We start from the raw sequence: 54,234 nt of genomic DNA on the forward strand, positions 1-54,234 counted from the left end.
GCTTCCTCACCAAGCGCTTCTCCAACCTCTACCCGATCCACATCTTCTCGATCCTGCTGACCATCGGCGTGCTGCTGCTGATCAGCCAGCTGGGCATCGGCCCGGACCTGGACCAGGCCACCCCGCGCTTCGTGGTCTACGACACCCACGACACCCTCGGCCAGACCCATCCGGAGCTGTTCCGCCACTGGATGAGCGACCGCGAGCTGCTGCTCAACAGCATCCTCCAGCTGACCATGCTGCAGGCCTGGAACCCGCTGTACCTGACCTTCAACGCGCCGCTCTGGTCGCTGTCCACGCTGTTCTTCTTCTACCTCTGCTTCCCGGCGCTGGCGCCGCGGCTGATGCGCATCGGCAACAAGCGGCGGGCGCTGCTGGCGCTCTGGCTGCTGTACCTGGTGCCGCCGCTGCTGCTGGCTCTGCACCAGCAGTACGGCATGCCCTGGACCGGCCTGCTGCACCGCAACCCGATCCTGCGCCTGCCGGAATTCCTCGGCGGCATCCTCGCCTACGGCCTGTTCCGCGAGCACAAGGACAGCGGCCGCCTGCCCGGCACCGGCGCGGTGCTGGCGCTGGGCGCCTTCGTGGTGGCCAACTTCCTCGCCGCCGACTACCTCTATACCCAGGGCGCGCGGCACTGGTACTTCCTGCTGCACAATGGCCTGCTGCTGCCGGCGCAACTGGTGCTGGTGTACATCAGCGCCTTGCCGCGCGACCCGCACAGCCCGGCGATCCGCCACTGGTCGCCGCGCCTGGGGGCGGCCTCGCTGTCGCTGTTCGCCCTGCACGTGCCGCTGTTCACCCTGTTCTCGCGCACCGAGAAGCTGATCCGCGCGCCCGGCGACTGCCTGGCCGACTGGGCCTACTGCATCACCGCGGCCACCGAGCAGCAGCTGTCGCTGTGGCTGTACCCGCTGTTCCTGCTGTTCATGGTGGTCAGCTGTGTGCTGTTCCAGGAGCGCTTGGTGGTACCCACGCGCAAGTGGTTGGTGCGTCACCTGTTACCGCAGGCGGCGCAGAGGCGCCCGGCCACCTTGCCCTGAGGCGCCGCCACCCGGACTTTCGGCGGGTGGCCCGGCGGCCGTCGCTGGTTATGCTCACGGCATGACCACAAGAAGGGACTGACGCATGTTGCGATCGCTGCTGGGCCTGGTTCTCCTGCTGCTGGCCGGTTGCAGTTCCCCCGGCGCCTTCTTCGGCGCCACCGACGGCCAGGCCTTCGCGCCGCTGCGACCCGGCGACGCGCAACATGCCCTGGTCTACCTCTACCGCCCGCAGAACCAGTGGGCCGACGAGGAGCTGGAAGCCCCCGGCCTGTTCCTCAACAACGAGCTGATCGGCAGCCTGCCGAGCAACGGCTACCTGGCCCTGGAGTTCGAGCCGGGCAGCTTCAAGCTGGAAATGCGCCGGCCGCTGTTCGGCAGCTTCTGGACCTTCTTCGCCGACGGCCCGCTGGACTTCACCCGCATCGCCAGCTTCATGCTCGAAGCCAAGGCCGGCGGCGTCTACTACCTGCGCTACGACGAGGACCGCGTGCCCGCCAAGCGCAGCCACAGCGAGGGCGACGGCCCGCTGCAACTGATCGAGGCGCGCCTGGCCGAACCCGAGATCGCCCGCACCCGCCTGGTCCAGGAGCCGGCGCAGATCGCCGCCAGCGGCTACGAGGTGCGGCGCCAGCGGCGCTTCTGGGAAGGCGTCGGCAAGGCCCTGGACAAGGTCGGCATCTGAACCCTCCAGGTTATGAGCTGAACTCATAGCTCCTTGAGTTTTTATGCTTACCGGCCCGCAACGGGCCGGTGCTAAAAAATCGCGCAACGGCTCCCGACAACAACAACGAGCGATTGCGCCATGCCTTCATTCCTCCCGCTGCTTTCCCGCTTCCCGCTCGTTCCTCCTCCAACCCCGTCGCGAACCGCCTACTGAACCCGGCTGCCCCGCAGCCCTGAGCACGGACCTTCGCGGCCCGCGCCCCCGCTCGCCCTGACGATCCCACGAGGTACCCATGAAACAGCTCGATCTCTACATCGGTGAAGGCTTCGAAGGCCCCGGCGTCAACGCCGCGCACATCAACATCCTGCTCGGCCCGCGCAACGGCCCCGCCGGCCAGGCCTTCGCCAGCAGCCTGGCCTCGCCCAGCCAGGGCCACTGCCCGTTCATGGTGATCGCCCAGCCGAACCTCCCGGTCAAGCCGATGACCCTCTACGTGAACAAGGCCCCGATCGGCGGCGACCTGCACGCCAACGCCACCTGGGGCGCGTCCCAGGCCGGCATCGCCAAGGCCGTCACCGAGGCCCTGCTGGACGGCACCCTGCCGGCCGAAGCCGAGGACGAGTGGGCCATCGTCACCGCCAACTGGGTCAACCCGGCCTGCGACGACCTGGATGCCGTCTACCTGAACAACTACAACGCCTGCCGCACCGCCATCCGCGCGGCGCTGGCCTGCAAGCCCGAGCGCGCGCAGCTGGCCGACGTGGTCGGGCAGATCGCCAACCCCTTCTACACCCCCAAAGCCTGAGGTCGCCGCCATGCAATACATCCGTCTCGGCAACTCCGGCCTGCAGGTCTCCAAGCTGTGCCTGGGCACCATGAACATGGGCACCCCGGACTGGAAGCCGTGGATCTTCGACGAACAGCGCAGCGAACCGATCGTGAAGCACGCGCTGGACGCCGGGGTGAACTTCATCGACCTGGCCGACTTCTATTCCGCCGGCGTCGGCGAGGAAGTGGTGGGGCGCATCCTCAAGCGCCTGGCGCGCCGCGAGGACATCGTGGTCACCACCAAGGTCGGCTACGGCACCCGCCAGGGCATCAACGCCAGCGGCCATTCGCGCAAGCACATCATGGACAGCATCGATGCCTCCCTGGCCCGGCTGGGCATGGACTACGTCGATATCTACATGCTGCATTTCTATGACGTGAACACCCCGGTGGAAGAGGCGATGGGCGCGCTGAACGACATTGTCCGCGCCGGCAAGGCCCGCTACATCGGCGTGTCCACCATGCTCACCGGGCAGTTGGCGAAAATCCTCATGGCCTGCGAGCGCAACGGCTGGGTCAAGCCGATCAACATGCAGCTGCAGCTCAACTGCGCCTACCGCGAGGAAGAGCGCGAGATGATCCCCTTCTGCCGCGACCAGGGCCTCGGCGTCTCGGTGTTCAGCCCGCTGGCCCGCGGCCTGCTGACCGGCGATGCGCAATCCACGCGCAACCAGACCGACTTCTTCACCCAGCAGATGTACGCCGACGAAGCCTCCTTCGAGATCGCCCGCTCGGTGCAGCGCGTGGCCCAGCGCCGCGGTGTGAGCAACGCGCAGATCGCCCAGGCCTGGGTGCTCAACCACCCCGGCGTGGACTGCATGCTGGTCGGCGCCGACACCACGGCGCAGTTCGACAGCGCCCTGGCCGCCCTGGAGACGCGCCTGGACGAGGAAGAACTCTACGAGCTGGAGCGCAACTACACGCCCTGCGACGTCATCAACGACTACACCGCCGGCAAGCGCATCCTCCGCGTGGCCCGGCCGATGCGCGAGACCTTTTCGCTGACGGAGGCCGTGGCATGAGCGCACTGCTGAAAGCCGGCCACTACATCGACGGACAGTGGCACAGCGGCGGCCCCACCTACGCGGTACGCAACCCGGCCACTGGCGAGGTGGTCGCCGAAGTGCCGCGCGGCGGCGCCGAGGAAACCAACGCCGCCATCGCCGCCGCCGAGCGCGCCCTGCCGGCCTGGCGCGGGCTGCTGGCCAAGGAACGCGCGGCGCGCCTGCGCCGCTGGGCCGAACTGATGCTGGCCAGCCAGGACGAACTGGCGCGCCTGCTCAGCCGCGAACAGGGCAAGCCCCTGGCCGAGGCGAAAGGCGAGGTGGCCTACGCCGCCAGCTTCCTCGAATGGTTCGCCGAGGAAGCCAAGCGCGTGTACGGCGACGTGATCCCCTCGCCCAAGACCGATGCGCGCATCGTCGTCACCAAGCAGCCGATCGGCGTGGTGGCCGCCATCACCCCATGGAACTTCCCCCTGGCCATGGTCACCCGCAAGGTCGGCCCGGCCCTGGCGGCGGGCTGCACGCTGATCCTCAAGCCCTCGGAAGAGACGCCGCTGTCGGCCTTCGCCCTGGCCGTGCTGGCCGAGCAGGCGGGCATCCCGGCCGGCGTGTTCAACATCGTCTCCGGCGATGCCCCGGCCATCGGCGGCGCGCTGCAGGCCTCCGGCGTGGTGCGCAAGCTGTCGTTCACCGGCTCCACCCGCACCGGCAAGCTGCTGATGCGCCAGGCCGCGGACACCCTGAAGAAAGTCTCCCTGGAACTGGGCGGCAACGCGCCCTTCATCGTCTTCGCCGATGCCGACCTGGACGCCGCGGTGCGCGGCGCCATGGCCTCGAAGTTCCGCAACACCGGGCAGACCTGCGTGTGCGTCAACCGCTTCTACGTGCAGGACGAGGTGTACGAAGCCTTCACCGCCAAGCTCGCCGAAGCGGTGCGCGCGCTGCGCGTGGGCAACGCCCTGGAAGGCGACACCGAGCAGGGCCCGCTGATCAACGAAGCGGCCCTGGCCAAGGTCGAGCAGCACGTCGGCGACGCCCTGGAGAAGGGCGCCCGGCTGCTCTGCGGCGGCCAGCGCCATGCCCTGGGCGGCACCTTCTACGAGCCCACGGTGCTGGCCGAGGCGAACGCCGGGATGCTCATTGCCGGCGAGGAAACCTTCGGCCCGGTGGCCGCCTGCTTCCGCTTCCGCGACGAAGCCGAGGTGCTGCGCCTGGCCAACGACACGCCCTACGGCCTCTCCGCCTACTTCTACAGCCGCGACATCGGCCGCGTCTGGCGCATGGCCGAGGGCCTGGAGGCCGGCATGGTCGGCATCAACGAAGGGATCATCTCCACCGAGGTGGCGCCCTTCGGCGGCATCAAGGAATCCGGTCTGGGCCGCGAGGGCTCCAAGTACGGCCTCGACGACTACCTGGAGATCAAGTACCTGCTGCTCGGCGGCCTGTCCGACTGACGCCGCCCCGCACGCAGCCGCGGCCACGCCGCTAAGGAGTTCCGCCAACCGCCGCCGCCCCGACCGGTGCGGCGGTCACCCTTCCGTTCAGACAACAAGAAAAAGACTCGGAGACGATCATGTCGGGTAACACAGTCAGAATCGATGACCTGCCCATCGGCAGGTTCCACATCAAGATCGCCGGCCTCACCTTCGGCGCCCACTTCACCGACGGCTACATCCTCGGGCTGATCGGCATCGCCTTCACCCTGATCAACCCGCAGCTGAGCCTCGACCCCTTCTGGCAGGGCCTGATCGGCAGCTCGGCGCTGCTCGGCCTGTTCTTCGGCAGCCTGTTCTTCGGCTGGATTTCCGACCACCTGGGGCGGCAGAAGATATTCCTCATCAGCTTCGTGCTGATCACCCTGGCCTCGCTGCTGCAGTTCTTCGCCGAGACGGCGCTGCAACTGTTCCTCTGCCGGGTGCTGATCGGCATCGGCCTGGGCGGCGACTTCAGCGTCGGCCACGCCATGCTCGCCGAGTTCTCGCCGAAGAAGCACCGCGGCGTGCTGCTGGGCTCCTTCAGCGTGATCTGGACCTTCGGCTACGTCGCCGCCACCTTCGTCGGCACCGCCATGCTCGGCCTGGGCGACGACGCCTGGCGCTGGATGCTGGCGTCCTCGGCGATCCCCGCCGCCATGATCCTGATCGCCCGCATAGGCACCCCGGAATCGCCGCGCTGGCTGGTGCACAAGGGCCGCATCGAGGAGGCCCGGGCGATCGTGCGCAAGCACCTGGGCGCGCACGTGGTGCTCGACGACGAGATGGCCGAGGAGCACAAGGGCGGCTTCCGCCAGCTGTTCAGCGCGCAGTACCGCAAGCGCACCGCGTTCAACTGCCTGTTCTTCATCTGCATCGTCATGCCGTACTTCGCCATCTACACCTTCCTGCCGTCGATCCTGCAGAAGATGGGCCTGGCCGAGGGCTTCGGCACCGAGATGCTGCTCAACGCGCTGCTGGTGGTGGGTGCCCTGCTGGGCATCTGGTGCACGGTGAAATTCACCCGCCGCGGCTTCCTCATCGGCTCCTTCCTGATCCTCTCCGCCGCGCTCTTCCTGCTGGTGCTGCTGCCCGGCAGCCTGGCCTGGCTGATGGTGGCGACCTTCGGCCTGTTCACCCTGGTGCTCTCGGCGGTGAGCAACCTGGTCGGCGTCTACCCGGCGGAAAGCTTCCCCACCGAAGTGCGCGCCGGCGGCATCGGCCTGGCCACCGCCGCCAGCCGCCTGGGCTCGGCGCTGAGCACCTTCCTGCTGCCGGTCAGCGTGGCCGGCATCGGCCTCAACCCGACCATGGCCATCCTCGCCGGCATCCTCCTGTTCGGCGCGCTGATCTCCATGGCCTGGGCGCCGGAGACCAAGTACCTGACGCTGACCGACGCCGGCAAGGGCGAAGGCGAGGCGGGGCCGGCACAGCCGGCGGCTAAGGTGGCGGCGGTGCTCTAGCCGGCCGTGTCAGGGAGCCTGCGGTGAAGGGGCTCCCTGTTCAGGTTGGGAGGCGAAATGGCTTTTCTCCCATTCGCGATCGGGACGGTTCGGACATGGGGCGGGGATGCATGCGCTGTATGAGCTTGTGCAATAATTGAGCACCGCACGAGGTGCCTCATGACTGCAAAAGCGAAGATAGGGAAGGAAAGAAAGGGCATTCAGCCCGGAGCTTTTCCCATTGAAGTGCCTGTTACCGATCCTGAAGAGACCGGACGCTACCTGCATGTCCATCTGGACGACGAGGAAGAGCAGAAGAATCTCTATGCCGCCATTATTCGTGCCGCGGACATGAAAAGCCCGGAAATCGTGGCGGAACATATCGAGCCATACAATCATGCCATGCGGAGTTTCCAATACAGCAGCAGCCGGATTGCGAGCGCTTTGTCCGAAGCGGTGAGAGGTCATGAGCCGATGCACGTGGCGTCGCTCCAGGCGAGGGATGCGTCACGGGCTACCGATCGATTCGCAGCTTGTGGTGAGACGGTTCTGAATGTCCGACGGGCACTGGACATGCTGGAGAATCCACCGAAGGCTAACAAGGCCTTGAAGAAGATCCTCTCGCTGCGCTGACTGCTGGCGCCAAGAAGAATGAATGGATTTCATCACTGTCGACTTCGACAAGTCGGTGAACCGCAGGACGTTTGACTGCGTCTCTCCAGACCTCAACGACTACATCGTCAAATACGCCTCCCAGGATCAGAAGCGTCATCTGTCCAGGACATTCCTGGCGCTGGGAAGGGAGCGAACGCTCCTCGGATACTACACGCTGGCGAGTACGTCGGTTCGCCTTGAGGACGTGGCCGAGCAGGAGCGGAAACGGCTCCCGCGCTATCCGCTTCCGGCAGTGCTGCTGAGTCGTCTGGCGGTGGATAGGTCGTGCCAACGGCAGGGGTTGGGGCAACGACTACTCGCTGATGTATTTCGCCGCCTCTATGCAATGTCGAAGCATGCCGGTATCGCTTTCCTGGCAGTCGACGCCAAGGATGAGGCGGCGGCAAGGTACTACAAGTCGCTGGGTTTCGAATCTTCCGATATGGACCGGTTACGCCTGGTGTATCCGACAGCGCCTCTTTTTGAAGAGCTTGCCCATCAGGATTCGAGCGGCGTCCGTAAATAGATACCGCTAGGTACCTCAGACTGTTCCCGTTCATCTGGTTTGTGGTTGCTCATCAGCCCCAGCCTGTTCTGGAGGTGCCATCCGGCAACGACGGATAACGCTTCGCGTTATGCGCCCTACGGTCGGGGGATGTCCTGCTCCAGGCGCCCGGTCGAAGAGGGCCACGCCGAGGGTGCCCTCCAGGGCTGCCAGGCGCCGGGAGACGGTCGCGTGGCTTCAGGGGCTCATCAGCCCGCGGATGCGCCGGGTGAGGTCGTCCAGCTGGCGCAGGGTGCCGACGTCGTGGGCGCGTTCGTCGTCCGCCTGCGACAGGCCCAGGGCGACGTTGGCCAGGGCGTGGACCCGTGCGGGCTCCACGCCCAGCACGTGGGCGACGCGCTTGGCGGTGGCGGTGTCGTTCAGGGCTTCCTGGGCTGCGTCGAGCAACTCCTTCAGCAGTCGCTCGTCCAGCAGGTTCAGTGTGTGCTTGATAGACATGATCGGGTCCTTGCGGTGGCGATTTCCGGCGTCCGTGAGCGGGGGCGGACTCCAGCGCATGATCTTGGACCGCCATGCCTTTGGGAGGAGCGCGAAGGCCTGTGCAATTCCTCCGAGTCGGACGGGGGAGATTTCCACGCTCGTGGCGAAGCTGTCGGCAAATCCTCAAAACGGCTAGGGGTTGCTCATCAGTTCCAGCCAGTCCTGGAAGCGCTGCACCTTGGACAGGCCGCGCTTGTCGGCGGGGATGTCCAGCCAGTAGCCATAGGGGCCGAGCACTTCCACCGGGGTGATCGGCAGCAGGCTGCCGGTGGCCAGTTCGCGTTCGATCATCTGCCGGTCGATCACCGCCAGGCCGCCGCCGGCCAGGGCGGTGTGGATGACCTGGTCGAGGGTGCTGAACTCGATGCCGCTGCCGGCGTCGACGTCGTTGCGGCCCACGGCTTCCAGCCAGTTCTCCCAGACCTTCAGGCGCTTGCCTTCGTGGAGGATGTGCAGCAGCGGGTGGGCGTGCAGCTCCGGCGGGCGTTCGCCGTCGAACAGCTCCGGGCTGGCCACGGCGATGTGCCGTTCCATCACCAGCAACTGGCTGTGGCAGTGGGCGGCGGCCTCCAGGCCGAAGCGGATGCGGCAGTCCAGTTCGCCGGGGTTGTCCGCGTCCTGGGCGTTGGTCACGCTCAGGCTGATGTCCGGGTAGCGCTGCAGGAAGCTGCGCAGGCGCGGCGACAGCCAGCGCGTGCCCCAGGTCGGCGGCGCGAGGATGCGCAGGCGCTGGCGCAGGTTGGGCACGCGCACCGCCTGCAGGGCGCGCTCGATGCGGTCGAAGGCCTCGCCCAGGTGCGGCGCCAGGGCGCTGCCGGTCTCGGTGAGGGTCAGGCCGCGCGGCGTGCGCACGAACAGGCTGACGCCCAGGTAGTCCTCCAGTTGCTTGATCTGCCGGCTGACCGCGCCCTGGGTGACGTTGAGCGCCTCGGCGGCGCGGTTGAAGCTGCGGTGGTGGGCGACTTCCTCGAAGACCCGGAGCATGTTCAGGGGCGGCAGGCTGCGCATGGGGCGGCTTCCGAAAGGGCGCGCGGGGTGGCGCGCGCGGGCTGGTCGTGGTGCGCCGATTCTAGCGCCGGCGCCGGTCCTACAAACATGCGTTTTTCTCCGGTTCGCCCGGCGATTTAGTCGTTTGTGCGCGGCTCGCGCCAGGGGCTAGTTTCGGCCGCGCACAAGGTGTGGGGGGAGTGTCCGCGCCGGTGCGCCGAATAACGACAAGAACTTCGCCGAGGCTTTCCATTGTGGCCAGATTTCCCCTGCCGCGCCGCTGTGCGCACCTGCTGTTTCCCGTCCTGCTGACTTGCAGCGCCGCCGCCCTGGCGGTGCCGGTGACGGACGAACTCGACGTCGGCGGCGCCATCCGCGCGCGCTTCGACCACGACCCGGACCGCGACATCGACAAGGCCGGCTTCGACACCCTGATGCTGCGCGCCACCTATACCTCCGACAGCTGGATAGGCGCGGCGCGCTACCGCTTCTACGGCAAGCAGTACCCCTATCAGTACACCGACCACATCGGCGACGTCGCCTTCGCCGAGTACGCCTGGGTCGGCTACCGCTTCGACGCCGAGCGCCAGGTGCAGGTCGGCCTCAACCAGATTCCCTTCGGCCTGCAGCCGTTCTTCGGCAGCACCTTCTACGAGACCCTCGGCAACGTGGTGGGCCTGGAGGACGTCTCGGCGGTGGGCGCCAAGTACATCCAGCAGCAGGGCGACTGGAACCTGCAGGCGGGCCTGTACGGCCGCCCGGCCTGGCCGGGGCGCGGCACCAGCAACGGTAGCACCTACTCCACGGTGGTGACCTCGGCCGACGACTACGTGCCCGAGGGCACCCGCAACCAGGAACGGCAGATCGTGGTCGCGCGCCTGGCGCGCTCGCTGCAGCTGGGCGACTGGAAGTCCGAGGTGGGTGTGTCGGCCCTGACTTCGCGCCTGGAGAACAAGGACACCCACGACGCCGGCCGGCGCAACGCCTACGCCCTGCACTACCTGGGGCAGAACGGCCCCTGGGGCGTGCAGCTGCAGGCCGGGCGCCAGCAGATGTCGCCGCGCAACCCGGGCAGCGACGAGGTGGTCAGCTTCGGCGGCTACGACGGCACCTTCAACGTCGCCAGCCGCGGCAACCTCTATGTCGGCGACCTCAGCTACAGCTTCCCCGGCACCTTCGTCGGCGGCTGGGTGAGCGGCATGAAGGTGTACGGCAACTACAGCCGCTTCGACAAGTCGGCCAGCGGCTTCGACGCCTCCGAGCGCTTCATCCTCGGCACCTCGTTCTCGGTGCGTTCCTTCTACATCGCCGTGGAATGGCTCAACGGCCGCAACGACCCCTACATCGGCGGCAGCAGCTACACCGACAGCCTGGCCCAGGGCGGCACCGACCACTGGGAAAATCAGCTCTACGCCAACGTCGGTTATTACTTCTGAGTGAGCCTCGGCGGCGGCCCTGGTGACTCCGGGGCCACTGCCATACTCCAATGCGCATGCCGCGTCCAACGGGGGCGCGAGGGGAGGGCCAGCGATGAAGCGCAAGATCCCGGCGCTCAATGCACTCAAGGCGTTCGAGGTGGCCGGCAGCACCGGCAGCTTCACCCGCGCCGCCGAACTGCTCAACGTCACCCAGAGCGCGGTCAGCCGCCAGGTGCGCCAGCTGGAGGAGCAGCTCGGCGAGCCGCTGCTGCAGCGCCGCCACCACCACCTGCAACTGACCGACGCCGGGCGCATGCTGCTGCGCGCGCTGCAGCAGTCGTTCGACCGTATCGAGTTGACGGTGCGCGGCATCCAGCAGCGCCAGCACCTCAACCGCCTGCGCCTGAACGCCCCGCCGACCTTCGCCAGCCGCTGGCTGCTGCCGCGCCTGGGGCGCCTGCGCGAGGCCCATCCGGGACTGGAGGTGACCCTCACCACGCACCTGCAGGACAGCCTGGCCGAGACCGGCACCCTGGACTGCGCCATTCGCTTCGGCAACGGCGAGTGGGAGGGCCTGGACAGTTCGCTGCTGATGCACGAGAAGCACATCGCCGTATGCGCGCCGGGCCTGCTGGCGCAGCGCGAGGAGCCGGAGCAGGGGATGCCGCTGAACGGCATGACCCTGTTGCACGTGCTGGCCCGCGACGACCAGCGCTACCTGACCTGGCGCCACTGGCTGGACGCGGCGAAGATCCAGGGCGTCGACCTGCAGGGCGGCTACGAGTTCGACCTGCTGGACATGGCCATCCGCGCCGCCATCGACGGCCTGGGCGTGACCATGGCCGACCGCCAGATGGTGGCCCGCGAGCTGGTGGCCGGGCAGTTGGTGCAACTGCTCGACGTACAGGTGGACGGCCACCAGTCCTACTGGTGGGTGAGCCGCCCGGGGCAGGAGCTGCCGGAGCACGTGGAGCGCTTCCGCGACTGGCTGCTGGAAGAGGTGCGCCTGGCCGAGCGCAGCCTGGACAACGCCGCGCACATCGTCAGCCCGCGCTGAAACGTCGCCGGGTAACATGCGAAAAACGCAGGTTACCCGGTGTTATTAATCGTTTGTCCGGCCTGCCGCGCCTGTCGAAACTTGGCCATCCAAGAACGACAAGAGTGTTTCCCATGCCTGCCCGCACCCGCCTGCCGGCGCGGCCTAGCGCCCGCCCCGCGTCGCTCCTGTCGTTCCTCCGCCACCGCGCTGCTTGAACCACAGGAATGCCCATGCGTACTGACCAGAACTTCATCGACGGCCGTTTCCGCGACGGCTCCGTGGCCGCCCGCATCGCCGTGTCCGACCCGGCCACCGAGGCCTGCATCGCCGAGGTGCCGGCCGCCAGCGAGGCCGAGGTGCGCCAGGCCGTGGAAGCCGCGCAACGCGCCCAGCGCGACTGGGCGAAGCTGCCGGCCATCGAGCGCGGCGAATACCTGCGGCGCTTCGCCGAGGCCATCGAGCGCAACGCCGCGCGCATCGGCGAGGCGCTGGCCCGCGAGTCCGGCAAGAGCCTGCAGGACGCCACCAACGAGGCCGTCTACGCCGCGCAGATCACCCGCTACCACGCCGAATGGGCGCGGCGCATCGAGGGCGAGGTGATCCCCAGCGACTCCCGCGACGAGACCATCCTGCTGCAGCGCGAGCCGATCGGCGTGGTGGCCTGCCTGATCCCCTTCAACTACCCGGTCTACACCCTGCTGCGCAAGGTCGCCCCGGCGCTGATCACCGGCAACACGGTGGTGGTGCGGCCGAGCAACAACACTCCGACCTCGGCCTTCGAGATCGCCCGCGCCGCCGCCGAGGCCGAGCTGCCGGCCGGCGTGTTCAACGTGCTGACCATGGTCCACGAGGTCGCCGCCACGCTCTGCCAGCACCCGGCGGTGGGCATGATCACCCTGACCGGCAGCGTCGGCGCCGGGCGCACCGTGCTCGACTACTGCAAGGCGAACATCGCCAAGCCGTCGCTGGAGCTGGGCGGCAAGACCCCGGCGATCATCGAGGCCGACGCCGACCTGGAGCAGGCCGCCAGCGCCATCGCCGCCTCCAAGACCACCCACTGCGGCCAGCTGTGCACCGCCATCGAGCGCGTGTACGTGCAGGCCAGCGTGCACGATCGCTTCCTCGCCCTGCTGCGCGAGAAGCTCGCCGCGGTGCGCAGCGGCGACCGCGGCGAGGACCCGAGCCGCATGGGCCCACTGGTAAACGAACGTTCGCGCCAGGAAATCCATGCCAAGGTGCAACGCGCCCTGGCCGAAGGTGCCCGGCTGGAATGCGGCGGCGTGCTGCCGGAAGGGCCGGGGCACTTCTACCCGGCGACCCTGCTGAGCAATTGCCGCCAGGACATGGAGATCGTCCAGGAGGAAATCTTCGGCCCGGTGCTGCCGGTGCTGCGCTACGAGACCCTCGACGAAGCCCTGGCCATGGCCAACGACCATCAGTTCGGCCTGTCCTCGGTGCTCTACAGCGAGAACTACCGCACGACGATGAAGGTGGCCAACGCCATCGAGGCCGGCGAGCTGTACGTCAACCGCACCCCCGCCGACCCCTACCAGGGCTTCCACGCCGGCTGGAAGCGTTCGGGCCTGGGCGGCGACGACGGCAAGCACGGGATGCTGGAGTTCACCCAGACCCGCCTGGTGGTCCTGAAGTACTGACGAGCCGCGCCGGGCGCCTGCCTGCGCCCGGCGCGCGCCGCGCTTTTCCGACAACCCGCCGGTGCCCGCGCCGGCCACGAGACGCATGATGAAAAAAACAATAAGTGCAGAGGCCATGCCCATGGCCGTTCCGTCCAGCGCCAACCTGTCGCGCTACCTGCAACTGGCGTTGCTGGTGCTCGCCGCTGGTGCCATCTACCCCATGCTCTACCTGCGCCAGGTGTACCAGAGCACCATGCTCGAGGCCCTGGCCATCAGCAACAGCGAGCTGGGCTACCTGTATTCCATCCTCGGCAGCGCCTTCCTGGTCAGCTACCTGCCCAGCGGCTGGCTGGCCGACCGCATCTCGCCGCGCTACCTGATCAGCTTCTCGCTGCTGGGCACCGGCGTGCTGGGCCTGTGGTACGCGCAGCTGCCCGGCTTCCAGGCGCTGCTGGCGATCTTCTGCGGCTTCGGCATCACCACCGGGCTGACCTTCTGGGCCTCGCTGATCAAGCGGGTGAACATGCTCGCCGGCGAGGCCGAGCAGGGCCGCTTCTTCGGCGTGCTCGACGGCGGCCGCGGGCTGGTGGAGGCGCTGCTGGCCACCGTGGCCATCGCGCTGTTCGCCTACGTCACCCAGACCCGCGGCGAGCGCAACGCCGAGGGCCTGCAACTGGTCATCCACCTCTACGCCGCCTGCTGCATCGTCCTCGGCGTGGTGCTGATGATGCTGCGCGACCCGCAAGGCGCGCACGGCGAGCGCGCCGCCTCGGGCAAGGGCAACCTGCTGGAAGACCTGCGCACCCTGGCGCGCATCCCCGAGCTGTGGCTGGTGACCGCCATCGTGTTCTGCGGCTATCACTTCTTCTGGGCCACCTACAGCTTCTCGGCCTACCTGCAGGAAGGCGGCTTCGGCCTCAGCGCGACCATGGCCGGGCTGATCACCACCATCAAGCTGTGGATGCGCCCGGTGGGCGGCATCGGCGGCGGCTGGCTGGGCGACCGCTTCTCCAAGACCGGGGTACTGACCTGGGCCATGCTGCTCTCGGCCCTGGGCATGCTCGGCCTGGTGCTGCTGCCGAGCTTGCACGTGCTGAGTGTGCTGGTGTTCCTGGTGATCTTCATCGGCCTGATGACCTACGCCATCCGCGGCCTGTACTGGGCCATCCTCGACGACTGCCACATCCCGCTGCGCGTCACCGGCCTGGCCATCGGCATCATTTCCCTGGTCGGCTACTCGCCGGACGTCTTCCTGCCGCTGCTCAACGGCTGGATCACCGACCGCTTCCCCGGCTTCGTCGGCTACCAGATCTATTTCTCCTACGTCGTGGCGGTAGGCCTGCTGGGCGTGGTCGCCACCCTGATCCTGAAGAAACGCATCGACAAGAGAGCGCGCCAAGCATGAAAGTCGTCTCCCTGCAGACCCACGTGGTCGCCGTCCCGCCGCCGCACATCGGCGGCATGTACTGGCTGTTCGTGACCCTCAAGACCGACTGCGGCATCGAGGGCGTCGGCGAGATCTACGCCGCCACCTTCCACCCCAGCGCGATGGTCCCGGTGATCGAGGACGTGTTCCAGCGCTACCTGCTGGACCAGGACCCGCACCACATCGAGCGCTTCTTCCGCCGCGCCTATTCCAGCGGCTTCACCCAGCGCCCCGACCTGACCATGATGGGCGTGGTCAGCGGCCTGGAGATGGCCTGCTGGGACATCGTCGGCAAGGCGGCGAACAAGCCGGTGTACGAGCTGCTCGGCGGCAAGGTCCACGAGCGCCTGCGCTCCTACACCTACCTGTACCCGAAGAACGCCCGGGGCGAGTACGACTACTCCGACCCGGACCTGGCCGCCGAATGCGCGGTGCACAACATGAACCTCGGCTTCAGCGCGCTGAAGTTCGACCCGGCCGGGCCCTACACCGCGTTCTCCGGCCACCAGCTGTCGCTGGAAGTGCTGGAGCGCTGCGAGACCTTCTGCCGCAAGATCCGCGAAGCGGTGGGCAGCAAGTGCGACCTGCTGTTCGGCACCCACGGGCAGATGGTGCCGTCCTCGGCCATCCGCCTGGCCAGGCGCCTGGAGAAGTACGACCCGCTGTGGTTCGAGGAACCCATCCCGCCGGGCCAGGAAGAGGCCATGGGCCAGGTCGCGGCCAAGACCAGCATCCCCATCGCCACCGGCGAGCGGCTGACCACCAAGTACGAGTTCTTCCGCCTGCTGCAGGCCGGCGGCGCGTCCATCCTGCAGATGAACGTGGGGCGCTGCGGCGGCCTGCTCGAAGGCAAGAAGATCGCCTCCATGGCCGAGGCCTTCTACGCGCAGATCGCCCCGCACCTGTACAACGGCCCGATCGGCGCGGCGGCCAGCTTCCAGCTGGCGACCTGCACGCCGAACTTCCTGATCCAGGAAAGCATCGGCACCTGGGACGGCTTCCACGCCGAAATCCTCAAGAAACCGCTGCACTGGGAAGACGGCTACATCATCCCCTCCAGCGAGCCCGGCCTGGGCGTGGAGCTGGACATGGACGTGGTGCGCCGGCATTCCCCCTACACCGGCGAGCGCCTGCACCTGCAGATGGGCCCGGACCCGGTCGACGTCAAGGACAACGCCCCGGCCAAGGGCTGACACCCGCGCCCGCGCCGGCCGGCGCGGGCCCCCTTACTTGCGGTACGAGATTCATGACTTACGACTACATCATCGTCGGCGCCGGCTCGGCCGGCTGCATCCTGGCCAGCCGCCTGAGCGAGTCCGGCGAGTACAACGTCCTGCTGCTGGAGGCCGGCGGCAAGGATTCCTCGCCCTGGTTCAAGGTGCCGGTGGGCTTCGCCAAGCTCTACTACAACCCGACCTTCAACTGGATGTACTACAGCCAGCCGCAGCAGCAGCTCGCCGGCCGCCAGCTGTATGCGCCGCGCGGGAAAGTGCAGGGTGGCTCCGGCTCGATCAACGCGATGATCTACGTGCGCGGCCAGGCCCACGACTTCGACGACTGGGCGGCCAACGGCAACGACGGCTGGTCGTTCAAGGAGGTGCTGCCGTACTTCCGCAAGCTGGAAGCGCACCCGCTGGGCGACAGCGAGTACCACGGCGGCAGCGGGCCGATCCGCATCAGCCCGATGAAGGGCCACACCCACCCGATCTGCGACGCCTTCCTCAAGGGCTGCGAGGAACTCGGCTACCCGCGCAGCGAGGACTTCAACGGCGCGCATTTCGAAGGCGCCGGCATCTACGACGTCAACACCCGCGACGGCCAGCGCTGCTCCAGCAGCTTCGCCTACCTGCACCCGGCGCTGGGCCGGCCGAACCTGAACATCGAGCGCCACGCCCAGGTGGAGCGCGTGCTGTTCGACGAGAACAGGCGCGCCATCGGCGTGAGCCTCAGCCAACATGGCGTGCAGCGCGAATTCCGCGCGCGCCGCGAAGTGATACTGGCGGCCGGCGCGGTGGATTCGCCGAAGCTGCTGCAGCTCTCCGGCGTGGCCGACCGCGAACTGCTGCGCCAGCATCACATCCCGGAAGTGCTGCACCTGCCGGCAGTGGGCAAGAACCTCCAGGACCACCTGTGCGTCAGCTACTACTACAAGGCCAACGTGCGCACCCTCAACGACGACTTCGGCTCGCTGCTGGGCCAGGCGAAGCTGGGCCTGGAGTACCTGTTCACGCGCAAGGGCCCGCTGTCCATGAGCGTCAACCAGAGCGGCGGTTTCTTCCGCAGCGACGACGGGCAGGCGCACCCGAACCTGCAGCTGTACTTCAACCCGCTGTCCTACCAGATTCCCAAGAGCAGCAAGGCCAGCCTCAAGCCGGAGCCGTACTCGGGCTTCCTGCTGTGCTTCAACCCGTGCCGGCCGACCAGCCGCGGCGAAGTGCGCATCGCCTCGAAGAACCCGGCCGACGCGGCGCTGATCGACCCCAACTACCTGAGCACGCAGAAGGACATAGACGAGGCCATCCAGGGCAGCCGGCTGATCCGCAAGATCATGAATGCACCGGCGCTCAAGGCTGTGACTGTGGAAGAGGTGCTGCCGGGTGCGGCGGTGCAGTCCGACGAGGCGATGCTGCAGTACTTCCGCGAGAACTGCGGCTCCATCTACCACCTGTGCGGCAGCTGCGCCATGGGCGCCGACCCGCAGTCCAGCGTGGTCGACAAGCGCCTGCGGGTGCACGGCATCGAGGGGCTGCGCGTGGTGGATGCGTCGATCTTCCCCAACGTCACCTCCGGCAACACCAACGCGGCGGTGATGATGGTGGCGGAGAAGGGCGCCGAACTGATCCTGGAGGATGCCCGCCAGGTCCAGCTCGAAGCGCCGCAGCGCCTGGCGGTGTAGTAGCGGCCTATTACCCGCCGCGGCGGGGAGTGGCTAACCTGTCTGGCATGCCCGGCCACCCATGGCCGGGCCCCTGCCCGGAGGAATGCTGCGATGGCCGCGAAGAAGATTCTGATGTTGGTCGGCGACTACGCCGAGGACTACGAAACCATGGTGCCCTTCCAGGCGCTGCAGATGGTTGGCCACGTCGTCCACGCGGCGTGCCCGGACAAGAAGGCTGGGCAGAGCGTGCGTACCGCCATCCATGATTTCGAGGGCGACCAGACCTACAGCGAGAAGCCGGGGCACAACTTCGCCCTCAACGCCGACTTCGCCACTGTTCGCGCTGAAGACTACGACGCGCTGCTGATCCCCGGCGGCCGCGCTCCGGAATACCTGCGCCTGAACGCCAAGGTGATCGAACTGGTGAAAGCCTTCGACGCCGCCAAGAAACCCATCGCCGCCGTCTGCCACGGCGCCCAGCTGCTGGCCGCGGCCGGCGTGCTGAAAGGCCGTTCCTGCAGCGCCTACCCGGCCTGCGGCCCGGAAGTGAAGCTGGCCGGCGGCGAATACGTGGACATCCCGGTGGACGCCGCCCACGTCGACGGCAACCTGGTCAGCGCCCCGGCCTGGCCGGCGCATCCGGCGTGGCTGGCGAAGTTCCTCGAAGTGCTCGGCACGAAGATCAGCCTGTAGACTGGCGTTCGCGTCTATAGAAGGAGGCAGAGCATGTGCGAACTCTACGTGAAGGCCGACCCGATCCTCTACGAGTCGCGCTCCCGCTCCCTGCGCATCCGCGGCGTGGTCACCACCCTGCGCCTGGAGAACCAGTTCTGGGACATCCTGCGGGAGATCGCCGAAGTCGACGGCATGACCACCAACCAACTGATCGCCAAGCTCTACGACGAGGTGATGGACTACCGTGGCGAAGTGGTCAACTTCGCCTCCTTCCTGCGCGTGAGCTGCACCCGCTACCTGGCACAGCGCCGCGACAAGGTCGCCGAACTGAGCCTGGTGCCGCGCAGCGCCTGATCCTGTAGGAGCGGGCCCTGCCCGCGATTTCGCGCGCAGGGCGCGCTCCTACATGGGAATGCCGCAGGTGGCGCAGCGTAGGAGCGGATCTCATCCGCGATCCGCGCCTACGGTTTCGTGTGCGCCCGGCCCTGTAGGAGCGAGCTTGCTCGCGAACAAACTCCGCTGCGGGACATCAGGTTCGCGAGCAAGCTCGCTCCTACGAAAAGCCGTGCTCGCCTGTAACGCAGGACTCCGTCCGTGATGCTTCGGAAACCGGCCCTGCCGGCGCAATCGCGGATGAATCCGCTCCTACGGTCCGTTCGTAGGGCGCATAACCGTTCGCGGTTATCCGCCGGTGGCGTTGGCGCGGGGGCCGGTGGCGGATAACGCCTGGGGCGTTATGCGCCCTACGGTTTCCGCAGGCATGAAAAAGCCCGGCGCATGGCCGGGCTTTTTCCTGGAGCTGAAGCGAAGGCTTACTTCACTTCCACCGCCAGGCTGTGGGCGATCTTGTCTTTCCAGATCGCCGGGCCGGTGATGTGCACCGACTCGCCGTTGGTGTCGACCGCCACGGTCACCGGCATGTCCTTCACGTCGAACTCGTAGATCGCTTCCATGCCCAGTTCGGCGAAGGCCAGGACCCTGGACTTCTTGATCGCCTGGGCCACCAGGTAGGCGGCGCCGCCGACGGCCATCAGGTACACGGCCTTGTTGTCCTTGATCGCCTCGATGGCGATCGGGCCGCGCTCGGACTTGCCGATCATGCCCAAGAGGCCGGTGCTTTCCAGAATCTGCCGGGTGAACTTGTCCATGCGGGTGGCGGTGGTCGGGCCGGCCGGGCCGACCACTTCGTCGCCCACCGGGTCGACCGGGCCGACGTAGTAGATGAAGCGGCCCTTCAGGTCCACCGGCAGTTCTTCGCCCTTGTTCAGCATGTCGACCATGCGCTTGTGCGCGGCGTCGCGGCCGGTGAGCATCTTGCCTTTGAGCAGCAGGGTCTCGCCCGGCTTCCAGCTCTGCACTTCTTCCGGGGTGATCTTGTCCAGGTCAACGCGGCGCGCGGAGGGGCCGGCTTCCCAGACGATTTCCGGGTAGGCGTCCAGCGGCGGCGCTTCCAGTTCGGCCGGGCCGGAGCCGTCGAGCACGAAGTGGGCGTGACGGGTGGCGGCGCAGTTGGGGATCATGCACACCGGCAGCGAGGCGGCGTGGGTCGGGTAGTCCATGATCTTCACGTCGAGCACGGTGGTCAGGCCGCCCAGGCCCTGGGCGCCGATGCCCAACTGGTTGACCTTGTCGAACAGCTCCAGGCGCAGTTCCTCGATGCGGTTCTGCGCACCGCGGGCCTTCAGCTCGTGGATGTCGATCGGGTCCATCAGGACTTCCTTCGCCATCACCGCGGCCTTCTCGGCGGTGCCGCCGATGCCGATGCCGAGCATGCCCGGCGGGCACCAGCCGGCGCCCATGGTCGGGACGGTCTTGAGCACCCAGTCGACGATGGAGTCGGACGGGTTGAGCATGGCCATCTTCGACTTGTTCTCCGAGCCGCCGCCCTTGGCCGCGACGTCCACTTCCACGGTGTTGCCCGGGACGATGGAGTAGTGGATCACCGCCGGGGTGTTGTCCTTGGTGTTCTTACGCGCACCGGCCGGGTCGGCCAGGATGGAGGCGCGCAGGACGTTCTCCGGCAGGTTGTAGGCGCGGCGCACGCCTTCGTTGATCATGTCGTCGACGCTCATGGTGGCGCCGTCCCAGCGCACGTCCATGCCGACGCGGACGAACACGGTGACGATACCGGTGTCCTGGCAGATCGGGCGGTGGCCGGTGGCGCACATGCGCGAGTTGATGAGGATCTGCGCCATGGAATCGCGGGCGGCCGGCGATTCTTCGCGCAGGTACGCCTCATGCATGGCCTGGATGAAATCGACCGGGTGGTAGTAGGAGATGAACTGCAGGGCATCGGCGACGCTCTGGATGAGGTCGTCTTGCTTGATCACGGCCATGGAGCACGGTCCTCTTCAGGCGGGAATGTCAGGCGGGTATTTCAGGCGGCTAAGCCACGTACACCGAACGCGTCCGGTCAGGCACCGGCGCAAAAAGGGCGCCGTAGTATAGCGCCGTGCCAGGGCCGGGCGCACGCGCCGGCGATCCGACCTTGGTCGGCAGGGGCGGCAAGCGCCCACTTTCCGGTCGGCTAGGCATGCTGTGGCTTTGATAGTAGAGTGAGGGCTAAGTGCCATTACGGGATGGAGCCCCCATGAGCACACCGAGTTCCCCGCTGAAGCAGCGCGCCCTCCAAAAACTATTGTTCAGGCGGTTCGGCATGGCCCTCGGCACCTACGCGATGGCCCTGCTGCTGCTCTGGCTGACCGTGATCGGCGACTTCTACCATGGCTCCCCGGCGTTGGCGCTGGCCGCCACCCTGTGCGCCGTGGCCAGCCAGGCGGTGTTCTTCTGGCTGTTCGCCAGCGGCCGCAACCAGCGCTTCGTCGACGCCAGCCTGACCGAGCCCCAGGTGCTGGTGGCGCTGGTCTGGACCACCTTCTTCCTGGCCCATGTCGACAGCGTGCGCGGCACCCTGATGGTGCTCTACGTGCTGATCCTGCTGTTCGGCGTGTTCCAGTTGCAGCCACGGGTGTTCGCCCGTTGCGCGGGCCTGGCCTTCATCGCCTTCGCCGGCCTCAACCTCTGGGAAGCCTTCCGCCAGCGCCTGCAATTGCCCGGGCAGGCCGTGCTGCAGTTGCTGGTGCTGTTCATCGTGCTGGTCTGGCTGACGCTGTTCGCCGGCTACGTGCAGGCCCTGCGCCAGCGCATGCGCCAACGCCGCTACGCGCTGCAGGCGCACCAGGACACCCTGCGCGGGATGATGCGCCAGCTGGAAGACCTGGTGGCCACCGACGAACTCACCGGGTTGTTCAACCGCCGCCACTTCCTGCGCCTGGCCGGACGCGCGCTGGACGATCTGGACGAGGGGCAGCGCCACGGCCTGGCGCTGATCGACCTGGACCACTTCAAGCGCATCAACGACGTCCACGGCCATTCCGCCGGCGACCGCGTGCTGCAGACCTTCGCCGCGGTGGCGCGGGCTTGCCTGCGCGAGGGCGACGTGCTGGCGCGCTACGGCGGCGAGGAGTTCGTGCTGCTGCTGCCCGAGGCCGACAGCGACCGCCTCGCCGCCTGCTGCGAGCGCCTGCGCCAGGCCTATGCGGCGGCCGAGCCGATGGGTGTGGAAGTGCCGGTGCTGAGCCTTTCCGCCGGCATGACGCTGCTGCAGAGCGGCGACGATCTCGACGAGGCCTTGCAGCGGGCCGACCAGGCGCTCTACCGTGCCAAACGCAGCGGACGCAATCGCTGCGAGGCGGCATGGGAGGAGAGCGATGCCTGAACTGCATGCCGGCGGCCGACACTGGGAAGTGGCCGCCGGAAGCAACCTGCTGGATGCCCTGCGCGCCGAGGGGATCGCTATTCCCTACAGCTGCCGCGCGGGCAGTTGCCATGCCTGCCTGGTGCGCTGCAGCGGCGGCGAGCTGCTCGACGATCGCCCCGAGGCGCTGGACGCCGCGCGCCGCGGCGAGGGCTGGCGCCTGGCCTGCCAGTGCCGGGTGGTAGAGGACTGCGCCGTCGAGGTCTTCGATCCCCAACGTGACGGCCTGCCGGCGACGGTCGCCGAGCTGGACTGGCCGGCGGCGGACATCCTGCGTCTGCGCCTACAGCCGCAACGCCCCCTGCGCTACCGCGCCGCCCAGCACCTGGTGCTGTGGCTGGGCGAGGTGGCGCGGCCCTATTCCCTGGCCAGCCTGCCGGGCGCCGAGCCCTGGCTGGAATTCCACATCGCCTGCCAGGCCCCCGGCGCCTTCTGCGACGCGGCGCGCCAGCTGCGGGTGGGCGACGAACTGCGCCTGGGCGAACTGCGCGGCGGCGCGTTGCATTACGACCCCGAATGGCAGGAACGCCCGCTGCTGCTGATGGCCAGCGGCACCGGCCTGGCGCCGCTGTGGGGCATCCTGCGCCAGGCCCTGGCCGAAGGGCACCAGGGGCCGATCCGCTTGCTGCACCTGGTGCGCACGCCGGCCGAGCACTACCTGGCGGCGGAACTGGCGGCGCTGGCCGCGGCCCATCCCGACCTGCAGGTGACGCTGGCGCTGCCGGCCGATCTGGACGCGCATCTGGCGCAATTCCGTCTTGTCTCGCGGCGAAGCATCGCCTTACTCTGCGGCCAGCCCGCCAGCGTCGAGCGCTTCGCCCGCCACCTGTACCTGGCCGGGGTGCCGCGCGGCCAGACCCTGGCCGACCTGTTCCTCTCCCACGCCTGAGCCGGGCCGCAGAGCCCGGCCGCCACAGCCTGCTGCCAAGGAGTTGCCATGAGCCAACAGATTCTCGTCGAGCGCGAACAGGGCCTGCTGACCCTGCGCCTGAACCGCGCGGACAAGATGAACGCGCTGACCCGGGAAATGTACGCGGCCCTGGCCGACGCCCTGGAGGCCGCCGAGCACGATCGCGGCGTGCGCGTGGTGCTGATCGCCGGCAACGCCGAGTGCTTCACCGCCGGCAACGACATCCACGATTTCCTCCAGTACCCGCCCAGCGGCCAGGACAGCCCGGTGTTCCGCTTCATGCGCGCGCTGATGGAGTTCAGCAAGCCGGTGCTGGCGGCGGTGGCCGGCCCGGCAGTAGGCATCGGCACCACCCTGCTGCTGCACTGCGACCAGGTCTTCGTGGCCCGCGGCGCCAAGCTGAAGATGCCCTTCGTCAACCTCGGCCTGTGCCCGGAGTTCGGTTCCAGCTTCCTGGTGCCGCGCCTGCTCGGCCACGTCCGCGCCGCCAGCCTGCTGATGCGCGGCGACGGCTTCAGCGGTGAACAGGCGGTGGCCTTCGGCATCGCCAACGAGGCCCTGGCCGACGGCGCCGCCGCCCTCGAACGCGCCCGCGAAGTAGCCCAGGCCCTGCAAGCCCTGCCACCGGCGGCCCTGGCGCTGAGCAAGCGCCTGCTCAAGGCGCCGTACATCGATGAACTGCGCAAGGTGGTGGCGGAAGAGGGCGAACTGTTCGTCCAGCGCCTGAGTTCGCCGGAAGCCCTGGAAGCCCTGAGCGCCTTCACCCAGCGCCGCCAGCCGGACTTCTCGCGCTTCGCCTGAGCTGGCCAGCTGCCCACAGAAACTGTGGGCAGAGCTGTGCATAACCTTGGGGCCAACTTCCCGGGCGCCCGCCGGGCCTGGGTTGTGCGGTGTTGTGCGGTATTTGATCCATCGCCTGTTCCGCTGCCGAGCGGATTCTTCGTAAGTGCCTGATTTCGTGGAATTGTCCTACAGTCGGCCGGTGGGGCGGGTTGTGCGATCAGCGCACCGGGCTTGCCCACAATAACTGTGGGAAGGCCTGTGGATAAGCTTGGGGCGGATGTGTCGGGGGCGCGTGGTTGTTGGGGTTGGGTGGCGCTGGCGGGGTTTTGACCAGTGCGTAGGAGCTGCTGATCTATTGGGTTATTCCCCTTCGGGCCAGCGCAAGCGCTGTTCGCGATGGAGCCGCGTCCCGCGTTCGCGGGAATCCAGAAACTATAAGGCTGCACCGAGGTGCTCTTCGTAGGAGCGAGCTTGCTCGCGAATGAGCCCTGCTGCGGCGCCTGTTCGCGAGCAAGCTCGCTCCTACGAAAAGCTGTGCTCGCCTGCAATGTAGGAGGCGGACGGTCTTGCCGACTGCGCCAAGGTGCTTTCGTAGGATGGGTTGAGTTTGCGAAACCCATGCGGTCGTGGCGTTGGTGGGCGCACGCCGGTTGGTTTTGGATGGTGGCTTGGCCGCGGCCCTCTCCCTAACCCTCTCCCTTCAGGGAGAGGGCTGGGGAGAGGGTGCGGGGCTGGGCGAAAGTAATGAACCACAGGTGACTCCCTCCCCAAAAAAACAAAGGCCGCCCAAAGGCGGCCTCCATCACTCACCATCCCACTCAGACCAACAGGTCCCCCACGTGCAGCACCTTCATGGTGTTGGTGCCGCCCTGGGTGGTGTAGCTGTCGCCCTTGGTCAGGATCACCCAGTCGCCCTTGGTCACCACGCCGCGTTGCAGCAGCGCGTCCACGGCTTCCTGGCTGACGCGCTCCGGCGGCAGCGCGGCCGGGTCGAAGGGGATGGTCTCGACGCCGCGGAACAGCGCCACGCGGGCCTGGGTCTCGCGGTGCGGGGAGTAGGCGAAGATCGGCACCGAGGAGCGGATGCGCGACATGATCAGCGGGGTGTAGCCGCTCTCGGTGAGGCAGATGATCGCCTTGATGCCCGGGAAGTGGTTGGCGGTGTACATGGCCGCCAGGGCGATGCTCTCGTCGCAGCGCTCGAAGGTCTGGCCCAGGCGGTGGCTGGACTTCTTCGTGGTCGGGTGCTTTTCCGCGCCCTGGCAGATGCGCGCCATGGCCTGGACCGCTTCCACCGGGTATTCGCCGGCGGCGCTCTCGGCCGAGAGCATCACGGCGTCGGTGTAGTCGAGCACGGCGTTGGCCACGTCCGAGACTTCCGCGCGGGTCGGCATCGGGTTGTGGATCATCGACTCCATCATCTGCGTCGCGGTGATCACCGCCTTGTTGTAGCGGCGGGCGTGCAGGATGATTTTCTTCTGGATGCCGACCAACTCGGCGTCGCCGATTTCCACGCCGAGGTCGCCGCGGGCCACCATAACCGCGTCGCTGGCGCGGATCAGGCCGTCCAGCGCCTCATCGTCGGCCACCGCTTCGGCGCGCTCGATCTTGGCCACCAGCCAGGCCTTGCCGCCGGCCTCGAGGAGCAGGCTGCGGGCGTATTCCATGTCCTTGGCGTCACGCGGGAAGGACACGGCGACGTAGTCCAGGTCCATGCTCGCGGCCAGCTTGATGTCGGCCTTGTCCTTGTCGGTCAGGGCCGGCGCGGTCAGGCCGCCGCCACGGCGGTTGATGCCCTTGTGGTCGGACAGCGGGCCGCCGATCAGCACTTCGCAGACCAGTTCGTCGGCCTTCACCTGCTTCACCACCATGACCACGCGGCCGTCGTCCAGCAGCAGCTCGTCGCCCACGCCGCAGTCCTTGACCAGGTCCGGGTAGTCGATGCCCACGACTTCCTGGGTGCCGGCGTCGCGCGGGTGGCTGGTGGAGAAGCGGAAGCTGTCGCCCACGGCCAGTTCGATGCGCTTGTTGGCGAACTTGGCGATGCGGATCTTCGGCCCTTGCAGGTCGCCGAGCAGGGCGACGAAGCGGCCATGCTTGGCGGCCAGGTCGCGCACCAGCTGGGCGCGGGCACGGTGCTCGTCGGGGGTGCCGTGGGAGAAGTTCAGGCGGGCCACATCGATCCCGGCGAGGATCAGTTGCTCGAGGACTTCGGGGGACTGGCTGGCTGGGCCGAGGGTGGCGACTATCTTGGTGCGGCGGACGGACATGCGGGACTCCTTGGAAGACGAGCGTGCGGGCCGGCGGCGGGAGCCGGGCCGGCCCGGCGGCCATCTTACCCCTTTTCCGATGACGGTTCGCCTGCCGGCTTGAGCACCAGCAGGTCGCACTCGACTTCTTCCAGCACGCGCTCGGCGGTATGCCCGATCAGCGCGCTTTCCAGCTGGCCACGGGCCACCGCGCCCATCAGCAGCAGGTCGATGCCCTGGTTGCGGACGAACTCGGGGATCACCTCCTCGGGGAAGCCCTGCAGCAGGTGGGTGTCGCCGGCGGCCATGGCCGGGTGGGCGGCCATCAGCATGTGCAGGGCCTGGCGGTGGTGCGCTTCGGTGGCCTTCAGGTGTTCGTCGTAGCTGCCCAGCAGTTGGGCGTCGAAGGCCAGGGTCTGCGGCAGCGCCACGTAGGCGTGCAGGTAGCTCGCGTGCAGGCCCAGGCGGCGGTTCAGTTCCAGCGCCGTGGCGATCAGCCGGCGGTCCAGCTTCGCCGGCTTGTCGCCTTCGTGCAGCGGGTCGAGGGCGGCGCACAGCTTGCGCCCCTCCCAGGTGCCGTGGTGGACCAGCCACAGCGGCACCTCGCAATGGCGGATCAGCTGCCAGTCGGTGTTGGTCAGGAACAGGCGCTTGAGCAGGCCGTGGCGGCTGCTGGACTTGAGCACCAGGTCGGGCTGGTGTTCGGCCACGGCGGCGAGTATCTCGCGGTACAGCGGCTTGCCCCAGCGGGTGTGGCAGCGCACCTCGATGCCGGCCTGGCGCAGCGGCGCGGCCAGCTTGTCGAGCCAGTCCAGGCGCTCGGTCTGCTGCAGGATGCGCACCCGCTCCAGCTCGTGCTGCGGGATCAGCAGGCCGTTGTCCAGCGCCGGGTTGTAGTCGCACACCAGCAGGGTCACGCCGGCGCCGCTGCGCTCGGCGATCCACTGGGCGCGGGTCAGGGCTGGCTGGTCGTCGCGGGTGGGGTCGATGACCACCAGCAGGTGCTGCAGTTTCATGGTCGGCTCCTCGCTTGGCTACTGCCATTGCAGTGCAAGCGTAGCCGGCCCGGCTTGACCTGCGTCAGTCGCCGCCCTGGTTCAGCGCCTGGTCCAGGTGGCGCGCGGCCTTGTTCGCCAGCTCGCCGTCGGGATAGTCCACCAGCAGGTGGCGCAGGTAGCCGATGGCCTTGGCGCGGCTGGGGTGCGGGTTGTCGGGTGCCATGTACATCAGGCCCAACTGGTACAGCGCCTTCTGCTTGATGTCGGCGGGGATGGCCGGGTCGTTGACTGCCAGCAGGTACAGTTGCTCGGCCTCGGCGACGCGGTCCTTGAGCACCGCGCGGCGCGACAGCAGGGTCATGTCCGGGTCGAGGCTGGTCTTGTTCAGGTCGAGGTTCTGCTGCGGCTTCCAGGTGGCCAGCAGCTCGCGGGCGTTCTTCTGCACCGGCTCCTTCGCCCGCTGGCGGATCATCAGGATGCGCGCGTCGGCGTGGCTGGCCGCGGCGGTGCCGGGGAACTCGCGGTCGATGCGCTGGAAGTAGTCCAGGGCCTTGGCGTCGTCGCGCTGGTCGTTGTAGCGGCTCATGTAGATCAGGCCGATCTGGTACAGGGCGATGGCGCGCACGTCCGGGCTGTAGCGGCTATTGTCGTAGCCGCTGAGGTAGAGCTTCTCGGCCTCGGCGCTCTTGTTGTCGCGGATGGCCTGGGCGCTGTAGGTGAGCAGGTCGCCTTCTTCCTCCACCGCGGCGGTCATGCGGTCGCTCTTGAGCTTCTTGTACTCGGCGACTTCGCCGGTGGTGACCTGGGCGACGAACAGCGGCGTGGTCGGCGAGCAGGCGGCCAGCAGGCCCAACAGGACCGCGAGGGGCAGGGCGGGGTGCAAGCGCATGGCATCTCCTTGGCGCCGGGGCGGGTTCCCTGCGCAGTCTAGTGATGCCCTTCAGCGCGGCCAAGGCGCGCCGATACAGTTCCCAACGGAGGATATGCCCCATGCGAACCCTGTGCATCCTGGCCCTGGCGGCGAGTGTTACCGGCTGCAACAGCTGGTCGACCAACAAGAACCTGGACAACGCCTACCGCGCCTACGAGCGCGGCGATTGCGAGCAGGTGATGCTCGACCTGTCGCGCACCGAGCGCAAGAGCCGCGCGCGGCCCTGGCTGCAGCCGGAGATATCGATGCTCCGCGGCCTGTGCCTGGAGCGCCAGAAGTACTACGTCGACGCGGCGCAGACCTACGATTTCATCATCGCCCGCTATCCGAGCAGCGAATATGCCTACCGCGCCAAGGCGCGCCTGGAGACGCTGCGCCAGAATGGGCGCCTGACGGGCGAGGCCGCCCAACCGTTGCCGGTGCGTCCCTGACCGCCGGTCGTTGCCGCCTTGAGCGGGCCCGGGTGCTCGCTAAGCTCAAGAGGCTGCCTTCAAGGAGGAGGTTGCGATGCGTGCGTTGCTGTGCCTGTGCATGGCCCTGGCCCCCTTGCTGGCAGCGGCCGACATCTATCGCTGGACCGATGCCCAGGGCAAGGTGCATTTCAGCGAAACCCCTCCGCCCGGCGCGCAGCGCGTCGAGGTCCGGCCGCAGGTGGTCGAGCGCGATGCCGCCACGCGCGAGCGCGAGGAGCGTACCCGCCAGTTCTACCAGGCGCGCAGCGAGGAGCAGGCCGCGGCGCGCAGCCGTGCCGCCGAGCAGCAGGCCAAGGCGGGCGCCGAGTGCGACCGCCTGCGCGACCAGTTGGCGACATTGCAGCGCGGAGGTCGCTACTACTCCACAGATACCAAGGGTGAACGCCTCTACTATAGCGACGAACAGATCGATGCCGCTCGTCGCTCGCTGGCCGAGCGGGTGGCCGAAGGTTGCCGTTAGTGCTGGCCGCAGGGCGGTCGCGCCGTCATACTGGGTAAAACTCATAGCGAATAGCCATTATGCGTCATCAACGACACATAGAGCGCCATCAGCTGCCGTACTACCTGAAGGTGTTCAATAGCATCACCGACAAGCCCATGGGTTACCTGGGCAACGTATCGCTGGACGGCATGCTGCTGATCAGCCAGCTGCCGATGCTGGTGGGCGGGCGATTCGACATGCGCCTGAAGATCCCCGGGCAGGACGGCAAGCTCCAGCACATCGACTTCAGCGGCACCTGCCAGTGGTGCCACGAAGACGTCACCCCGGGCAGCTTCGACTCCGGCTTCAGCCTGGTGGCGCCGCCGGCGGAGTACGTCGAGCTGGTCGAAGCGCTGCGCCGTTATTTCAGTTTTCGCCGCCAGGTGGAGTCGGTCTGAGCCGCGGGATGCGCTGAACCGACCTGGGCGGTAGTGAAGGAAAGGGAAACATCGGCGGTACGCGAATGATACGTGTAGGAGCGGGCGTGGCGTGTGGGACGACCCGTAGGAGCAACTGTCTATTGGGTTCCCGCGTTCGCGGGAATGACGTCGGAAAACACGAATCTTAATCCCGTCATTCCCGCGAACGCGGGAACCCAGAAAACAACGTAGGCGGATCTCATCCGCGAATCGCGCCGATACGCCAGGCTATCGCGGACAAGGTCCGCTCCTACGAGTGCGGGAGAAACGCCGTCGTAGGATGGTGTTGAGCGAAGCGATACCCATCGCCACCGTCGGCCGTGCCACCGGGACGTCCGGCGGGGCCGGAGCCCTACGCGCAATGCAAGGCGCCCGTCACAGCGCCCCGGCGCGCTTCCAGCCCAGGTAGCGGCTGACCAGTTCCGGACCCAGTTGGCTGGGTCTGGCGTCCAGCACCGGCACGCCATTGGCCAGCAGCTTTTCGTGCAGGCCGGCTCGGGCGTTCAGGTAGTCCAGGGCGCCGCAATAGGTCAGCGCTTCGTCGTAGCCCTGCACCGGCGTCTGCCGCAACTGGTCGAGCACTTCCTCGCGCAGGCTGGCGACCAGCACGCGGTGCTGGCGGCCGAGGCGGCGCACCGCGCCCAGCAGTTCCTCGTCGTCCTCGTCGCGCAGGTTGGTCACCAGCACCACCAGGGCGCGGCGGCGTTGGCGCGTGAGCAGGGCCTGCACGGCGGCCGCGTAGTCCGCCGGGCGCTGGCTGCTGTCCAGGTCGTAGACGGCGTTGAGCAGCGCGCCCAGCTGGGCATTGCCCTTGGCCGGCGGCAGGTGGCGCGGCCGCTCGCCGGCGAAGGTCTGCAGGCCCACGGCGTCGCCCTGGCGCAGGGCCACGTAGGCCAGCAGCAGGCTGGCGTTGAGGGCGTGGTCGAAGTGCGAGAGGTCGCCGTCCTTGCTGCGCATGTGGCGGCCGCAGTCGAGCAGGAAGAGGATCTGCTGGTCGCGTTCGTCCTGGTACTCGCGGGCGATGGGCGTGCGCTTGCGCGCGGTGGCCTTCCAGTCGATCTGGCGCAGGGTGTCGCCGTCGCGGAATTCGCGCAGCTGGTGGAATTCCAGGCCCAGGCCGCGGCGCTGGCCGGGGCGCACGCCGATGCGGCTGAGCCAGTGGTCCACGGCCATCAGCTCGGCGCCGTAGATACGCGCGAAGTCGGGGTAGACGCGGGTTTCGTCGCGCACTTCAAGGAAGCGCCGGCCGCGCCACAGGCGCAGCGGGCTGGGCAGTTCCAGCTCGCAGCGGGGGAAGACGAAGTGGCCGCGCTGCAGCGGCCGCACGCGGTAGCCGAGCTGGGTGGTCTCGCCCGGGTGCAGTTCCGCAGCCAGGGGCAGGTGCTCGAAGTCCATGCCCGAGGGCAGGTGGTCGAACAGCGTCACCCGCAGGCGCTGGCCGAAGCCGTGCTGCAGTTGCAGGCGCACTTCGCTCCAGCGCCCCAGCGGCAGGTTGCCGGCCAGCTGGCGTTGCAGGCGCGGGCTGGGCAGGCGGCGCAGCCACAGGGCGTCGCCCAGGGCCAGGCCGAGCAGGGCCAGCAGCAGGACCCACCACAGCTGTTGCAGCCAGGCCGGCGCCGGGCTGCCCAGGGCCGTGGCGCTGCCCAGGCCGATGGCGGCCAGGGCCAGCGCGGCGAGCAGCGCGAGCAGGACGCGCGATGGCTTCATAGGCGCGGCGCCGGTACCTGGTCGAGCAACTGTTGCAGCACCTGGTCCACCGACAGGCCCTCGATGTCCAGCTCCGGCGACAGCCGCACGCGGTGGCGCAGCACGGCCAGGGCACAGCCTTTCACGTCGTCCGGAATCACGAAGTCGCCGCCGCGCAGCAGCGCGCGGGCGCGGGCGCAGCGCACCAGGGCGATGGAGGCGCGGGGCCCGGCGCCCAGGGCCAGGCCCGGCCAGCTGCGGGTGGTGCGGGCGATGCGCACGGCGTAGTCGAGCACCTGGTCGTCGATGGCCAGGTCGGCGGCGATCTTCTGCAGCGCCAGCACGTCCTTGTCCTTGAGCAGCGGGCGCAGCGGCGCCACGTCGAGCATGTCGCTGCGCGCCGAGCGCGTCACTTGGCGCACCAGGGTCTGTTCCTCGGCCTCCTGCGGGTAGTCCATGCGCAGCTTGAGCATGAAGCGGTCCAGCTCGGCCTCGGGCAGCGGGTAGGTGCCTTCCTGCTCGATGGGGTTCTGCGTGGCCAGCACCATGAACGGCTGCGGCACCGGCAGGGCGCGGCCCTCCAGGGTGACCTGGCGCTCCTGCATCACTTCCAGCAGCGCCGCCTGGGTCTTGGCCGGGGCGCGGTTGATCTCGTCGGCCAGCAGCAGGTTGGTGAAGGCCGGGCCCTTGCGCAGCTTGAACTGCTCGCTGGCCAGGTCGTACACGGCGTGGCCGGTGACGTCGCTGGGCATCAGGTCGGGGGTGAACTGGATGCGCGCGAAGGCGCCGTCGAAGCAACGGGCCAGGGCGCGCACCAGGAGCGTCTTGCCCAGCCCCGGCACGCCCTCGACCAGGATGTGGCCGCCGGCGAGCAGGGCGGTGAGCACGTCGTCGATCACCCCGACCTGGCCGATCAGGGCCTTCTGCAGTTCGTGGCGCAGGGCCTGGGCCAGCTGGCTGGCGCGCTGGCGCTGGGCCGCCGGGTTGGCGGACGGGGTGGCGCTGGGTTCGGGCGTCTGTTCGCTCATAGGGCATTCCTGAGGCTTTGCAGGTGGGCGACCTGGCGGGTGAATTCGGCGGCGCTCATGCGGGGCGCCGGGTAGGGCCGCATGGCCTGGCTGATGGCGCTGACCGGCAGGCGCGTCATGCGCCCGAGCAGTTGCCACTGTTCGGCGATCGGCAGGCGTTCGAAGCCCGGCTGGCGCTGCCGCGCGCGGCGCAGCACGTCGCGCTGCAGGCCTTGCACCAGGGCCACGTGGCCGCGCTGGCGGAGCAGGAAGTCGGCGCCGGCGCGCAGGTGTTCCACCAGTTGCCGGCGGGCGCGGCTGGGCACCGGTTGCAGCGGGCCCTGGCGCTGGCCGGCGCGCCACAGCAGCAGCGCCAGCAGCAGGGCGAGGGCGACGAGCGCCTGCGGGTAGTTGCGCAGCAGCAGGTTGAGCAGGCTGTCGCCGTCGGTGCGGTAGACCAGGGTCACGGCGCTGTCCTGGGTCAGGTACCAGAGCAGCCAGGCGTTGTCGTAGGCGTCGAGGTTGGCGGTCTGCCAGATCCAGTTGTCGGTCAGCACCGTGACCAGGCCGTCGCCCAGCTGCAGTTGCAGCAGGTGGGTGGCGTCGTGGCTGTTGGCCCAGGCGTAGGCGAGGTTCTTCGAGTCGTAGAGGTGGTACTCGGTGTCGAAGCCGATGTAGGCCGGGGCCTGCTCGTTCTCCAGGTAGAGCTTGGTCAGGTCCGGGTAGGCGTCCGCGTCCTCTTCTTCCTCGGCCTTGGCCGGGTCCGCCGTGGGGGACGCTGGCTGCTCGACGCCCTTGGGCGGCGGCACCTTGGCCGGCGGCGCGGCCTCGCCATCGGCTTCGGGCTTGTCGGCGCTGGCGCCCTTGTCCAGGTCCTCGGTCAGGTATTGCTGGATGCCCAGCGGGTCGAGCAGCAGGTCGCCGCTCTTGCCGTCCTTCTCGTCCCACAGGCGCTCGGCGGTGACGATCAGGTGGCCGCCTCGGCGCGCCCAGTCGAGCAGGGCGCGGTTCTGCGCGGGGGTGACGTTCTCGCGGCCGCCCAGCAGGATCAGGGTGTGGCCCTGGCTGGGCAGGTTGTCGAGCACTTCCAGGCCCTTGGCGCTGTCGACCCGCAGGCCGCGGCCGCGGAGGAAGCGTTCGGCGGCCAGGTAGGGATTGGCCCGCACCTCGGGGGAGGGGCCGTGTTCGATCTTCTCCGGGTAGGGCCGCAGGTTCTGGTACAGGTACCAGGCCACGGCGGCGCCGACCAGCAGCACCAGCACGCCGAGCAGCCAGCGGGTGGAGCGGCTCATGCCGGCGCTCCCGGGCCGAACAGCCGGCGCCAGCCGTCGCACAGCGCCTGGCGCAGTTCGCCGGGCGGCGGGCGGTGGCCGTAGGCGAGGGCCTGCCAGTGGCCGGTCAGCTCCCGCGCGTAGCTGTCCAGTTCGGGCCGCTGCAGGCCTTCAACCTGGCCCAGCACTTCGCCTTCGGTGCTGGAATCGCGCAGCGGCACCCGGTAGTCGTGCAGCAGGCGGCTGAGCAGGGCGCGGTAGAGCAGGCCCAGGGCCGCGCGGGGCTGCTCGTCCCAGAGCCGCTCGGCGGCGCTGGCGACGTCCTCGGGCAGGCTTTCCGGCGCCAGTTCCAGGCCGAACAGCACCGCCGGCGCCTCGCGCGGGGCCTTCTGCGGCAGGCCCAGGCGGGAGGCGAACAGGCGCAGCCATTCGCGGTAGCGCCACAGCAGCAGGACCACGGCGGCGATCAGCGCGGCCCACAGCAGCGTCTGCAGCGATTGCAGGATCAGGCCCAGCGGCCGCCAGTGGGCCAGGGCGTCGAAGAAGGCCTTGAGGTCGTCCTCGCTGCCCTTGCCGGCCTTCTCCTTGGGCGGCTCGCCCAGGCGCCAGCGGGTGACCGTCTCGCTGTTGCGGAAGGGTGGGGCGTCGAGCAGGGCGTCGACGGCCTGGCGCGACTGCTCGCTGGTCAGCTTCTGGTGCAGCAGGCGCGCGGCTTCGGGGTCGTTCGGGTCCTGGTTGGGCAGCGGGCAGCTGGTGGCGCTTTCCGCGGCCCAGGGCGCGCTGCTGGGCAGCATCGCCAGGGCGCCGGCACACACCAGCAGCAGGGCGTAGGCGCTGCCCACCAGGCGCTGGCGCAGGCGGCGGAACACCAGTTCGATGTCCCAGGCCTCCAGCTCGGTGCGGCGGTTGAGGTAGAGGGTGAAGCCGCAGGCCACGTAGACCGGTTCCCAGACCACTAGGACCAGCGCGTAGAGCAGGTTGGACAGGTGCTCCAGCCATTGCCAGTCGCCTTGCAGGGCATCCAGCAGGGCCTGCCATTTCCAGTCCGACAGCCATTGCTGCGGCAGCATCAGGTAGAGCAGCGCCATCAGCCCCAGGTACAGGGCCAGCTCGAAGTGCATGCCGACCACCGTCAACCAGGTGGCGCCGCCGGCGTTGCGCTGGCCCAGCACCACCAGGCGCTGGCTGCGCGCCTGGCCGGCCAGGCCCTCCAGTTGCAGCACCGGCAGGTCGAAGCTGCGCGTCGGGCTGAAGCGCCGCCACAGCAGGCTGGGCAGCAGCTGGCGCCGCAGCAGGCCGGGGAAGGCGCGCAGGGCCTCGCGCAGCGTCGGGGTATCGGCGAACAGGGCGCGGGAGAGGATGTACAGCGGCAGGCGCTCGAAGGCCGGCTTCAGCCACCAGAAGATCAGGATGGCCAGGCTGGAGTAGTCCCACAGCAACAGGCTGAGCACGGCGAACACCGGCAGCGTGACCAGCGCCCAGCTGGCCATCAGCAGCCCGGCATGCCGTCGCGCCAGGAGCACGCCGAGGTCCAGCGCCTCCCAGGCGCTGCGCGGGCGGATCGCCACGCTGGCGTCAGTCAGGCGCATGGCGCTGGCGTCCGGCGAACAGGAAGTAGCTGCCGACCAGCAGCCAGAGCGCGGCGCCGACGCCGTACTTGACCGTGGCCGGGAAGCGCGTGAGCGAGGACCAGTAGCCCTCGACGAAGGCGGCTATGAGCAGCAGCAGGATTACCCCGGCGACCAGCTGGATGGCCTTGGCCGCGGCCTGGCGCAACGCCTCGCCGCGGCTCAGGCGGCCCGGGGCGAGCAGTGCCCAGCCGAGCTTGAGCCCGGCGGCGCCGGCGAAGGTGACGGCGGTCAGCTCGAAGGCGCCGTGGCCGATGACGAAGGACCAGAAGGTCTGCACGTAGCCGATCTGCGTCAGGTGGCCGGCCACCGCGCCTATCATCAGGCCGTTGAAGAACAGGAAGAACAGGCTGCCCAGGCCGAACAGCAGGCCGCTGGCGAAGGTCTGGAAGGCGATGCCGATGTTGTTCATCACGTAGAAGGCGAACATCTGCCAGTTGTCCCCGGCGCCGCGCTCGCCCAGCGGGCCCAGGCGCGCGGCGTCGGGGGCGTACATGCCTTCCATCTCCGCCACCCGTTCGGCGCTGAGCACGCTGTAGACCAGGTCGGGGAAGCAGTACACCAGCACGCCCATGAGCAGCAGGGTGCCGTAGAACAGCAGGCTGGCGACGGCGATGGCGCGCCACTGCTCGCGCACCAGGCGCGGGAAGCCGGCCAGCAGGAAGCCGATCAGCCGCGAGCCGAGGTGGCTGCGGTGGCGGTAGAACTGCTGGTGGCCGCGCATGGCCAGTTGCTGCAGGTGGTCGATCAGGTGGCTGCTGTAGCCGCGGTCCTGGGCCAGGGCCAGTTGCTGGCAGAGGCTGCGGTAGTCGCTGGCGAAGTCGCCGTCGCGGGTGGATTCCTCGCGCTTGCCGTTTTCCAGCTGTTCCAGGCGCTTGGCGAAGCGCTTCCAGTCGTTGCGGTGGCGCTGCTCGAACAGGCTCTGCTTCATGGCGCCAGGCCTCCGCCGAGCAGGCCGCTGGCGATGCCGGCCAGGCGCGTCTCGGCCTGTTCCGCGGGCACGCCCAGGGGCTCGGCGAGAATCCCCGCCAGTTCCTCGCGGCGCGCCGCCGACAGGCCCGCGGCGCGTTCGCTGAAGCCGGTGACGGCGCGCTGCTCGGCCAGGCTCAGCGGGCACGGCGGCAGCAGCGGCGGCACCTGGGAAAGCTGCGGCCGGCTCGGCGGCGGGTCGCGGTAGATCACCAGGGTGCCGGCGGCCAGGTCGCCCAGGCGCTTGAACGCCGGGTTGGACAGGCAGGCGAGCAGGCCCAGGGTGTAGCCGAAGGGCAGGATGTCGGCGAAGCGCAGCAGGTTGCGCAGCAGCGAGGCGGACCAGCCGACCGGCGTGCCGTCGTCGTGGACCACGCGCAGGCCCATGACCTGCTTGCCGGGCGAACGTCCCTGGTTGAGCACTTCGAACAGGACCATGTACCACCAGGTGACGAGGAAGGTGAGCAGCAGCCCCAGGCCGGTGCCGAGCTGGCCGAGGAAGGCCAGCAGGATGTACATCACCAGCATCAGCAGCACGCGGATGCCCAGGTCGATCAGGTAGGCCAGGGCGCGGGCCACCGGCCCGGCCGGGCGCAGCAGCAGGTCGATGCCTTCCGGGGTTTCCACCTGGTAGCGGGTGTCCAGCGGCGGGCTGGCGGGGCGTGGTGGCGCGGCGGCGATCAAGGGCGTTGGCAGTCGCTAGAGGGAAAGTCCGATGCTAGCCAGCGCCGCCCGGCTAGGCAACCAGGGCGGCGGGCAATTCCGGGCTGTTTCTCAGTTGGCCGGCGGCAAGACGCCGAAGATGGTGCGGTAGAGCACGCCGATGGCGATGAAGGCCAGCGGCAGCGTCCAGACCAGGCCGATCAGCAGCGGGATGGCGCTGAGCAGCATGATCAGGCCGAGCGCCAGGAACAGGCCGAAGACCTTGAACCAGTGCTGGCCGATGGCTTTGCGCGAGGCCTCCATGGCCTGCCAGGGCGACAGACCGCGCTCCACCACCAGCGGGATGGCCAGGGCATAGGAGACGCCCAGGTAGATGCCCGGCAGCACCAGCAGGAACAGGCCCAGGTAGGTCAGCACGGTGATCGCAAGGCCGGTGATGAGCAGCGGGACGAACAGGCCGAAGTAGGCGAACAGCTCGTTGATGGTCGCCGGCTGGTCGGCGGCGCGGCGGATGCCGATCATGTTCAGCCCGGCCAGCAGCGGGTAGCAGAGCGCGCTGGCGAGGACGCTGACGATGATTTGCAGCGCGCCGGGTTCGGAGTCGTGGATCAGGCCCAGCAGGCCGAGGACGAAGGCGATGACGAAGCTCAGCAGGTTGACCGCCACGCCGTAGATGATCGCCGCGACCACCAGCGTGCCCTTCATGCCCTTGACCTTGTGCCAGGCTTCGCCCAGCACGTCGCCGATGCGGAAGTCGTAGCCGCGGGCAAGGGCTTCCTCGATGCTGGGCGCGCCCGCGCCCGTGGGGTCCTGCTGCAGCTGGCTGGCCGGTGTCGCGTAGGGGTTCTGTTCGAATTCCTGGTTCATATGAGCCAATCCCTGGTGATGTGAAAGAAACCGCGCCTACACCATAACCCATACCGAGGTTCCGGGCAGCCCGCGGGGGGATGGTAGACTGCCCGGCCAGGCCAAGGGAGAGCGTCATGACCGCCAGCATCTTCTGGTACGACTACGAGACCACCGGCATCGACCCGCGCCGCGACCGCCCGTTGCAGGTCGCCGGCATCCGCACCGACGAGGCGCTCAACGAGATCGAGGCGCCGCTGAACTTCTATTGCCGCCCCAGCGACGACATCCTGCCGCACCCGGCGGCCTGTCTGATCACCGGCATCACCCCGCGGCGCCTGGAAGAACAGGGCCTGGGCGAAGCCGAGTTCATGACCCGCCTGCACGCCGAGCTGTCGCGTCCGGGCACCTGCGTGGCCGGCTACAACACCCTGCGCTTCGACGACGAAGTCACGCGCTACAGCCTCTACCGCAACTTCTTCGACCCCTACGCCCGCGAATGGCAAGGCGGCAACAGCCGCTGGGACCTCATCGACCTGGTGCGCACCGCCTACGCGCTGCGCCCGGAAGGCATCCAGTGGCCGCTGAACGACGAGGGCGTGGTCACCCTGAAGCTGGAGCGTCTGACCGAGGCCAACGGCCTGGAGCACGGCCAGGCCCACGACGCCCTGTCCGACGTGCGCGCGACCATCGCCATGGCCCGGCTGCTCCGCCAGCGCCAGCCCAAGCTCTACGACTTCCTCTACCGCCTGCGCGGCAAGCACGCGGTGCTCGACCAGGTGCAACTGCTCAAGCCGCTGGTGCACGTGTCCGGGCGTTTCTCGGCGGCGCGCAGCTTCCTGTCGCTGGTGCTGCCGCTGGCGTGGCACCCGCGCAACCGCAACGCCCTGATCGTCTGCGACCTGGGGCTGGACCCGGCGCCGTTGCTGGAGCTGGATGCCGAGGCCCTGCGCCAGCGCCTGTACACCCGCCGCGAGGAACTGGGCGAGGGCGAGCTGCCGGTGCCGCTGAAGCTGGTGCACGTCAACCGCTGCCCGGTGCTGGCGCCGCTGGCGGTGCTGCGCGAGCAGGACCAGGCGCGCCTGGGCATCGACCTGGCGGCCTGGCAGGCACGCGCGCAGGTGCTGGCCGAAGGCAAGCCGCAGTGGCAGGACAAGCTGGCCGCGATATATGAACAAGAGAACTTCCCCGGCGTCGAGGATCCGGAACAGCAGCTATATGACGGGTTTATCGGCGACCGTGACCGGCGGCTCTGCGAACAGGTGCGCCAGGCGGACCCTGTGCGCCTGGGACGAGAACAATGGCCATTCGACGATCCGCGTCTGGTGGAACTTCTGTTCCGTTATCGCGCGCGGAATTTTCCGGAAACTTTGTCTACGGCCGAGCAGGAACAATGGCGGGAGTTCTGTCGTTGCCGGCTGATGCTCGACGAGTACGGTGCGCCCAATACCCTCGCGAACTTTGAAGTGGCTCTGGCCGAACAGCTCGAAAATACTGGGCTGCAGGGTAGGGCATTGCTGCAGGAATGGCAGGCATATGCCGCTGTCTTGCGTCAGCGTTATTGCCTTTAGTGTTCGGCGAGTTCTTCGCGGGCAATAAAAAACGCCAGCCGAGGCTGGCGTTTTCGCGTGGCGCGGGGGCTCAACCCAGCAGGGTGGCCCAGCTCTCGACGGTGTCGGCGCCCCACTTGGCCTTCCATTCCTTGAGCGTCTTGTGGTTGCCGCCCTTGGTTTCGATGACTTCGCCGTTATGCGGGTTCTTGTACTGCTTGACCTTGCGCGCGCGCTTGCTGCCGGTGGCCTTGGCGGCACGCGGGGCCTTGCTCAGTTTGGCGTCCGGATCGAGCAGCGCGAGGATGTCACGCAGGGACTTGCCATAGCCGCCCATGAGCGTGCGGAGTTTCTCTTCGAACTCCAGTTCCTTCTTCAGCTTGTCGTCCTTCTCCAGGGACTTGAGGCGCTCTTGAAGTTCCTTGATGGCTTCTTCGGTGGCGCGGTACTCATTGATCAGTGACATGTCGGCGTACCTTGTCTTGAGGTCAAGCGTTGCTGGAATATTAGTATTCCCAATAATAGTCAGCCGATTTGTTCGAGTAAACCATTGGATAAAGTTTTCTGGCTACTTAACGTAATATTTAACTTGCTTCGATAGACGCATTGTCCGCGCACTTAAATCAGGACCTGTCCGAATGTCCCTTGCCGGCGGTCGCGGTTTTCCCGGGCAGCCGCTAGAATGGCGGCCTTCGCGAAGTATCTGGAGCTACACCCATGCGCACTTTCCGACTGGTGATCGCCTGTCCCGACGGGGTCGGCATCGTCGCCAAGGTGAGTAATTTCCTGGCCACTTACAACGGCTGGATCACCGAGGCCAGTCATCACTCCGACAACGACAACGGCTGGTTCTTCATGCGGCACGAGATTCGCGCCGACTCCCTGCCGTTCGACCTCGACGGGTTCCGCCAGGCCTTCGCCCCCATCGCCCGCGAGTTCAACATGGTCTGGCGCATCACCGACTCGGCGGTGAAGAAGCGCGTGGTGCTGATGGCCAGCCGCGAGTCGCACTGCCTGGCCGACCTGCTGCACCGCTGGCACAGCGGCGAGCTGGACTGCGAGATCCCCTGCGTGATCGCCAACCACGACGACCTGCGCAGCATGGTCGAATGGCACGGCATCCCGTACTTCCACGTGCCGGTGGATGCGAAGAACAAGCAGCCGGCCTTCGACGAGGTGTCGCGGCTGATCGACGAGCACCAGGCCGACAACGTGGTGCTGGCGCGCTACATGCAGATCCTGCCGCCGGACCTGTGCCAGAAGTACCGCCACCAGGTGATCAACATCCACCACAGCTTCCTGCCCTCGTTCATCGGCGCCAAGCCCTATCACCAGGCGTCGCTGCGCGGCGTGAAACTGATCGGCGCGACCTGCCACTATGTCACCGAGGAACTGGACGCCGGCCCGATCATCGAGCAGGACGTGGTGCGCGTGAGCCATCGCGACAACGTCGAGGAGATGGTGCGCCTGGGCAAGGACGTGGAAAAGATGGTGCTGGCGCGCGGTTTGCGCTATCACCTGGAAGACCGCGTGCTGGTGCACGATAACAAGACAGTGGTGTTCGACTGAGGACCTGTCCACGATCTGCTGCGCGTCGGCATAACTGCGTTAAAAACAGGCGAGCGATGCTCATTTAGCGGACTAAACTGCGCTCTCTCGCCTGTTTTTGCCTTGTTCTGCTCTAGCTCGCGAGATCGTAAACAGGCCCTGAGCCGCATTGGCCGGGCGAACCCGCGAAGCAGGAGAGCCCGGCCATGTCCGACGAGAAAGCCCCCGGCACAGCCACCCCGCCGCCCACCCTGGGCGAGGGCTGTACCAGCCGCTACGACATCGATGCGCTGAGCGAGGAGGACGGCACCGAGTTCCCCGGCGCCGCCGAACTCTGGCGCGAAGTGCAGGACGAAAGGGGGCGCCCCGAGGCGCCGCCGAAGAAACCCTAGCCGATTCGCCCGTGTGGAGGTGACCCATGCGCGCCATGCTGCTCGAACAGGTGGGCCAGCCGCTGCGATTGCGCGAGCTGCCCGTGCCGCAACCCGGCCCAGGTGAGCTGCGCGTGCGCGTGGCGGCCTGCGGGGTGTGCCGTACCGACCTGCACGTGGTCGATGGCGAACTGCCGGCGGTGCCCCTGCCGGTGATCCCCGGGCACGAGATCGTCGGCTACGTCGATGCCCTGGGCGCGGGCGTCGAGGGTTTCGCTCTGGGCCAGCGGGTCGGCGTGCCCTGGCTGGGGCATACCTGCGGTCACTGTCCGCCCTGTACCCGCGACCAGGAAAACCTCTGCGACGCGCCGCAGTTCACCGGCTACACCCGGCCGGGAGGCTATGCCGAGTACGTGGTGGCAGATGCGCGTTTCACCTTCGCCCTGGGCGAGGCGGGCGACGATGCCGAGCTGGCGCCGCTGCTCTGCGCCGGGCTGATCGGCTGGCGCTCGCTGGTCAAGGCCGGCGACGGCCGGCGCCTGGGCCTCTACGGCTTCGGCGCGGCGGCGCACATCGTGCTGCAGGTGGCGCGCTGGCAGGGGCGCGAGGTCTACGCCTTCAGCCGTCCCGGCGACCACGCCGCCGAGGCTTTTGCCCGCTCATTGGGCGCCGTCTGGGCCGGCCCATCCGACCAGGCGCCGCCGCAGCCGCTGGACGCGGCGATCATCTACGCCCCGGCCGGCGAACTGGTGCCCGCCGCGTTGCGCGCCGTGCGCAAGGGCGGCCGGGTGGTCTGTGCCGGCATCCACATGAGCGACATCCCGAGCTTCCCCTACTCGATCCTGTGGGGCGAACGCGAGCTGGTTTCAGTAGCCAACCTGACCCGCCGCGACGGCCTGGAGTTCTTCCCCGTCGCCGCCCGGGCCAGGGTGCGTACCGAGGTGCAGCGGTACCCGCTGGAGCAGGCCAACCAGGCCCTGGACGACCTGCGCCACGGACGCTTCCAGGGCGCGGCGGTGTTGGTGCCGTAAAGGGAGCGTGGTGTGGATGTTCGGCCATCGCGGACGGAGTCCGCTCCTACGAGAAGCCGTGCCTGTCCGTACGGTAGGACTGCGCCGAGGTGCTTTTCGTAGGATGGGTTGAGCTTGCGAAACCCATCGGACCATGGCGATGGGTTTGCCGGAAGGTGTAGGAGCGGACTTGTCCGCGATAGCCGGAGGTTCCGGCGCGATTCGCGGATGAGATCCGCTCCTACACAGCCCCACCTGCGCCATTCCCCTGTAGGAGCGCGCCCTGCGCGCGAAATCGCGGGCAGGGCCCGCTCCTACAGTTGTCGTGAGGCACGGAGTTTCTAGGCGTCGCGGTTGCGCAAGCCGATCAGGCGGCGCAGCAGCGGGCGTCCGGCCATGATGGCGAACACCGGCGCGCCCGCCACCAGGTAGAAGTAGTAGGTCACCACCCGCCAGACCAGAATGGCCGCCGCCGCAGTCGGCTTGCCCACCAGCGGGCTGAGCATCGCCAGCGAGGTCAGCTCGGTGCCGCCGGCGCCGCCCGGCAGCAGGGTGGCCAGGCCGGCGGCCAGGGACAGCAGCTGGATCAGGAAGGTCCAGGCCCAGTGCAGTTCCACGCCCATGGCCTGGAGGATCAGGTAGAGCACCGAGAAGCGCAGCAGCCAGTGGCTGCTGGTGAGCAGGAACACCAGCGCCAGGCGCCGGCGTGGCTGCTTGAGGCTGGTGGCGATGCTGTCGCGAAAGTGCAGCAGCTTGCGCGCCCAGTGCAGGCGCCGCCGCGGCTTGACGCCCAGGCGCGCCAGCAGGCGGCCGTTGGCGCGGATCACCCGGCGCTGGAAGCGCGCCAGCAGCACCACGCCGAACAGGATGCCGCCCAGCAGCACGGCGCTGACCAGCAGCGAGGATTCCAGGTTCGGGCTGAGGCTGTGGGACAGCGTGTAGCACAGCACTACCAGCAGCGCCGTGAGGAAGAACAGCAGGTCGCTCAACTGGTCGACGGCGAAGATCGCGCTGCTCTGCGCCGGGCGCAGGCCGCGGCGGGCCAGCAGGGCCATCAGCGTCAGCGGCGCGCCGCTGCCGCCGGGGGTGGCGTAGAAGGCGAACTCCGAGGCCATGATGATGCCGATCGACTGCCGCTGGCTCAGCGGCCCGGCGCGGCCGGCAAGCAGCACGCGCAGCTTCTGGGCGTTGATCAGCCAGCACAGCAGGATCATGCCGAGCAACAGCAGCAGGTTGTCCAGCGGGAAGCTCGCCAGTTGCTCGAGCATCGGCCGGCCGCCCAGCACCAGCGGCACCAGCGAGGCGCCGAGCAGGGCGATCAGCAGCCACCAGGCGCGGCTCATGGCCGGGCCTCGCGGCGGGTGGGGCGCGCTCCGTTCAGCTCGGGGCGCGGGGTGTTGCGGCAGACGGAAATGACATTTACCTCCGGGACTGTGCGCTTCCCTCTTCTGTGGACTACCGCTTCGGGCTGGCGTTCGCAGTCGCTGAGGGGAGTCTACGGCAGCCTCGGCAGTGGCGCCCCGGTCCTTTCGTCGGTCCGGGGCATCCGGGGCTCACGGGTGTTCGGTTTCCTTGGCGCCTTCCTCCAGCGCCTTGTTCTGCCAGCCTTCCTCGCCGGGCAGGATCAGGTTCAGGACGATGGCGACGATGGCGCACAGGGCGATGCCCTTCAGGCCGAAGTCGTCCGGGCCGGTGCCCGAGCCGATCAGCACGCCGCCGATGCCGAACACCAGGGTCACCGAGACGATGCACAGGTTGCGCGCCTGGGACAGGTCGACCTTGTGGCGGATCAGGGTGTTCATGCCCACCGAGGCGATGGTGCCGAACAGCAGGCAGAGGATGCCGCCCATCACCGGCACCGGGATGCTCTGCAGGATGGCGCCGAACTTGCCGACGAAGGCCAGGCCGATGGCGAACGCCGCCGCCCAGGTCATGATCTTCGGGTTGTAGTTCTTGGTCAGCATCACCGCGCCGGTGACTTCGGCGTAGGTGGTGTTCGGCGGGCCGCCGAACAGGCCGGCGGCGGAGGTGGCGATGCCGTCGCCCAGCAGGGTGCGGTGCAGGCCCGGGGTCTTCAGGTAGTTCTTGCCGGTCACCCCGCCCACGGCGATCACCCCGCCGATGTGCTCGATGGCCGGGGCCAGGGCCACCGGGACGATGAATAGGATGGCCTGCCAGTTGAACTCCGGCGCGGTGAACTTCGGCAGCTCCAGCCAGGGCGCGGCGACGATCTTGGCCACGTCGACCACGCCGAACATGAAGGCCAGCGCATAGCCCACCAGCACGCCGCTGATGATCGGCACCAGGCGCAGCATGCCCTTGCCGAACACGGCGACTATCAGGGTGGTGATCAGCGCCGGCATGGAGATCAGCATGGCGGTGCGGTAGGGGATCAGCTCGGTGCCGTCGCCGGCCTTGCCCATGGCCATGTTGGCGGCGATGGGGGCCATGGCCAGGCCGATGGAGATGATCACCGGGCCGATCACCACCGGCGGCAGCAGGCGGTCGATGAAGGCGGTGCCCTTGATCTTCACCGCCAGGCCCAGGAAGGTGTAGACGAAGCCGGCGGCGACCACCCCGCCCATGGTCGCGGCCAGGCCGAACTGGCCCTTGGCGAGGATGATCGGGGTGATGAAGGCGAAGCTGGAGGCCAGGAACACCGGCACCTGGCGCCCGGTCACCAGCTGGAACATGAGGGTGCCGAAGCCGGCGGTGAACAGCGCCACGTTCGGGTCCAGGCCGGTGATCAGCGGCATCAGCACCAGGGCGCCGAAGGCGACGAAGAGCATCTGCGCGCCGGCGATGACCTGGCGCCACAGCGGGTCATGGAATTCGTCGGCCATGGATCAGTTTTCCTTCTGCTTGGTGCCGAAGATCTTGTCGCCGGCATCGCCCAGGCCGGGGATGATGTAGCCGTTCTCGTTCAGCCCCTGATCGATCGAGGCGGTATAGATGATGACGTCCGGGTGCGCCTCGGCCACCGCCTTGATGCCCTCGGGCGCGGCCACCAGCACCATGGCGCGGATTTCCCTGCAGCCGGCCTTCTTCAGCAGGTCGATGGTGGCGACCATGGAGCCGCCGGTGGCCAGCATCGGGTCGATGATCAGCGAGCGGCGCTCGGCGATGTCCGGCGCCAGCTTCTCCAGGTAGGTGTGCGCCTGCAGCGTCTCTTCGTTGCGTGCCACGCCCACGGCGCTGACCTTGGCCCCGGGGATCAGGCTGAGCACGCCGTCGAGCATGCCGATGCCGGCGCGCAGGATGGGCACCACGGTGATCTTCTTGCCGGCGATCTTCTCCACCTGCACCGAGCCGGCCCAGCCGGGGATCTCGTAGTTCTCCAGCGGCAGGTCGGCGGTCGCTTCGTAGGTCAGCAGGGCGCCCACTTCCTGGGCCAGCTCGCGGAAATTCTTGGTGCTGATATCGTGGCGGCGCATCAGTCCGATCTTGTGGCGGATCAGGGGATGGCGAATCTCGTGCACGGGCATGGACGGGGTCTCCGGGAGGGGGCTGGCAAAAAATTGCGGTAGCGTAAAGCATCTTAGGGGCAGTTGGCAGTCGGTGCGCGACAAATAGCCGCCGGCCGCCCACTGCCGGAACCCGCCTGGCCTGGCGCGGGATTGTCGGCGACTTTCGTCCGCCGGTACTTGCTCCAGGGCAGAGGGATGGGTACCTTTGCGCACTTTTTCCGGGAGAGCCCGCCAATGTCCGTCGATCTCGCGCACATCCGCCAAGTCATGGCCGAAGCCGATTGCCTGTACAACGACGCCGAAGTGGACGCCGCCATCGGCCGCGTCGCCCAGGCGATCAACGCGGACCTGGCCGAGCGCAACCCGGTGGTGTTCTGCGTGATGAACGGCGGGCTGATCTTCTCCGGCAAGCTGCTGCCGAAGCTGGACTTCCCCCTGGAGCTGTCCTACCTGCACGCCACCCGCTACCGCAACGAGACCACCGGCGGCGAGCTGTTCTGGAAGGCCAAGCCGGAAATCTCCTTCATCGACCGCGACGTGCTGATCGTCGACGACATTCTCGACGAAGGGCACACCCTCTCGGCGATCATCGACTTCTGCCGTCACGCCGGCGCCCGCGAAGTGCACACCGCGGTGCTGATCGACAAGGACCACGACCGCAAGGCGCGCCCGGACCTGAAGGCCAACTACGTCGGCCTGTCCTGCGTGGACCGCTACATCTTCGGCTACGGCATGGACTACAAGGGCTACTGGCGCAACGCCCCGGGCATCTTCGCCGTCAAGGGCCTCTGAGCCATGGCCGGGCCGCGTTTCCTCGACCAGGCCCTGTTCGCCGGGCTGGCCGGGCAGGCGGCCGCCAGCCCACGCCGCCGCCAGCACCACAACCTGCACGCGATGGAAGAGCCCTGCCATCGCCTGCTCAATGCGCTGCAGCCGGATACCTACGTGCAGCCGCACTGCCACCGCAGTCCCGATAAGGCCGAGAGCATCATCGTGCTCAAGGGGCGCCTGGGCCTGCTGATCTTCTCCGAGGCCGGCGAACTGCTCGCCACCCGCGAGCTGTCGCCCGAAGGCGATTGCCCTGGCGTGGACCTGCCGCCGGGCACCTTCCACGCCCTGGTGGCGCTGGCGCCGGACAGCCTGATGTTCGAATGCAAGGCCGGCCCCTACCAGGCCCTGGCCGACGACGAACGCGGCGCCTGGGCCCCGCGCGAGGGTGAGCCCGGCGCGGCTGAATACCTGGCCTGGATGCGGGCGCAGTTCCCCGCCTGAACCCCGCGTGATGCGGGGCTTTTCGTAGGAGCGAGCTTGCTCGCGAACGAACCCTCGCCGCGGAATCCGTTCGCGAGCAAGCTCGCTCCTACACATCTATATACGTCGATGTATGCATGCATCGATATGCATTTTTGCCGATCCATCCCCCGCCTATCCTGCCGGCCTCGCTGAAACCACCTCCGAGGTCACCATGCGCACCCAGCTCTATATCGACGGCCAATGGCGCGACGCCGCCAGCGGCGCCACCCTGCAGCCGATCAACCCGGCCACCCGCGAACCGCTGGAGGCGGTGGCCGCCGCCGGCGCTGCCGAGGTCGACCTGGCCGTGGCCGCCGCTCGCCGTGCCTTCGCTGGTTGGCGCGAGACCACCGGCGCCGAGCGCGCGCAGTATCTGCGCGGTTTCGCCGAGCAGTTGGAAGCCCGTCGTGAAACCCTGGTCGAACTACAGATGCGCGCCAGCGGCAAGCCGCGCCTGGAGGCGGAGATCGACATCGGCGACGCCATCGCCACCTTCGCCTACTACGCCGAGCTGGCCGCAGGCCTGGATGCGCGGCAGAACGCCGAGGTGGCGCTGCCCGACGCCGGCTTCCGCTCGCAGACGCGCTTCGAGCCGGTGGGCGTGGCCGGGCTGATCGTGCCGTGGAACTTCCCCCTGGTGACCAGCGCCTGGAAGGTCGCGCCGGCCCTGGCCGCCGGCTGCACCGTGGTGCTCAAGCCGTCGGAGATCACCCCGCTGATCGAACTGGTGCTCGGTGAAGTCGCCGACGCCATCGGCCTGCCCGCCGGCGTGCTGAACCTGGTGCCGGGCCTGGCCGACGCCGGCGCCGCCATCAGCAGCCACCCCGGCATCGACAAGCTGTCCTTCACCGGCAGCAACGCCGTGGGCCGCAAGGTCATGCAGGCCGCCGCCGCGCGCACCCAGCCGGTGGGCCTGGAACTGGGTGGCAAGTCGCCGATCCTGGTGTTCGCCGACAGCGACCTGGACGATGCCGTGCAGTGGATCATCGCCGGCGTGTACTGGAACGCCGGGCAGATGTGCTCGGCCACCTCGCGCCTGCTGGTGGAGGAAGGCGTCGCCGATGACCTGCTGGCGCGCCTGAAGGCGGCCGTCGAGGCGCTGCGCGTCGGCGATCCGCTGGCCGGCGAGATCGACATGGGGCCGATGACCAGCCAAGCGCAGTACCGCAAGGTGCTGGACTACTTCGCCATCGCCCGCGACGAAGGCTTGGCCTGCCTCACCGGCGGCGAGGCAGGGGAGGGCTGGTGCATCCGCCCGACCGTCTACGTCGACGTGCCGGAAGACAGCCGCCTGTGGCGCGAGGAAATCTTCGGACCGGTGCTCTGCGTGCGCCGCTTCAGCGATGAGGCCGATGCGCTGCGCCAGGCCAACGACTGCGACTTCGCCCTGGCAGCCACCGTGGTCAGCGCCGACCTGGCGCGCGCCCAGCGCGTCGCCGAGCGCCTGGAGGCCGGCCACGTCTGGCTGAACTCGCCGCAGGTGGTGTTCCCGCAGACCTCCTGGGGCGGCGGCAAGGCCAGCGGCATCGGCCGCGAGCTGGGGCCGTGGGGGCTGTCGGCGTTCCTCGGCGTCAAGCACATCACCGCGCCGCGCTGACAGGAAGCACGGTCTTGCAGGCTGCGCCGAGGTGCTCTTCGTAGGATGGGTTGAGCTTGCGATACCCATCGGGCCAGGGTGATGGGTATCGCTTCGCTCAACACCATCCTACGACGTTACGCCATGCACGGCGCAAAGGTCCTCCATCAGCGCCTGCAGGGCTTGGTTGTGCCCGGCATCGTCGCGCAGCAGCAGGCTGTGCTCGATGCCGTAGCCGAGCCGTTCGGCGAGCAGTGGGCGCATCTCGTCCAGGTCCACCCAGCGCTGTGCGTAGTGCGTCGGCAGGTAGCCCAGGTGGGTGCCGGCGCGCACGGCGTGCACCACCGCTTCCATGTTGCTGGCCTGCGCCGTGCTGCGCCGTGGGTCGGCCGGCAGCTGGACGTCGGCCTGGGCGTAGCCGTACTGCACCCAGGCGCAGGCTTCCAGCTCGGCCTGGCCGGGCGCCTCGTGTCCGAACAGCGGATGGCCCCGGCCGCAGAACACCGCCACCCGTTCGCTGTACAACGGGCGATAGCGCAGGTTCGGCAATTGCCGGCTGAAGCAGGCGATGGCCAGGTGCAGTTCGCCGCCCAGCACCTGGCGTTCCAGTTCGCTGGAGGAGCCGATCGACAGCTGCAGGCGCACTTCCTGATCGCGCCGGCCGAAGCGCGCCAGGGCTTCGTGGATGCGGGCCTCGGGCAGGGTGGCGATGTTGTCCGCCAGGCCCAGGCGCAGCTCGCCCACCAGGCGCCCGGCCAGGGACTGCACCTGGTCGCGGAAGTCGCCCAGCGCGGCGAACAGCCCCTGGGCGTGCTGCAGCACCAGGGCGCCCTTGTCGGTCAGGCGGAAGCCACTCTTGCCGCGTTCGCACAGGCGGTAGCCCAGGCGCGTCTCCAGGCTGGCGATATGGGTGCTGATGGTTGATTGGCCCATGCCCAGTTCGCCCTGGGCGGCGGAAAAGCCACCGCAGCGCACCACCGTGGCGAAGATGCGCAGCAGGCGCAGGTCGAGGTCGGAAACGTTGTGCAGCATGGGGCCTCTGCATCCATCTGGTGGCATGTGAGTGAGCGAACGCATCGAATTTTATCAATGCTTGAAAGCCCTCACCACGTACCTGTACGAGTGCTGCCGGCCCCATGCTAGAGTGCTGGACGAGTTTTCCCGCGGGGTTCACGATGACGTTGCGCCACCTGTTCTGCCTTGCCTTCCTGGCCTTCTCCGGGCCGCTGTTCGCCGCCGCTGCGCCGGTGGCCCATGCCCAGTTCCTGCCGCCGGACGACAACAACCTGCGCGGCGAGGCGCCGGAGCAGCAGCAACTGCTGCAGGTCACCGAATACAGCGTGGTGCTGGGCAACCAGCGCCAGTCCAACCAGCAGCCGATCCCGATCACCACCCCGGCGCTGCTGCGCCTGAAGGGCAAGCCGCTGAACAAGGGCGGCGCCGTGACCCAGGTGCTGATCAGCTTCGACAGCGAGGGCAAGAGCCTGAAGAAGCCCAGCTACGACGCCGCCAGCCGCACCCTGAGCCTGTCCTACCCGGCAGCGTCCTATACCCAGTTGCTCGACCTGCTGCGCCATGGCCCGGTGTACTGCCAGTTCCTCAGCTACCCCAACGGCCATGTCTGGGCCGACCTGCACAGCGGCGCCGTGCGCCTGCGTTGAGCCGGCGCCCGCCGCGGGGTTACACTGCCCGCCTTTGATGACGGCCGGGCCGTCGACTGGTGCCGTAGAGAGAAGCGAGCGATGCGTAAAGACAAGAAGCAGGTGATTGGCGAAGAGATCGGCGACGAGTCGATCAAGCTGTTCCTCGAGGTCGAACCGGCCGACGACACCCCGCCGTCGTTGCACAAGCTGATCAAGGCCTACCGCGGCCTGCGCATCGACGATTTCGAGCGCTTCGTGAAGTTCTTCGTCGAGGCCGGCTACGACCTCGGCGCCAAGGATGCCAAGGGCCAGGACTTCATCGCGCTGATCCGCGACCAGCGCCAGGCCGAGCCCTACATCGAGGTGATCGAAGCCGCCCGCGGCTGATCGGCCTTGCCGTGAAGAAGCCCGCCGTGTGCGGGCTTTTTCGTGCCCGCAGGGTTCGCGAGCAAGCTCGCTCCTACAGGGTGGAATGCTCTTCGTAGGAGCGAGCTTGCTCGCGAACCCCCGCCCCCCGCCTAGACTTGCAGGTAGAACAACGACAAGGTGAGGACGCCGACATGCATGTACAGCCCTATCTGTTCTTCCATGGCCAGTGCGACGAAGCCATCGCCTTCTACCAGCAGGCCCTCGGCGCGCAGCTCAACGCGCTGATGCGCTACGAGGAGGCGCCGGGGCCGCTGCAGGTGCCCGACGGCTGGTGCGAGAAGGTCATGCATGCCAGCCTGCAGATCGGCCAGACCGAGGTGCTGATGTCCGACGGCCGCGGCGAGCACGAAGCGCCGTTCAATGGCTTTTCGCTGCACCTGGCCCTGCACAGCGTGGCCGCCGCCGAGAAGGCCTTCGCCGCGCTGGCCGAGGAGGGGCAGGTGGACATGCCGCTGGAGAAGACCTTCTGGGCGCAGCGCTTCGGCATGCTCCACGACCGCTTCGGCGTCGGCTGGATGATCAGCTGCCGCTGAAACGAAGGCTGCACAAACGAAAAGGCCCGCTGGATGGCGGGCCTTTTGCGCTGGCGCTGGATCACTGATCCAGTTGCAGCTTCTGCCAGGTGTAGGCGTTGATCTCGCGGTAGGCCGAGGCATCGGTCTCCAGCTGCTTCTCGCGGGCCGGGAAGATTTCCTTGAGCTTGGCGCCCCAGGCTTCGGACTTGTACTGCTGCGGGAAGCAGCGCTCCAGCAGGCCGAGCATGATCGACACGGTCACCGAGGCGCCCGGGGAGGCGCCCAGCAGGGCGGCGATGGTGCCGTCCTCGGAGGCCACCAGCTCGGTGCCGAACTGCAGGATGCCGCCTTTCTTGGCGTCCTTCTTGATGATCTGCACGCGCTGGCCGGCGGTTTCCAGGCGCCAGTCGGCCGGGTTGGCCAGCGGGTAGAACTTGCGCAGGCTTTCCAGGCGCTGGTCCATGGACTGCATGACTTCGCGCACCAGGTAGCGGGTCAGGTCCATGTTGTCGCGGGCGACCGCCAGCATCGGCATCAGGTTGCTGCCACGCACCGACAGCGGCAGGTCGAGGAAGGAGCCGTGGCGCAGGAACTTGGTGGAGAAACCGGCGTAGGGCCCGAACAGCAGGGACTTCTTGCCGTCGACCACGCGGGTGTCCAGGTGCGGCACGGACATCGGCGGGGCGCCGACCTCGGCCTGGCTATAGACCTTGGCCTGGTGCTGCTTGACCACTTCGGGGTTGTCGCAGCGCAGCCACTGGCCGCTCACCGGGAAGCCGCCGAAGCCCTTGCTTTCCGGGATGCCGGACATCTGCAGCAGCGGCAGCGCGCCGCCGCCGGCACCGAGGAAGACGAACTTCGTGCGGATCTTGCGCGACTGGCCGTTCTGGGTGTTCTTGATGTCGACGATCCAGTCCTGGCCGTCGCGCTCCAGGCCCACGACCTTCTGGAAGTAGCTGATCTTCGCGCCGTCCTGCTTGCCCAGGCGGGCCAGCAGTTGGTTGGTCAGGGCGCCGAAGTTGACGTCGGTGCCGTGCTCGACGCGGGTGGCGGCGACCTGCTCGTCGGCCGGACGGCCGGGCATGGTCAGCGGCGCCCACTGGCCCAACTGCTCGCGGTCCTCGGTGTAGACCATGGACTCGAAGGCGTGGTGCTGGCTCAGCGTCTCGAAGCGCTTCTTCAGGAAGGACACGTCCTTGCCCCGGACGAAGCTCAGGTGCGGCACCGGGTTGATGAAGTTGCGCGGATTGCCGAAGCCTTCCTTGTCCACCAGGTGCGCCCAGAACTGCTTGGACACCTCGAACTGGGCGTTGATCTGCACCGCTTTCTTGATGTCGATGGAGCCGTCGGCGGCCTGCGGCGTGTAGTTCAGCTCGCAGAGGCCGGCGTGGCCGGTGCCGGCGTTGTTCCAGGGGTTGGAGCTCTCGATGGCTCCGGACTCCTGCAGTTCGACGATCTCCAGTTGGGTGTCGGGTTCGACTTCCTTCAACAGGGTCGCCAGGGTTGCGCTCATGATGCCGGCGCCAACCAGCAGCACATCCAAAGCTTCGTGTTCGTTCGCCATTCTCGCTCGCCACACTCTCGTGAAGTAGTGAAAAACCTTCAAATCACGCTCTTATGGAGACGTGAAGCTCAAAGGGGGTCGTCGCTGCGGGCGGGTCCGGACTCGGTACGGAGGGGACTCGCGGCAATCCTTGCCTGAAAGTGTCGTCGCAACGATCGGTACAAAGCGCGGGCCGGTGGCCACGGCGCAATTGGCGACTCTCTAGGAGGGTGTGACAGGCCGACGGGCGCAAGGCTGTCGTGCTGTGGGACCCGATCAGGAGGCGTCCTTATAATCGGGGCGCGATTATAACGACGAAAAGCAAAAAAAGCCCTCGGACTTAGACTTTTTTCCGAGTTCCGGTCACCGGATTTCCTATTTTTGCACCAATATGGTGCGTCTCTCCCTCGCGCATGTCGCCGCCAAGGAACCTGTAACAAAGTGCCAGCGTCCAAGCTGCAGAGCGCTATCAGGGCGCTCCGACGGCCGGTATACTGCCCGCCGTTCCGAGCCCAACCCATGGAGACACGAACATGTTGCAGCGTCTGTTGCTCAGTCTGATCGCCGCCGGCACCCTGGCCTTGTCCGGCTGTGCCCTCAGCCCGCAACAACTGAACCCGGACCCGCTGTTCACGGGCCAGCCGGTCGCCGTCGGCCAGGGCCAGCCGGTGGTGGTGAAAGTGGTCGATGGCCGCCAGAGTACCGAACTGGGCACCCGCGGCGGCCTCTACTCGGAGACCAGCGCGGTTACCGTGCGTAGCCAGGACGTGATTCCCAAGCTGCAGGCGCAGACCGAGGCGGCGGTACGCCTGCTCGGCTTCACCCCCTCGCCGAACGCCTACAACGCCCCGACCCTGACCCTCACCCTGGCCGAGCTGAAGTACCAGTCGCCCAAGGACGGCGTCTACGTCACCGAAGCCACCATAGGCGCGACCTTCCGCGTCGAGGTGCAGGCCGGCGGGCGCCGCTACAGCGGCCGCTACGGCTCCAGCCTGAACCAGCGCTTCGGCATGGCGCCGAACCAGCAGACCAACACCAAGCTGGTCAGCGACGTGCTCAGCGACGCCCTGGACCGCGTGTTCAAGGACCCGACCATCGGGCAGACGCTGAACCAGCGCTGATCGTCCTGGCGCGAATGAAAAAGCCCGGCACTCGCCGGGCTTTTTCATTCAGGGTCGCGGGAATTCAGGCGGCGGCCTGGCGGAACGGGTCGGTCTCGTAGGCCGGCCGGCGCTCGTCGGCTTCCGGCAGGTCCAGGTGTTCGTGGCCGCAGGCCTGGCAGTACACCAGCCAGTGGTCGTCCTGGACGTTGAAGGAGAGGTCGGTGACCACGGCTTCGATTTCATCCAGGTGTTCGATCAGGTAGGCGCTTTCGTGGGGTACGATTTCGAGCATGGCGAATCTCCTAGGCGGGATACCGGATGGCGAAAGGTGACTAGCCAGTCATGTGCCAGGTGTCGGAAAAGGCTTAGAACCCTTCTCGATAAGGCTGACGTTCGTCGTGAATAAGACGACCGAACTGGCTGCGCTGTCCTCCTGACAGATACAATCGGGCGTCTTTCTTTCAGTCCTGTGACGCACCCACTGCGGTTCGTCGCTTCGTACAGAACTCGGCCTTGGCGCTTTCTTGCTTCCGGGCGTGCAGTCCTGAAGTGTGGAGGTCGTGATGTCGCTGCAGGCGCTCTGGAATCTGTTCCAGGCCCATCCCGCCCGGGTCCTCAACGACCTGGCGCTGTTCTTCGCCCTGGCCGGCGCCTGGCTGCTGCTGGCCACCCGCCGGCGCGAGCGCCAGGCCCTGCAACGCCTGGTCGCCGGTGGCGATGGCGTGGCCGCGCCGCTGGCCGAAGCCGAGCCCTCGACGGCGAAGATCAACCGCTTCTTCTACCTCTTCGGCTTCGCCTGCCTGGCCCTGGCCGTGGGCCTCAGCCAGTACAGCACGCACCTGCCGGGCTGAAAACGCACCGTCACGATGCAAAAGGGCGCCCATGGGCGCCCTTTTCGTT

At 68.0% G+C, this 54,234-nt stretch carries 54 protein-coding genes (1 of these 54 cut by a window edge); 34 read left to right on the forward strand and 20 right to left on the reverse strand.

The features are described 5' to 3' along the window. From BM060_RS19785 to BM060_RS19820, 8 genes are all read left to right on the forward strand, one after another. Positions 1-1,043: the 3' portion of an acyltransferase family protein gene (locus BM060_RS19785; RefSeq protein WP_074982210.1), read on the forward strand. Its footprint begins 235 nt before the window's first position; only the last 1,043 of its 1,278 coding nucleotides appear in the window; the start codon falls outside the window, past its left edge; it ends in the stop codon at positions 1,041-1,043. 85 nt (positions 1,044-1,128) lie between these two features. Then, entirely contained in the window at positions 1,129-1,728 is a 600-nt protein-coding gene (locus tag BM060_RS19790; RefSeq protein WP_074982212.1) for a DUF2846 domain-containing protein, read from the forward strand. A gap of 274 nt (positions 1,729-2,002) precedes the next feature. Next, on the forward strand, positions 2,003-2,515 hold the full coding sequence (gene fae, locus BM060_RS19795; RefSeq protein ID WP_043273324.1) for a formaldehyde-activating enzyme: 513 nt from the start codon (positions 2,003-2,005) through the stop codon (positions 2,513-2,515). 10 nt (positions 2,516-2,525) lie between these two features. Beyond that, a complete protein-coding gene (locus BM060_RS19800; RefSeq protein WP_074982214.1) occupies positions 2,526-3,560 on the forward strand; it encodes an aldo/keto reductase in 1,035 nt (344 codons plus the stop codon). After that, a complete protein-coding gene (locus BM060_RS19805) occupies positions 3,557-4,996 on the forward strand; it encodes an NAD-dependent succinate-semialdehyde dehydrogenase (protein WP_074982216.1) in 1,440 nt (479 codons plus the stop codon). Before BM060_RS19800 ends, BM060_RS19805 begins: the two co-directional genes overlap by 4 nt. 119 nt (positions 4,997-5,115) lie before the next feature. Then, positions 5,116-6,477 carry an MFS transporter gene (locus BM060_RS19810; RefSeq protein WP_074982218.1) on the forward strand — a complete coding sequence of 454 codons (1,362 nt, stop codon included), beginning with the start codon at positions 5,116-5,118 and terminating at the stop codon, positions 6,475-6,477. A 159-nt stretch (positions 6,478-6,636) separates the two neighbouring features. After that, complete coding sequence (locus tag BM060_RS19815; RefSeq protein ID WP_074982221.1) at positions 6,637-7,089, forward strand: hypothetical protein; 453 nt, start codon at positions 6,637-6,639, stop codon at positions 7,087-7,089. Between the two features lie 22 nt (positions 7,090-7,111). Then, positions 7,112-7,636, forward strand: coding sequence for a GNAT family N-acetyltransferase (locus tag BM060_RS19820; protein ID WP_074982223.1), 525 nt, complete (start codon positions 7,112-7,114; stop codon positions 7,634-7,636). Between the two features lie 216 nt (positions 7,637-7,852). Here the strand turns inward: BM060_RS19820 and BM060_RS19825 are convergent, their stop codons facing one another. Both BM060_RS19825 and BM060_RS19830 read right to left on the reverse strand, forming a co-directional pair. After that, entirely contained in the window at positions 7,853-8,113 is a 261-nt protein-coding gene (locus BM060_RS19825; protein WP_009615762.1) for a hypothetical protein, read from the reverse strand. A 174-nt stretch (positions 8,114-8,287) separates the two neighbouring features. Then, the gene (locus tag BM060_RS19830) at positions 8,288-9,163 is read right to left on the reverse strand and encodes a LysR substrate-binding domain-containing protein (RefSeq protein ID WP_074982225.1); all 876 of its coding nucleotides are present in this window, start codon (positions 9,161-9,163) and stop codon (positions 8,288-8,290) included. 233 nt (positions 9,164-9,396) lie between these two features. On the opposite strand from BM060_RS19830, the gene BM060_RS19835 reads away from it, so the two are divergent. The 8 genes from BM060_RS19835 to BM060_RS19870 all read left to right on the forward strand — a co-directional run bounded on the left by BM060_RS19835 (position 9,397) and on the right by BM060_RS19870 (position 18,569). After that, positions 9,397-10,578 (forward strand): putative porin, encoded by a 1,182-nt coding sequence (locus tag BM060_RS19835; protein WP_009615766.1) that lies wholly within the window; start codon positions 9,397-9,399, stop codon positions 10,576-10,578. Between the two features lie 94 nt (positions 10,579-10,672). Next, complete coding sequence (locus BM060_RS19840) at positions 10,673-11,617, forward strand: LysR substrate-binding domain-containing protein (protein ID WP_043273317.1); 945 nt, start codon at positions 10,673-10,675, stop codon at positions 11,615-11,617. Between the two features lie 212 nt (positions 11,618-11,829). Continuing rightward, positions 11,830-13,254: an aldehyde dehydrogenase gene (gene aldA / locus BM060_RS19845; protein ID WP_074982227.1), complete on the forward strand. Its 1,425-nt coding sequence runs from the start codon at positions 11,830-11,832 to the stop codon at positions 13,252-13,254. An 88-nt stretch (positions 13,255-13,342) separates the two neighbouring features. Beyond that, on the forward strand, positions 13,343-14,641 hold the full coding sequence (locus BM060_RS19850; RefSeq protein ID WP_245323010.1) for an MFS transporter: 1,299 nt from the start codon (positions 13,343-13,345) through the stop codon (positions 14,639-14,641). Continuing rightward, a complete protein-coding gene (locus BM060_RS19855) occupies positions 14,638-15,855 on the forward strand; it encodes a mandelate racemase/muconate lactonizing enzyme family protein (RefSeq protein WP_074982231.1) in 1,218 nt (405 codons plus the stop codon). Before BM060_RS19850 ends, BM060_RS19855 begins: the two co-directional genes overlap by 4 nt. 53 nt (positions 15,856-15,908) lie before the next feature. Continuing rightward, positions 15,909-17,558, forward strand: coding sequence for a GMC family oxidoreductase (locus BM060_RS19860; protein WP_074982233.1), 1,650 nt, complete (start codon positions 15,909-15,911; stop codon positions 17,556-17,558). A gap of 93 nt (positions 17,559-17,651) precedes the next feature. Next, the gene (locus tag BM060_RS19865; protein ID WP_074982235.1) at positions 17,652-18,233 is read left to right on the forward strand and encodes a DJ-1/PfpI family protein; all 582 of its coding nucleotides are present in this window, start codon (positions 17,652-17,654) and stop codon (positions 18,231-18,233) included. A gap of 33 nt (positions 18,234-18,266) precedes the next feature. Then, complete coding sequence (locus tag BM060_RS19870) at positions 18,267-18,569, forward strand: ribbon-helix-helix domain-containing protein (protein WP_074982237.1); 303 nt, start codon at positions 18,267-18,269, stop codon at positions 18,567-18,569. A gap of 458 nt (positions 18,570-19,027) precedes the next feature. Here the strand turns inward: BM060_RS19870 and BM060_RS19875 are convergent, their stop codons facing one another. Continuing rightward, entirely contained in the window at positions 19,028-20,551 is a 1,524-nt protein-coding gene (locus BM060_RS19875; RefSeq protein ID WP_074982239.1) for a fumarate hydratase, read from the reverse strand. A gap of 254 nt (positions 20,552-20,805) precedes the next feature. On the opposite strand from BM060_RS19875, the gene BM060_RS19880 reads away from it, so the two are divergent. From BM060_RS19880 to BM060_RS19890, 3 genes are read left to right on the forward strand one after another with little or no spacing between them, the layout of a single operon-like run. Next, positions 20,806-21,933 (forward strand): GGDEF domain-containing protein, encoded by a 1,128-nt coding sequence (locus BM060_RS19880; RefSeq protein ID WP_043273307.1) that lies wholly within the window; start codon positions 20,806-20,808, stop codon positions 21,931-21,933. Further along, the gene (locus tag BM060_RS19885) at positions 21,926-22,861 is read left to right on the forward strand and encodes an iron-sulfur-binding ferredoxin reductase (protein ID WP_074982241.1); all 936 of its coding nucleotides are present in this window, start codon (positions 21,926-21,928) and stop codon (positions 22,859-22,861) included. The genes BM060_RS19880 and BM060_RS19885 overlap by 8 nt, the downstream gene beginning before the upstream one ends. A gap of 48 nt (positions 22,862-22,909) precedes the next feature. Further along, entirely contained in the window at positions 22,910-23,683 is a 774-nt protein-coding gene (locus BM060_RS19890; protein ID WP_074982242.1) for an enoyl-CoA hydratase, read from the forward strand. Positions 23,684-24,483: 800 nt separating this feature from the next. Here BM060_RS19890 and pyk read toward each other — a convergent pair. The 3 genes from pyk to BM060_RS19905 form a co-directional block, all read right to left on the reverse strand. Next, positions 24,484-25,935, reverse strand: a complete 1,452-nt coding sequence (gene pyk / locus BM060_RS19895) for a pyruvate kinase (RefSeq protein ID WP_074982245.1) — start codon at positions 25,933-25,935, stop codon at positions 24,484-24,486. A gap of 65 nt (positions 25,936-26,000) precedes the next feature. Continuing rightward, positions 26,001-26,930, reverse strand: a complete 930-nt coding sequence (locus BM060_RS19900) for a universal stress protein (RefSeq protein ID WP_074982248.1) — start codon at positions 26,928-26,930, stop codon at positions 26,001-26,003. A gap of 64 nt (positions 26,931-26,994) precedes the next feature. Then, complete coding sequence (locus BM060_RS19905) at positions 26,995-27,801, reverse strand: tetratricopeptide repeat protein (protein WP_074982250.1); 807 nt, start codon at positions 27,799-27,801, stop codon at positions 26,995-26,997. A gap of 101 nt (positions 27,802-27,902) precedes the next feature. Here BM060_RS19905 and BM060_RS19910 point away from each other — a divergent pair, with 101 nt between their 5' ends. The 3 genes from BM060_RS19910 to BM060_RS19920 all read left to right on the forward strand — a co-directional run bounded on the left by BM060_RS19910 (position 27,903) and on the right by BM060_RS19920 (position 29,195). Further along, positions 27,903-28,274, forward strand: a complete 372-nt coding sequence (locus tag BM060_RS19910) for a tol-pal system YbgF family protein (protein ID WP_074982253.1) — start codon at positions 27,903-27,905, stop codon at positions 28,272-28,274. 76 nt (positions 28,275-28,350) lie between these two features. Next, on the forward strand, positions 28,351-28,776 hold the full coding sequence (locus tag BM060_RS19915) for a DUF4124 domain-containing protein (RefSeq protein WP_009615806.1): 426 nt from the start codon (positions 28,351-28,353) through the stop codon (positions 28,774-28,776). A gap of 59 nt (positions 28,777-28,835) precedes the next feature. Next, on the forward strand, positions 28,836-29,195 hold the full coding sequence (locus tag BM060_RS19920) for a PilZ domain-containing protein (RefSeq protein WP_009615807.1): 360 nt from the start codon (positions 28,836-28,838) through the stop codon (positions 29,193-29,195). A gap of 396 nt (positions 29,196-29,591) precedes the next feature. Here the strand turns inward: BM060_RS19920 and BM060_RS19925 are convergent, their stop codons facing one another. The 7 genes from BM060_RS19925 to BM060_RS19955 all read right to left on the reverse strand — a co-directional run bounded on the left by BM060_RS19925 (position 29,592) and on the right by BM060_RS19955 (position 37,307). Next, on the reverse strand, positions 29,592-30,923 hold the full coding sequence (locus BM060_RS19925; protein ID WP_074982256.1) for a DUF58 domain-containing protein: 1,332 nt from the start codon (positions 30,921-30,923) through the stop codon (positions 29,592-29,594). Continuing rightward, entirely contained in the window at positions 30,920-31,930 is a 1,011-nt protein-coding gene (locus BM060_RS19930) for an AAA family ATPase (protein WP_009615810.1), read from the reverse strand. The genes BM060_RS19925 and BM060_RS19930 overlap by 4 nt, the downstream gene beginning before the upstream one ends. Then, a complete protein-coding gene (locus tag BM060_RS19935; protein WP_074982258.1) occupies positions 31,927-33,201 on the reverse strand; it encodes a DUF4350 domain-containing protein in 1,275 nt (424 codons plus the stop codon). The genes BM060_RS19930 and BM060_RS19935 overlap by 4 nt, the downstream gene beginning before the upstream one ends. Further along, positions 33,198-34,769, reverse strand: a complete 1,572-nt coding sequence (locus BM060_RS19940) for a DUF4129 domain-containing protein (protein WP_074982260.1) — start codon at positions 34,767-34,769, stop codon at positions 33,198-33,200. The genes BM060_RS19935 and BM060_RS19940 overlap by 4 nt, the downstream gene beginning before the upstream one ends. Continuing rightward, positions 34,756-35,739, reverse strand: a complete 984-nt coding sequence (locus tag BM060_RS19945; protein WP_074982263.1) for a stage II sporulation protein M — start codon at positions 35,737-35,739, stop codon at positions 34,756-34,758. The genes BM060_RS19940 and BM060_RS19945 overlap by 14 nt, the downstream gene beginning before the upstream one ends. Further along, entirely contained in the window at positions 35,736-36,461 is a 726-nt protein-coding gene (locus BM060_RS19950) for an RDD family protein (protein ID WP_074982265.1), read from the reverse strand. Before BM060_RS19950 ends, BM060_RS19945 begins: the two co-directional genes overlap by 4 nt. 90 nt (positions 36,462-36,551) lie before the next feature. Beyond that, a complete protein-coding gene (locus tag BM060_RS19955) occupies positions 36,552-37,307 on the reverse strand; it encodes a hypothetical protein (RefSeq protein WP_074982268.1) in 756 nt (251 codons plus the stop codon). A 116-nt stretch (positions 37,308-37,423) separates the two neighbouring features. Between BM060_RS19955 and sbcB the strand changes: the two genes are divergently transcribed. Continuing rightward, positions 37,424-38,857 (forward strand): exodeoxyribonuclease I, encoded by a 1,434-nt coding sequence (gene sbcB / locus BM060_RS19960; RefSeq protein ID WP_074982271.1) that lies wholly within the window; start codon positions 37,424-37,426, stop codon positions 38,855-38,857. A gap of 70 nt (positions 38,858-38,927) precedes the next feature. On the opposite strand, the gene mvaT is transcribed toward sbcB, so the two are convergent. Continuing rightward, the gene (gene mvaT / locus BM060_RS19965) at positions 38,928-39,302 is read right to left on the reverse strand and encodes a histone-like nucleoid-structuring protein MvaT (protein WP_074982273.1); all 375 of its coding nucleotides are present in this window, start codon (positions 39,300-39,302) and stop codon (positions 38,928-38,930) included. A gap of 251 nt (positions 39,303-39,553) precedes the next feature. Here mvaT and purU point away from each other — a divergent pair, with 251 nt between their 5' ends. The 3 genes from purU (at position 39,554) to BM060_RS19980 (ending at position 41,786) form a co-directional block, all read left to right on the forward strand. Next, the gene (gene purU, locus BM060_RS19970; RefSeq protein WP_009615828.1) at positions 39,554-40,405 is read left to right on the forward strand and encodes a formyltetrahydrofolate deformylase; all 852 of its coding nucleotides are present in this window, start codon (positions 39,554-39,556) and stop codon (positions 40,403-40,405) included. 185 nt (positions 40,406-40,590) lie between these two features. Further along, complete coding sequence (locus tag BM060_RS19975; RefSeq protein WP_074982275.1) at positions 40,591-40,776, forward strand: hypothetical protein; 186 nt, start codon at positions 40,591-40,593, stop codon at positions 40,774-40,776. A gap of 26 nt (positions 40,777-40,802) precedes the next feature. Next, positions 40,803-41,786 (forward strand): zinc-dependent alcohol dehydrogenase family protein, encoded by a 984-nt coding sequence (locus BM060_RS19980; protein WP_074982277.1) that lies wholly within the window; start codon positions 40,803-40,805, stop codon positions 41,784-41,786. A gap of 320 nt (positions 41,787-42,106) precedes the next feature. Here BM060_RS19980 and gpgF read toward each other — a convergent pair whose 3' ends face one another. The 3 genes from gpgF to upp all read right to left on the reverse strand — a co-directional run bounded on the left by gpgF (position 42,107) and on the right by upp (position 45,250). After that, positions 42,107-43,108 (reverse strand): glucosaminyl phosphatidylglycerol flippase, encoded by a 1,002-nt coding sequence (gene gpgF, locus BM060_RS19985; RefSeq protein WP_058487504.1) that lies wholly within the window; start codon positions 43,106-43,108, stop codon positions 42,107-42,109. Between the two features lie 210 nt (positions 43,109-43,318). Then, the gene (locus BM060_RS19990) at positions 43,319-44,608 is read right to left on the reverse strand and encodes a uracil-xanthine permease family protein (RefSeq protein ID WP_074982279.1); all 1,290 of its coding nucleotides are present in this window, start codon (positions 44,606-44,608) and stop codon (positions 43,319-43,321) included. A 3-nt stretch (positions 44,609-44,611) separates the two neighbouring features. Further along, a complete protein-coding gene (gene upp, locus BM060_RS19995; protein ID WP_009615833.1) occupies positions 44,612-45,250 on the reverse strand; it encodes a uracil phosphoribosyltransferase in 639 nt (212 codons plus the stop codon). A gap of 216 nt (positions 45,251-45,466) precedes the next feature. Between upp and BM060_RS20000 the strand changes: the two genes are divergently transcribed. The 3 genes from BM060_RS20000 (at position 45,467) to BM060_RS20010 (ending at position 48,122) form a co-directional block, all read left to right on the forward strand. Beyond that, complete coding sequence (locus tag BM060_RS20000) at positions 45,467-46,024, forward strand: hypoxanthine-guanine phosphoribosyltransferase (RefSeq protein WP_009615834.1); 558 nt, start codon at positions 45,467-45,469, stop codon at positions 46,022-46,024. 3 nt (positions 46,025-46,027) lie between these two features. After that, the gene (locus BM060_RS20005) at positions 46,028-46,504 is read left to right on the forward strand and encodes a WbuC family cupin fold metalloprotein (RefSeq protein WP_074982281.1); all 477 of its coding nucleotides are present in this window, start codon (positions 46,028-46,030) and stop codon (positions 46,502-46,504) included. Positions 46,505-46,697: 193 nt separating this feature from the next. Then, the gene (locus BM060_RS20010; RefSeq protein WP_074982283.1) at positions 46,698-48,122 is read left to right on the forward strand and encodes an aldehyde dehydrogenase family protein; all 1,425 of its coding nucleotides are present in this window, start codon (positions 46,698-46,700) and stop codon (positions 48,120-48,122) included. Positions 48,123-48,230: 108 nt separating this feature from the next. Here BM060_RS20010 and BM060_RS20015 read toward each other — a convergent pair whose 3' ends face one another. Next, a complete protein-coding gene (locus BM060_RS20015; RefSeq protein WP_074982285.1) occupies positions 48,231-49,133 on the reverse strand; it encodes a LysR family transcriptional regulator in 903 nt (300 codons plus the stop codon). A 143-nt stretch (positions 49,134-49,276) separates the two neighbouring features. Between BM060_RS20015 and BM060_RS20020 the strand changes: the two genes are divergently transcribed. The 3 genes from BM060_RS20020 (at position 49,277) to BM060_RS20030 (ending at position 50,706) form a co-directional block, all read left to right on the forward strand. After that, the gene (locus BM060_RS20020; protein WP_074982288.1) at positions 49,277-49,762 is read left to right on the forward strand and encodes a hypothetical protein; all 486 of its coding nucleotides are present in this window, start codon (positions 49,277-49,279) and stop codon (positions 49,760-49,762) included. Between the two features lie 81 nt (positions 49,763-49,843). Next, complete coding sequence (locus tag BM060_RS20025; protein WP_074982291.1) at positions 49,844-50,131, forward strand: PA4642 family protein; 288 nt, start codon at positions 49,844-49,846, stop codon at positions 50,129-50,131. Positions 50,132-50,304: 173 nt separating this feature from the next. Then, positions 50,305-50,706 (forward strand): VOC family protein, encoded by a 402-nt coding sequence (locus BM060_RS20030; protein WP_074982293.1) that lies wholly within the window; start codon positions 50,305-50,307, stop codon positions 50,704-50,706. 61 nt (positions 50,707-50,767) lie between these two features. Here the strand turns inward: BM060_RS20030 and mqo are convergent, their stop codons facing one another. Further along, complete coding sequence (gene mqo, locus BM060_RS20035; protein ID WP_074982295.1) at positions 50,768-52,252, reverse strand: malate dehydrogenase (quinone); 1,485 nt, start codon at positions 52,250-52,252, stop codon at positions 50,768-50,770. Between the two features lie 512 nt (positions 52,253-52,764). On the opposite strand from mqo, the gene BM060_RS20040 reads away from it, so the two are divergent. Next, positions 52,765-53,352 (forward strand): YajG family lipoprotein, encoded by a 588-nt coding sequence (locus tag BM060_RS20040; RefSeq protein WP_074982297.1) that lies wholly within the window; start codon positions 52,765-52,767, stop codon positions 53,350-53,352. Positions 53,353-53,416: 64 nt separating this feature from the next. On the opposite strand, the gene BM060_RS20045 is transcribed toward BM060_RS20040, so the two are convergent. Further along, positions 53,417-53,626: a hypothetical protein gene (locus BM060_RS20045; RefSeq protein ID WP_074982300.1), complete on the reverse strand. Its 210-nt coding sequence runs from the start codon at positions 53,624-53,626 to the stop codon at positions 53,417-53,419. 271 nt (positions 53,627-53,897) lie between these two features. Here BM060_RS20045 and BM060_RS20050 point away from each other — a divergent pair, with 271 nt between their 5' ends. Continuing rightward, complete coding sequence (locus BM060_RS20050) at positions 53,898-54,185, forward strand: hypothetical protein (protein ID WP_074982303.1); 288 nt, start codon at positions 53,898-53,900, stop codon at positions 54,183-54,185. The last annotated feature ends 49 nt before the right edge of the window (positions 54,186-54,234 follow it).

Origin of the sequence: Pseudomonas citronellolis, assembly GCF_900112375.1 — a bacterium.
In the GTDB taxonomy this organism is placed as follows: Bacteria; Pseudomonadota; Gammaproteobacteria; order Pseudomonadales; family Pseudomonadaceae; genus Pseudomonas; species Pseudomonas citronellolis.

Excerpts from the sequence above, each read along its gene's own strand:
- BM060_RS19790 (WP_074982212.1), top strand. The coding sequence starts at position 1,129 with ATGTTGCGATCGCTGCTGGGCCTGGTTCTCCTGCTGCTGGCCGGTTGC.
- fae (WP_043273324.1), top strand. The coding sequence starts at position 2,003 with ATGAAACAGCTCGATCTCTACATCGGTGAAGGCTTCGAAGGCCCCGGC.
- BM060_RS19800 (WP_074982214.1), top strand. The coding sequence starts at position 2,526 with ATGCAATACATCCGTCTCGGCAACTCCGGCCTGCAGGTCTCCAAGCTG.
- BM060_RS19805 (WP_074982216.1), top strand. The coding sequence starts at position 3,557 with ATGAGCGCACTGCTGAAAGCCGGCCACTACATCGACGGACAGTGGCAC.
- BM060_RS19810 (WP_074982218.1), top strand. The coding sequence starts at position 5,116 with ATGTCGGGTAACACAGTCAGAATCGATGACCTGCCCATCGGCAGGTTC.
- BM060_RS19815 (WP_074982221.1), top strand. The coding sequence starts at position 6,637 with ATGACTGCAAAAGCGAAGATAGGGAAGGAAAGAAAGGGCATTCAGCCC.
- BM060_RS19820 (WP_074982223.1), top strand. The coding sequence starts at position 7,112 with ATGGATTTCATCACTGTCGACTTCGACAAGTCGGTGAACCGCAGGACG.
- BM060_RS19825 (WP_009615762.1), bottom strand. The coding sequence starts at position 8,113 with ATGTCTATCAAGCACACACTGAACCTGCTGGACGAGCGACTGCTGAAG.
- BM060_RS19830 (WP_074982225.1), bottom strand. The coding sequence starts at position 9,163 with ATGCGCAGCCTGCCGCCCCTGAACATGCTCCGGGTCTTCGAGGAAGTC.
- BM060_RS19840 (WP_043273317.1), top strand. The coding sequence starts at position 10,673 with ATGAAGCGCAAGATCCCGGCGCTCAATGCACTCAAGGCGTTCGAGGTG.
- aldA (WP_074982227.1), top strand. The coding sequence starts at position 11,830 with ATGCGTACTGACCAGAACTTCATCGACGGCCGTTTCCGCGACGGCTCC.
- BM060_RS19850 (WP_245323010.1), top strand. The coding sequence starts at position 13,343 with ATGAAAAAAACAATAAGTGCAGAGGCCATGCCCATGGCCGTTCCGTCC.
- BM060_RS19855 (WP_074982231.1), top strand. The coding sequence starts at position 14,638 with ATGAAAGTCGTCTCCCTGCAGACCCACGTGGTCGCCGTCCCGCCGCCG.
- BM060_RS19860 (WP_074982233.1), top strand. The coding sequence starts at position 15,909 with ATGACTTACGACTACATCATCGTCGGCGCCGGCTCGGCCGGCTGCATC.
- BM060_RS19865 (WP_074982235.1), top strand. The coding sequence starts at position 17,652 with ATGGCCGCGAAGAAGATTCTGATGTTGGTCGGCGACTACGCCGAGGAC.
- BM060_RS19870 (WP_074982237.1), top strand. The coding sequence starts at position 18,267 with ATGTGCGAACTCTACGTGAAGGCCGACCCGATCCTCTACGAGTCGCGC.
- BM060_RS19875 (WP_074982239.1), bottom strand. The coding sequence starts at position 20,551 with ATGGCCGTGATCAAGCAAGACGACCTCATCCAGAGCGTCGCCGATGCC.
- BM060_RS19880 (WP_043273307.1), top strand. The coding sequence starts at position 20,806 with ATGAGCACACCGAGTTCCCCGCTGAAGCAGCGCGCCCTCCAAAAACTA.
- BM060_RS19885 (WP_074982241.1), top strand. The coding sequence starts at position 21,926 with ATGCCTGAACTGCATGCCGGCGGCCGACACTGGGAAGTGGCCGCCGGA.
- BM060_RS19890 (WP_074982242.1), top strand. The coding sequence starts at position 22,910 with ATGAGCCAACAGATTCTCGTCGAGCGCGAACAGGGCCTGCTGACCCTG.
- pyk (WP_074982245.1), bottom strand. The coding sequence starts at position 25,935 with ATGTCCGTCCGCCGCACCAAGATAGTCGCCACCCTCGGCCCAGCCAGC.
- BM060_RS19900 (WP_074982248.1), bottom strand. The coding sequence starts at position 26,930 with ATGAAACTGCAGCACCTGCTGGTGGTCATCGACCCCACCCGCGACGAC.
- BM060_RS19905 (WP_074982250.1), bottom strand. The coding sequence starts at position 27,801 with ATGCGCTTGCACCCCGCCCTGCCCCTCGCGGTCCTGTTGGGCCTGCTG.
- BM060_RS19910 (WP_074982253.1), top strand. The coding sequence starts at position 27,903 with ATGCGAACCCTGTGCATCCTGGCCCTGGCGGCGAGTGTTACCGGCTGC.
- BM060_RS19915 (WP_009615806.1), top strand. The coding sequence starts at position 28,351 with ATGCGTGCGTTGCTGTGCCTGTGCATGGCCCTGGCCCCCTTGCTGGCA.
- BM060_RS19920 (WP_009615807.1), top strand. The coding sequence starts at position 28,836 with ATGCGTCATCAACGACACATAGAGCGCCATCAGCTGCCGTACTACCTG.
- BM060_RS19925 (WP_074982256.1), bottom strand. The coding sequence starts at position 30,923 with ATGAAGCCATCGCGCGTCCTGCTCGCGCTGCTCGCCGCGCTGGCCCTG.
- BM060_RS19930 (WP_009615810.1), bottom strand. The coding sequence starts at position 31,930 with ATGAGCGAACAGACGCCCGAACCCAGCGCCACCCCGTCCGCCAACCCG.
- BM060_RS19935 (WP_074982258.1), bottom strand. The coding sequence starts at position 33,201 with ATGAGCCGCTCCACCCGCTGGCTGCTCGGCGTGCTGGTGCTGCTGGTC.
- BM060_RS19940 (WP_074982260.1), bottom strand. The coding sequence starts at position 34,769 with ATGCGCCTGACTGACGCCAGCGTGGCGATCCGCCCGCGCAGCGCCTGG.
- BM060_RS19945 (WP_074982263.1), bottom strand. The coding sequence starts at position 35,739 with ATGAAGCAGAGCCTGTTCGAGCAGCGCCACCGCAACGACTGGAAGCGC.
- BM060_RS19955 (WP_074982268.1), bottom strand. The coding sequence starts at position 37,307 with ATGAACCAGGAATTCGAACAGAACCCCTACGCGACACCGGCCAGCCAG.
- sbcB (WP_074982271.1), top strand. The coding sequence starts at position 37,424 with ATGACCGCCAGCATCTTCTGGTACGACTACGAGACCACCGGCATCGAC.
- mvaT (WP_074982273.1), bottom strand. The coding sequence starts at position 39,302 with ATGTCACTGATCAATGAGTACCGCGCCACCGAAGAAGCCATCAAGGAA.
- purU (WP_009615828.1), top strand. The coding sequence starts at position 39,554 with ATGCGCACTTTCCGACTGGTGATCGCCTGTCCCGACGGGGTCGGCATC.
- BM060_RS19975 (WP_074982275.1), top strand. The coding sequence starts at position 40,591 with ATGTCCGACGAGAAAGCCCCCGGCACAGCCACCCCGCCGCCCACCCTG.
- BM060_RS19980 (WP_074982277.1), top strand. The coding sequence starts at position 40,803 with ATGCGCGCCATGCTGCTCGAACAGGTGGGCCAGCCGCTGCGATTGCGC.
- gpgF (WP_058487504.1), bottom strand. The coding sequence starts at position 43,108 with ATGAGCCGCGCCTGGTGGCTGCTGATCGCCCTGCTCGGCGCCTCGCTG.
- BM060_RS19990 (WP_074982279.1), bottom strand. The coding sequence starts at position 44,608 with ATGGCCGACGAATTCCATGACCCGCTGTGGCGCCAGGTCATCGCCGGC.
- upp (WP_009615833.1), bottom strand. The coding sequence starts at position 45,250 with ATGCCCGTGCACGAGATTCGCCATCCCCTGATCCGCCACAAGATCGGA.
- BM060_RS20000 (WP_009615834.1), top strand. The coding sequence starts at position 45,467 with ATGTCCGTCGATCTCGCGCACATCCGCCAAGTCATGGCCGAAGCCGAT.
- BM060_RS20005 (WP_074982281.1), top strand. The coding sequence starts at position 46,028 with ATGGCCGGGCCGCGTTTCCTCGACCAGGCCCTGTTCGCCGGGCTGGCC.
- BM060_RS20010 (WP_074982283.1), top strand. The coding sequence starts at position 46,698 with ATGCGCACCCAGCTCTATATCGACGGCCAATGGCGCGACGCCGCCAGC.
- BM060_RS20015 (WP_074982285.1), bottom strand. The coding sequence starts at position 49,133 with ATGCTGCACAACGTTTCCGACCTCGACCTGCGCCTGCTGCGCATCTTC.
- BM060_RS20020 (WP_074982288.1), top strand. The coding sequence starts at position 49,277 with ATGACGTTGCGCCACCTGTTCTGCCTTGCCTTCCTGGCCTTCTCCGGG.
- BM060_RS20025 (WP_074982291.1), top strand. The coding sequence starts at position 49,844 with ATGCGTAAAGACAAGAAGCAGGTGATTGGCGAAGAGATCGGCGACGAG.
- BM060_RS20030 (WP_074982293.1), top strand. The coding sequence starts at position 50,305 with ATGCATGTACAGCCCTATCTGTTCTTCCATGGCCAGTGCGACGAAGCC.
- mqo (WP_074982295.1), bottom strand. The coding sequence starts at position 52,252 with ATGGCGAACGAACACGAAGCTTTGGATGTGCTGCTGGTTGGCGCCGGC.
- BM060_RS20040 (WP_074982297.1), top strand. The coding sequence starts at position 52,765 with ATGTTGCAGCGTCTGTTGCTCAGTCTGATCGCCGCCGGCACCCTGGCC.
- BM060_RS20045 (WP_074982300.1), bottom strand. The coding sequence starts at position 53,626 with ATGCTCGAAATCGTACCCCACGAAAGCGCCTACCTGATCGAACACCTG.
- BM060_RS20050 (WP_074982303.1), top strand. The coding sequence starts at position 53,898 with ATGTCGCTGCAGGCGCTCTGGAATCTGTTCCAGGCCCATCCCGCCCGG.